The sequence below is a fragment of the Streptomyces sp. NPDC041108 genome (genome assembly GCF_055592645.1).
Window position 1 is genome coordinate 751,003 of record NZ_JBVIYK010000001.1, and the last position, 57,671, is coordinate 808,673.

The following is a 57,671-nucleotide window of genomic DNA, read 5'->3' on the forward strand; positions in this document are numbered from 1 at the left end:
CGGCAGAAGGGCTCGGGCGAACTCGTCGTCCAGCTGGTGATCTACAACCTGCCCGGCCGTGACTGCTCGGCCCTCGCCTCCAACGGCGAGCTGGGCCCGACGGAGATCGACAAGTACAAGACGCAGTACATCGACCCGATCAAGGCGATCCTCGCCGACTCCAAGTACGCCGGCCTGCGGATCGTCACCACGGTCGAGATCGACTCGCTGCCCAACCTCGTCACCAACGTCGGCAGCCGCCCGACGGCCGTGCCCCAGTGCGACGTGATGAAGGCCAACGGCAACTACGTCAAGGGTGTCGGCTACGCGCTCAACAAGCTGGGCGACGTCCCCAACGTCTACAACTACGTCGACGCCGGTCACCACGGCTGGCTCGGCTGGGACGACAACTTCGCCCCCTCCGCCGCCATCATGAAGGAGGCCGCGACCGCCGAGGGCGCCACGGTCAACGACGTCCACGGCTTCATCACCAACACGGCCAACTACAGCGCCCTGAAGGAGAACAACTTCACCATCAACGACACCGCGGGCGGCAAGTCGGTCCGTGAGTCGAAGTGGGTGGACTGGAACCGCTACGTCGACGAGCTGTCCTTCGCCCAGGCATTCCGGGCCCAGGCGGTCTCGGCGGGCTTCAACTCGAACGTCGGCATGCTGATCGACACCTCCCGCAACGGCTGGGGCGGCGCCGCCCGGCCCACCGGACCGGGGGCGACGACCACCGTCGACACCTACGTGGACGGCGGGCGCTACGACCGCCGCTTCAACACCGGCAACTGGTGCAACCAGGCCGGAGCCGGTCTCGGTGAACGTCCGAAGGCCGCCCCGGCGACCGGGATCGACGCCTACGTGTGGATGAAGCCGCCGGGTGAGTCCGACGGGGCCAGCTCCCTCATCCCGAACGACGAGGGCAAGGGCTTCGACCGCATGTGCGACCCGACGTACACGGGCAACCCGCGCAACAACAACAACATGTCCGGCGCCCTGGGGAACGCACCCATCTCCGGGAAATGGTTCTCCGCCCAGTTCCAGCAGCTGATGCAGAACGCGTACCCCGCGCTCTGAGTCCGCTCCGCTGAGCCGGTCCGCCAGGGGCAGTCGCACTTCCCCCACCCCCTGGCGGACCGGTGGCATGCCCGTGCGAGTCACGTCACGATGAGGGAGGAGGCGGGAGCGATGAGTTCCGGGCGGCGCGGCGGTCTCCATCGCCGTAAGCCCGTGACAGTGACGCGAAAAGAGAACCCCATGCGCATCGTGATCTGCGAGTTCATGAGCCTGGACGGTGTCGTGCAGGCGCCCGGCGGTCCCGAGGAGGACACCGAGGGCGGGTTCGCCCACGGTGGCTGGACGCACCCGTTCTTCGACCCGGAGGTCGTGGGCGGTGCCTGGGACGCCGCGCTGGGCCGGGCGGACGCGTTGCTCTACGGCCGCCGCACCTGGCAGGCGATGGCCGGGGCGTGGCCGGACCGGGCGGGCGACCCCTTCGCCGACCGGATGAACTCCCTGCGCAAGTACGTCGTGTCCACGACGCTCGCCGACTCCGAGCTGACCTGGGAGAACACCACGCGGATTCCGGGCGGGGAGGCCGTCGCGCACATCCGCAAACTCCGTGAGACCGACGGCGGCGACCTGCTCGTCATGGGCAGCCCGACCCTCGCCCGCACCCTCCTCGCGGAGGGTCTCGCCGACGAACTGGTCCTGATCGTCATGCCGGTCGTCCTCGGCGGCGGAAAGACGATCTTCCCCGGTGACGGAGCCATGCGCACCCTGGAACTCGTCTCCACGACCACCAGTGGCACGGGGGCGAACGTATGCGTCTACCGGGTGGCGGACCAGGACTGAGCCGTTGCCGCGTCGGCTCGATGCAGGCGCCGTATCGGCACGGCGGTTTTGCCGATACGGCAAGGAGAGTGGCCGTTCTCCGGTGCGTCGGAGCAAGCTGACGGCACCCGGAAGAGAGGCGCACCATCATGGGACAGCACCACCACGGCCGTCACGACCATGACCACGGCCCCGCCGACCACGACCACGGTGACGTCGACTGGGGCGAGCTGGCCGGGCATCTGGAGGAAGAGGCCGAACTGTTCGCTCCGCTGAACCGGCAGGCCGCCGCCTGGGTCGCCACGCGGCAGCCCGAACCGGGACTGATCGTCGACGTCGGCAGCGGACCGGGGGTCGTGAGCTGTCTGCTGGCCGATGTGTTCCCCGGCGCCCGGGTCGTCGCCCTGGACGGTTCCGGGGCACTGCTGAAGCTGGCCCAGGCCCGTGCCGAACGGCTGGGACTCGGCGACCGGTTCAGCACTCTGGAAACCGAACTCCCGGACGGTCTGGGTGAGTTGGAGTACCCCGCCGACCTGATGTGGGCCGGCCGCAGCCTGCACCACCTCGGTGACCAGCGCGCCGCCCTCGTCGCCTTCGCCGAACGGCTGGCCCCCGGCGGCACGTTGGCGCTCGTCGAGGGCGGGCTGCCCAGCCGCTTCCTGCCGCGTGACATCGGCATCGGCCGCCCCGGACTGCAGTCCCGGCTCGACGCGGCGCAGGACCGGTGGTTCGGCGAGATGCGGGCCGCGCTGCCCGGCGGTGTTCCGGAGACCGAGGACTGGCCGGGGCTGCTCACCGCCGCGGGCCTGCGTGACGCGACGTCCCGCACGTTCCTGCTGGATCTTCCGGCGCCCCTCCCGCAGGCCGCCCGCGCCCATGCCGTGGCCTCCTTCCAGCGCGGCCGGGGGATCCTCGCGGACTTCCTCGACGCCACCGACCTCGCGACCGTCGACCGGCTCCTCGATCCCGACGACAGGGCGAGCCTGCACCACCGCACGGACCTGTTCGTCCTCGCGGCCCGGACGGTGCACGTGGCCCGGCGCTGACGCCGTCCCCGGCGCGCGCCGGCAGCGGTCGTCCTTGACTTCGAGAGCGCTTCAAGTGGTGGACTCCGTCTGCCGGCCCCACTCCGGTCGGCCGGCACGACACCAAGGGGGAAGACCATGTCCGAAGCACCGGTCGCGCTCATCACCGGCGGCGGCAGCGGTATCGGCGCCGCGGTCGCCCGGCGGCTGCTCGACCTCGGCCACCGGGTGGCCGTCACCGGGCGCCGGGCCGAGCGGCTGCGGGCGTTCGCCGCCGAACTCGGCGATCCCGAAGGGCTGTTGACCATTCCGGGCAACGCGGCCGAGTACGCGGACGTCCAGGCCGCGGTGGACGCCACGCTGAAGGAGTTCGGGCGGATCGACACCGTCCTCGCCAACGCGGGCTTCGGCACCCACGACACCGTCGCCGAGGGGGACCCCGCGGGGTGGACGGAGATGGTGCTGACCAACGTGCTGGGTCCTGCCCTGCTCGTCCGGGCCTCCGTCGACGCCCTCAAGGAGACACGGGGGCGGATCATGCTGGTCGGCAGCGTCGCCGGGTTCATCCACGGCCCCGGCAACATCTACGGGGCGACCAAGTGGGCGGTGACCGGGCTCGCCGAGAACACCAGGCGGCAGGTCACCGAGTGGGGTGTGGGCGTGACCCTGATCGCGCCCGGCCGTGTGGAGACCCCGTTCTGGGACGCCTACGGCAGTCTCCCGCCGGGCCGTCTCCTCACCGCCGACCAGATCGCCGACTCCGTGGTCTGGGCGATCCGGCAGCCGGCCGGCGTCGACGTCAACACGGTGGTCGTACGCCCGATCGGCCAGCCGGTCTGAGGGCCGCGCCCGCACGCGGGACCGCCCGCCGGACGTCGTCCGACGGGCGGTCAGCCGTCTTTCGTGCTCCCGGTGGGTGGACGCCGGGAGCGGCCCGGTCTCAGGCCTGGTCGAACGTCGCCGGGTCCGGGCCGATGCGCCGGTCCTCGTTCAGCGCGCTGATCGCGGCGATGTCCTCCGTGTCCAGGGAGAAGTCGAAGACCTCGATGTTCTCCTTGATGCGGGACGGGGTCACCGACTTGGGGATGACCACGTTGCCCAGCTGGAGGTGCCAGCGCAGGACCACCTGGGCGGGGGTGCGGCCGTGCTTCTGCGCGATCGCGACGACCGCCGGGACCTCCAGGAGCCCCTTGCCCTGACCGAGCGGCGACCAGGCCTCGGTGGCGATTCCCTGCTCGGCGTGGTACTCGCGGGCCGCGCGCTGCTGGAGGTGCGGGTGCAGCTCGATCTGGTTGACCGCCGGAATGACGCTCGTGGCCTCGATCAGCGTCTCCAGGTGTTCCGGAAGGAAGTTGGAGACACCGATGGCCTTCGCGCGGCCGTCCGCGTAGAGCTTCTCGAACGCCTTGAAGGTGTCGACGAACGTGCCCCGGGCCGGCATCGGCCAGTGGATCAGATACAGATCCACGTACTCCAGGCCGAGCTTGGCCAGGGACGTGTCGAAGGCGCGGAGGGTGGAGTCGTAGCCCTGGTCGCTGTTCCAGAGCTTGGTGGTGACGAAGAGATCCTCGCGGGGCACGCCGGCCGTGGCGATGGCCTTGCCGGTGCCCTCTTCGTTGCCGTAGATGGCGGCGGTGTCGATGCTGCGGTAGCCGGCCTCCAGCGCGGTGGTGACCGCCTGCTCGGCCTCGTCGTCCGGCACCTGCCACACGCCGAAGCCCAGCTGGGGCATCTCGACGCCGTTGTTCAGGATGATCGGGGGGACCTTGCTGCTCACGAGCTCTCGATCCTTAAGTCGTCGGGTGGTGCTTCCCATCGTCAACGATCACGGAGCGCGATGCATTCCTGAGCGGACCGCTCGCGCTCCGAATCGCAGATTGGCCGGAAACGGATCCGGTGGTCCAAGCGTATCGGTCTGGACCATTGACCGAACACGGTCATGCGTGGACGCTGTCTCTGCCGCAACGCACGTCGCTGAATGATGGTCGCATACGTGAATGGATGGCTCATGACCCCCACGCGAAGGAACGTCCTCGGCGCCGCGCTCGGCGGTGCCGCCGCGGGCGCCGTCGGGCTGCCCGCCCCCGCCGCGCACGCCGCCTCCTGGCAGTTGAGGTGGTCCCCCTCGGCGAGCGGCGACGGGCTGCGCGCCTTCGAGACCCTGGAGGACGACCGCGCAGGCTCGCACCCCTCCGCCTCGCCGCACATCCGCGCCGTCGGCGACACCTGGCGCTTCGACATGCACACCGTCGACCGGGACTCCGCCACCGACCGTCAGCGTCACGAGGTCACCGGCCTGCGCACGGGCAGCGGCTTCCTGCGCTGGACCGAGGGCCAGACCTGGCGCGTCACCTACGGGATGTACATCCCGGCTTCGCTGCGGGCGACCACCAGCTTCACGCACATCATGCAGATGAAGCAGCCCGGCGCCGGCACCTCACCCCTGGTGGTGCAGTCCCTGCGCCGGGTCGACGGGGCGCAGACCATCGAGCTGAAGCTGCCGATCGGCGACATCCTCGTCGGCCGCACCGCCCTGACACCCCTGCACGACTCCTGGGTCGACGTCGACTTCCAGGTCAAGGTCGGCAACGGCACGGCCGGTTCGGTGCGCTGGATCCTCCGGAAGGGCCCGGCCACCCTGATCGACGTCTCCCGCTCGGGCGTCGACACCTTCCTCGGCGACCGCCTGCGCCCCAAGTGGGGCATCTACCGTTCCCTCGGCGACACCTCGGACTCCCTGCGCAACTGTCACCTGCTGCTGCGGAACATGAAGGGCTATCAACTGGTCTGACCGGCCCAGGAACGGACAGCGACGCGGGGCGCCGGAACGACGACGGGGCGGCCGGGGCGGTCTCAGGCCCGGTACAGCGCTTCCACCTCTTTCGCGTACGCCTTCTCGATGGCCCTGCGCTTCAGCTTCAGCGACGGCGTCAGCAGTCCGTGCTCCTCGGTGAACTGGTGCGCGAGGATGCGGAAGGTGCGGATCGACTCGGCCTGCGAGACCAGGGTGTTGGCGGCGACCACCGCCCGCCGCACCTCGGTCTCCAGCTCCGGGTCGCGCACCAGTTCGGCCGCCGCCGGCGTCGGCTTGCCGCGCATCTGCAGCCAGTGCGCGACCGCCTCCCCGTCCAGGGTGACCAGGGCCGCGATGTACGGACGGTCGTTGCCGACGACGATGCACTGCGCGACCAGCGGGTGGTCGCGCACCCGTTCCTCCAGGATCGCCGGCGAGACGCTCTTGCCGCCCGAGGTCACCAGGATCTCCTTCTTGCGCCCGGTGATGGTGAGATAGCCGTCCTCGTCGAGTGAGCCCAGGTCGCCGGTGGCGAGCCAGCCGTCGTGCAGGGTCTCGTCGGTGGCCTTCGGGTTGTTCAGGTAGCCCTGGAAGACGTTGGGGCCGCGCAGCCAGATCTCGTTGTCGTCCGCGATGTGCACGCTCATGCCCGGGATGGGCTGGCCGACCGTGCCGTACCGGGTGCGCTCCGGGGGGTTGGCGGTCGCGGCCGCCGTGCACTCCGTCAGGCCGTACCCCTCGAAGATGTGGACGCCGGCCCCCGCGAAGAACAGTCCGAGCCGTCGGTCCATCGCCGAGCCGCCGGACATCGCGTACTTGATCCGGCCGCCCATCGCCTCCCGGATCTTGGCGTAGACGACCTTGTCGAAGAACTGGTGCTGCATTCGCAGGCCCGCCGACGGACCAGGGCCGATCCCCCAGGCCCTCGCCTCCGTCGCGTCCGCGTACTTCACGGCGACCTCGACCGCCTTCTCGAACGGCCCGGCCTTCCCCTCGCGCTCGGCCTTGCGCCGGCTCGCGTTGAAGACCTTCTCGAAGATGTACGGCACCGCGAGGAAGAAGGTCGGCTGGAAGGCGGCGAGGTCGGGCAGCAGGACGGCGGCGTTGAGCTGCGGCTGATGGCCGAACTTGACCTTCCCGCGGATGCCCGCGACCTGCACCATCCGCCCGAAGACATGGGCGAGCGGCAGGAACAGCAGCGTCGCCGCCGCGTCGCCCCTGCGGGACTTGAACAGCGGTGCCCAGCGCTCGATGACCGTGTCCGCCTCCACCATGAAGTTGGCGTGCGAGATGACACAGCCCTTGGGGCGGCCCGTCGTGCCGGAGGTGTAGATGATCGTCGCGATCGACTCCGGGGTGACCGCGAGACGGTGCCGGTGCACCACCTCGTCGTCGAGGTGCGCGCCCGACTCGTACAGCTCCTGCACCGCGCCCTCGTCCAGCTGCCAGAGCCGGCGCAGCTGGGGCAGCCGGTCGATGACCGTGGCGATGGTCATCGCGTGGTCCTCGTGTTCGACCATGGCCGCCGTGCACTGGGAGTCGTACAGCATCCAGAAGACCTGCTCGGCGGAGGAGGTCGGGTAGACCGGGACGACCTGGGCGCCGACGGTCCACAGCGCGTAGTCGAACAGGGTCCACTCGTAGCGCGTGCGGCACATGATGGCGACCCGGTCGCCGAACCGGATGCCCTGCGCCAGCAGCCCCTTCGCCAGCGCGAGAACCTCGTCACGGAACTCGGCGGAGGTCATGTCGCGCCACTCGCCCTGCTCGTCCTTGCGGCCGAGCGCGATGTGGTCCGGGTCCTCCTGGGCGTGCTCGAAGACGACGTCGGCCAGGCCGCCCACCGGCGGCGCCGACGCCAACGGGGGGTTGGTGAACTCGCGCAAACCCGCTCCTCGTGGCGCTCCGAACAGCGCGTGAAAGCTACCTCACCGCGAGAGGAGGCGGGAGGGTTGTGGAGGGGGCGCATAGGGACGCAAGGCACGGGTCGTCGCTGGTAAACGACCGCAGAAGAGGATGACTCCGGCATATTGCCCGACCGTGCGGTGACTTCACCGAGGTCAATCTCCACCGAACCCGCACGCGCCGGTGGCGCTACGTGTCCTGTCGAACACGTTCCGGCCACGGCGAACACGAACACCACTCACCTCTACCGGCCGGTGTCACGCGGAGGCCCGCCGCGAGGACGGCTGCCCTCGGTGGGGTGCCGCCGACCCCGGGCCGGGGGCTTCCGTCACAGTGTTCGTGGCCCGCCGTGCAGGCGGTCTCCGCCCGTGAGGATCGCTGCTGCCAGGGCGTCCGCCGCGCTCGTCGCCGCGCCGGGGCGACGGCCGTGGACGAGGACGAAGTCGACCTCGCCGAGCTCCGGCAGCCCGGCCCGCTCGGGGACCCGGGCCAGGCCCGGAGGCACCAGGCGACGGGAGTGCGCCATCACGCCGAGGCCCGCGCGGGCGGCGGCGATGAGCCCGTTGAGGCTTCCGCTGGTGCAGGCGATGCGCCAGGAACGGCCCTCGCGCTCCAGCGCCTCCAGGGCCAGGGCGCGCGTGATGCCCGGCGGAGGGTAGACGATCAGCGGGACCGGGCGGTCGGGGTCCACGCGGAGCCGCTCCGCTCCGATCCAGACGAGCCGGTCCGTCCACACCGGTTCACCGCGCGGATCCTGCGGGCGCCGCTTCGCCAGCACCAGATCGAGCCGGCCGGCCGCGAGCCGCTCGTGCAGCGTGCCCGACAGTTCCACCGTCAGCTCCAGATCCACCTCGGGATGGTCGTGCCGGAACGCCTCAAGGATCTCCGGCAGTCGGGTGAGCACGAAGTCCTCGGACGCTCCGAACCGCAGCCGCCCGCGCAGCCGGGTCCCGGTGAAGAACGCCGTCGCCTGCTCGTGCACCTCCAGCAGCCGCCGGGCGAACCCGAGCATCGCCTCGCCGTCCTCCGTCAGCTCCACGGAGTGGGTGTCCCGCGAGAACAGCTGCCGCCCGGCCGCGTCCTCCAGACGGCGCACGTGCTGGCTGACCGTCGACTGGCGCAGCCCCAGCCGACGGGCGGCCTGCGTGAAGCTCAGCGTCTGCGCCACGGCGAGGAAGGTGCGCAGATGGGAGGGGTCGTACACGATCGCCAGCCTACCCGGTCATCGGCAAACGTGATGACAGTCAGAGCGGTATGACGGATTCCCGATCAAGGGGCCCGGGAGGACGATGGAGAGGGGCCTTCCGGTCCCGGACCCACCCTCGTCGAACGCACGTGGAGCACCGTGAACCGCCTGAAGTGGCCGAGCCGGCTGCCGATCGATCCCTATGTCCTGCTGTTGCTCACCACCGTGGGGCTCGCGGCGCTCCTCCCCGCGCGCGGGACGGCCGCCGAGGTGGCGTCGGGCGCGTCCACGGCCGCGATCGCCTTCCTGTTCTTCCTCTACGGCGCACGGCTCTCCACCCGCGAGGCACTCGACGGCCTCAAGCACTGGCGGCTGCACATCACCGTCCTGGCCTGCACGTTCGTCGTCTTCCCGCTGCTGGGCCTGGCGGCCCGCGGCCTGGAGCCGGTGTTCCTGGACCACTCCCTCTACACCGGGCTGCTCTTCCTCACCCTCGTCCCGTCGACCGTCCAGTCGTCGATCGCCTTCACCTCGATGGCCCGGGGCAACGTGCCCGCCGCGATCTGCGCGGGCTCCTTCTCCTCCCTCGCCGGCATCGTCCTCACCCCGCTGCTGGCGGCGGCCCTACTCGGCGGCAGCGCCGGCGGGTTCTCCGCCGACTCGGTGCTGAAGATCGTGCTCCAGCTGCTGGTGCCGTTCGTCGCCGGACAGCTCGCCCGCCGCTGGATCGGCGGCTTCGTCACCCGGCACAAGCGGATCCTCGGCCTCGTCGACCGCGGCTCGATCCTCCTCGTCGTCTACGTCGCCTTCAGCGAGGGCATGGTGCGCGGGATCTGGAGCCAGGTCAGCCCGCTGCGGCTGGCCGGACTCCTCGGCGTCGAGGCGGTCATGCTCGCGGTGATGCTGCTGCTCACCTGGTACGGCGGCAAGGCCCTGCGCTTCGACCGGGAGGACCGGATCGCCCTCCAGTTCGCCGGCTCCAAGAAGTCCCTGGCCTCCGGCCTGCCGATGGCGAGCGTCCTGTTCGGCCCCGAGGCGTCCCTCGCCGTGCTGCCCCTGATGCTGTTCCACCAGATGCAGCTGATGGTCTGCGCGGTCATCGCCAAACGCCGCGCCCAGGACCCGGTCGAGGAACCGGACGTCACGGAGCGGCGAGACGGAGCGATAGGAACCGCGGTCGGTACAGGGACACGTTCCGCGTGATGTTCAGCTGCGCCGCCGCCGCGTCGGCGTCCAGCCAGTTGACGTCGTAGCTGAGCACCAGCCGCCCGTCGTCGACCGCCCGGTGCGCCTGCGGGTTGTACGCCGCGACCCCGCCGCCCGGCAACGGCGCACGGAACCCCTCGGTGGGCCCGTGCCAGGGCCCGGTGGGGGAGCAGGCCCAGTAGGCGGTCACGGTCGTCAGCCCCTCGGTCCCGGCGGCCATGGTGAGCAGCACATAGGTACGCCCGTCCCGGACGACGGTGAAGGCGCTGCCCACCCCCTTGTCCGCCCCGTTCCCGAGCACGGCCGCCGGCCGCCCCCGCACCTGCCAGCGCGCGCCGCCCCAGTACTCCCACGCTCCCGGCTCCCCGAGCCGGCCGCGCGGCACCCGGGCGACGTACGCGTGCGAGGTCGGCCGGGAGGCGGCCTGCGCGTCGGTGCCGCCGAAGACGTACGTCCACTCACCCGCGTCGACGGCGGTCGTCCCGAACAGCACCCGCCGGGCCGGATCGGCGACCGACGCCTGGTCCAGCACCGTCGTGATCCCCTCCAGCCGCAGACCGGGCAGGGACAGCGTGGCGACCTCGGTGGAGGTGGGCACCCCGTAGATCCACGGCGATCTGCCTGTCGTACGCGTCCACAGCAGCACCCGGACGACCTTCTCGTCCGAGCCGGGGGAACGGGGCTCCACCCGGGCGGCCACCGGCCAGCGCCAGCGGCCCGGGGCGGGGTCCGGGAAGACGGGGGCCGGGAGAGTGGCTTCGAGACGGCCCGAGGGGGACATCAGCACGGCCGAGTTGCGCACCAGCGGCGTCGCCGTGTCCCGCCACGCCACGGACTCGCCCGCCGGGTTGGGCGGGGGGTGCACCTGGCCCAGATAGGTGTCCGAGAACAGCCACAGCAGCCGTCCGTCGGGGAGCCGCACCGAGTGGGTCCCGTCGCCGCCGGTCCAGTCGTCGGTACGGGTCGCGTCGTCGCCGTAGCGGGTGAACTCGCCGGTCAGGGCAGGGTCCGGGTCCCAGTCGCGGACCGTACGCGCCGTGCAGGTGCCGCCGCCCTCCCGGTCGTCGTCCGGGAGGGCGGTGAGCAGCACGGCCGCGAGGGCCAGGACCAGGGCCAGGATCAGGACCGGTCCGGCCCCCGTACGCCGTCGTGCTCCTGCGTCATCGGGCACGGGAGGGACGTTAGTTGCCCGCGTCCACCCGGTCCATGGGCAGTCGCGGGATCCGGCCGTGGCGTCCGGCGAGGTTCCCCGCGCCCCGGCCGGCGTGGGTCGCCCCCGGCGCCTTCTCCAGGGGCGCACACCCGGCGCGGCGAAAGGCGGGGCCCCGAGGGCGCAGGGGGCGCTCCCCGCCGCAAGGGGCCCCGCCGCCGTGCCGCGGGAGGCCGGTCAGCTCCGGTCGGCCGCGGCCCGCAGAGCGATCCGGTGCTCGCCCGCGTACACGTTCATGGAGGCCCCCCTCAGGAACCCCACCAGGGTCAGCCCGGTCTCCGCCGCCAGGTCGACCGCGAGGGACGACGGCGCCGACACGGCCGCCAGCACCGGGATCCCCGCCATCACCGCCTTCTGCGCCAGCTCGAACGAGGCCCGCCCCGACACCAGCAGCACCGCCCTCGACAGTGGCAGCGCACCGCTCTGCAGGGCTCGCCCCACCAGCTTGTCCACCGCGTTGTGCCGCCCCACGTCCTCCCGTACGTCGAGCAGTTCGCCGTCCTCGGAGAAGAGGGCCGCCGCGTGCAGACCCCCGGTCCGGTCGAAGACCCGCTGCGCCGCGCGGAGCCGGTCGGGGAGGCCCGCGAGGAGGCCGGGGTCGAGCCGGACCGGGGGAGCCTCACCCCCGCGGGTGTCGTCGACGGCCCAGCGGGCGGTCGTCCGGACGGCGTCCAGCGACGCCTTGCCGCACAGCCCGCAGGACGAGGTCGTGTAGACGTTGCGTTCGAGATTGATGTCGGGGACGACGACGCCGGGAGCGGTCCGCACGTCCACCACGTTGTACGTGTTGGCTCCGTCCTCCGTCGCCCCCGCGCAGTAGACGATGTTCTGCAGGTCCGACCGCTCGGCGAGCACGCCCTCGCTCACCAGGAACCCCGCCGCCAGCGCGAAGTCGTCCCCCGGGGTGCGCATGGTGATCGCGAGCGGCTTGCCGTTCAGCCGGATCTCCATCGGTTCCTCGGCGACGAGGGTGTCCGGGCGGGTGGAGACGGCACCGTCCCGGATGCGGATCACCTTGCGTCGTTCCGTGACTCGTCCCATGTCGTGTCTCAGTCCCGGTTCTGTACGTGCTGGTAGCCGAAACGGCCCTTGATGCAGAGGTTGCCGTGGGTCACCGGGTTGTCGTGCGGCGAGGTGACCTTCACGATCTCATTGTCCTGCACATGGAGGGTGAGGTTGCAGCCCACTCCGCAGTACGCGCAGACCGTGGTCGTCTCCGTCTGCGCCGACTCGTCCCAGGTGCCCGCCGCCCGCATGTCGAACTCCGACTTGAAGGACAGCGCGCCCGTCGGGCACACCTCCACGCAGTTCCCGCAGTACACACAGGCCGAATCGGTCAGGGGGCCGTCGTGCTCCACGGCGATCCGGGCGTCGAAACCGCGCCCGACGACGGAGATCGCGAACGAGTTCTGCCACTGGCTCCCACAGGCATCCACGCACTTGTAACACAGGATGCATTTGTCGTAGTCCCGCACGTACAGCTCGTTGTCGACCCTCGGTTCCTCGTTCAGCCGGGCCGCGTCCGGGCCGAAGCGGTCCGGCTTCGCCTCGTACTCCTTGAGCCACCCGGCGACCTCCGGGGTCGTCGAGAGGTCGACCGAGGAGGCCAGCAGTTCCAGGACGATCCTGCGGCTGTGCCGGGCGCGTTCGGTGTCCGTGCGCACCTCCATACCGGGCTCGGCCTTGCGGGAGCAGGCCGGGACGAGGGTCCTGGCCCCCTCGACCTCGACGACACAGAGCCGGCAGGCGTTCTTCGGGGCGAGCGTGTCGCCCTCGCAGAGGGTGGGTACGTCCTTGCCCGCGGCCCGGCAGGCATCCAGGATCGTCGAGCCCTCGGGCGCCCGCACCGGCTCACCGTCGAGGGTGAACTCCAGCAGACGACGCGGCACTCCCAGCGGGATCACGGTCATTCGTACGCCCCCAAACGGTCGATCGCGGATTCCACGGCGTTCCAGGCGGTCTGCCCCAGACCGCAGATCGAGGCGTCCCGCATCGCGCGGCCGACCTCCCTGAGCAGGGCGATGTCACCGGCCGCCGCCGCGCCGGTCCGCTCGGCGATCCGGTGCAGCGCCTCCTCCTGCCGTACGGTTCCGACCCGGCACGGCACGCACTGCCCGCAGGACTCGTCGCGGAAGAACTCCGCGATCCGCAGCAGCAGCCGGGGCAGTGGGACCGTGTCGTCGAAGGCCATCACGACCCCCGAGCCGAGCGTCGTGCCGGCCTCCCGCGTCCCCTCGAAGGTGAGCGGGATGTCCAGTTCGTCGGCCCGTACGAATCCACCGGCCGCGCCGCCGAGGAGGACGGCACGGAGCCGGTCCCGTACCCCGGCGAGCGTGAGCAGGTCGCCGAGGGTGGCGCCGAAGGGCAGTTCGTAGATGCCGGGCCGGTCGACGCTGCCCGAGACGCAGAACAGCTTCGGCCCGGTGGAGCGGTCGGTGCCGATCGCCGCGTACGCCGGGGCGCCCAGGGTGAGGATCGGCAGCACGTTGACGAGCGTCTCGACGTTGTTCTCCACGGTCGGCTTGCCGAACAGGCCCTTCTCCACCGGGAACGGCGGCTTGGAGCGGGGCTCGCCGCGATAGCCCTCGATGGAGTTGAACAGGGCCGTCTCCTCGCCGCAGATGTAGGCGCCGGCGCCCCGGCGGATCTCGATGTCGAAGGCGTAGCCCTGCCCGAGGACGTCGTCGCCGAGCAGTCCCCGGGCGCGGGCCTGCGCGATCGCGTTCTCCAGGCACCGCAGGGCCCGTGGGTACTCGCCCCGCAGATACAGGTACCCCCGGTGCGCTCCGGTCGCGTACCCGGCGATCGTCATCGCCTCGACCAGGGAGAACGGGTCACCCTCCATGAGCACGCGGTCCTTGAAGGTGCCCGGCTCTGACTCGTCCGCGTTGCAGACGAGGTAGTGCGGACGGTCGGGCTGCGACGCCGTGGCCTGCCATTTCCGGCCGGTGGGGAAGGCGGCGCCGCCCCGCCCGACCAGGCCCGAGTCGGTGACCTCGCGGATGACCCCGGCGGGCCCGAGCTCGAAGGCCCGGCGCAGGGCCGCGTAGCCGCCGTGGGCGCGGTAGTCGTCGAGGGAGGACGGATCGACGACGCCGACCCGGCTCAGCAGGGTCAGGGAGGGGTCCCCGGCCTGGGGCACCGCCATGACGGCCGGGGGTTCCTCGTCCGCCGAGTCGGGCGCGCTCGCCGCGAGCACGGCCGACTCGACGGTCGCGGGCGCCGCCACCGCCGTACTCACCGGATCCCCGGCCCTGATCGCGAGCGCGGCCGGTGCCCGCTCGCACAGCCCGAGGCACGGGCCGCGCTGCACGCCCACCCCGCTGCCGGGGCCGAGCCGGGCCTCGATCCCGGCGCACAGGCCGGCCGCCCCGGCCGCCGCGCACGCCAGGTCCGTGCAGACGTGCAGCACGGTCGCGGGGCGCGGCCGGACCGAGAACATGGCGTAGAAGGTGGCCACGCCGTACGCCTCCGCCGGCGGCACGGTCAGCCGCCTGCAGAGGTAGTCCAGCGCGCCCCCGCTGATCCAGCCGATCCGGTCGTTGAGGGCGTGCAGCCCCGGTAACAGCAGGTCACGGCGGTCCCGGGCCTCCCGGCCGCCGCGCCCCCACCGCAGATCGCCGGCCGTCATCTCGTCGCGGGCCGCGCCCTCCCAGGAGGACTCCGGCGGCCCGAGCAACGTGTCGACCGCCGCCCTCTCCTCGTCCGTGGGCTTGCTGTCACCGAAGTGCAGGTCCACTTGACATCACCTCACGATGGTCGCGACGGGCAGCTTCTCGATCCGGATCGCCGACGCCTTGAACTCCGCCGTCCCCGCGATCGGGCAGTTGGCCTCGATCGTCAGCTGGTTGGTGTCCACCTCGTCGGGAAAGTGCATGGTCATGAAGGCGAGGCCGGGCCGCAGGGCGAGGTCGATCCACACCGGTGCCACCACCGATCCCCGCCGCGAGGACACCTGGACCTCCTCGCCGACCGCGACCCCGTAGCGCTCGGCGTCCTCCGGGCACAGCTCGATGTACTCCCCGCGCCTCAGCGGCGAGGCGTAACCGCCGCTCTGCACACCGGTGTTGTAGGAGTCGAGCCGTCGCCCGGTGGTGAGCCGGATCGGGAACCGCTCGTCCGTCAGGTCCACCGGCGGATCGTGCCGCACGATCCCGAAGGGCGCGCGCCGGCCCCGGTTCGCGGGGTCGGGGTCCCACAACCGCCCGTGCAGATAGGGCGGTTCGAGTCCGTCGGTGTCCGGGCAGGGCCACTGGATGCCCTGGTGCTCCTCCAGCCGGTCGTACGTCATGCCGTGGTGGTCCGGCGACACCGACCGCAGCTCGTTCCAGACGGCCTCCGCGTCGGCGTACTTCCAGTCGTGCCCGAGCCGGGAGGCGAGGTCGCAGAGGATGTCGATGTCCTCGCGGGCCTCGCCCGGAGGGGTGACGGCACGGCGTACCCGCTGGACCCGCCGCTCGCTGTTGGTGGTGGTGCCGTCGGTCTCGGCCCACCCGGCGGTCGCCGGCAGCACGACGTCCGCCAGCTGGGCGGTCCTCGTCAGGAAGATGTCCTGGACGACGAGGAAGTCCAGCTGTCCCAGCCGCCGCACGGCCTGTTCGCTGTCGGCCTCGGACTGCGCCGGGTTCTCCCCGATGCAGTACACGGCCTTCAGCGAGCCCTCCTCCATGGCCTCGAACATCTCCGTCAGGTTCAGCCCGTAGTGCGGCTGGATGACGGTGTCCCACGCCGACTCGAACTTCAGCCGGGACGCCGGGTCGAGGATGTCCTGGAAGCCGGGCAGCCGGTTGGGGATGGCGCCCATGTCGCCGCCGCCCTGCACGTTGTTCTGGCCGCGCAGGGGCTGCAGGCCCGAGGCGTAGCGGCCCACGTGGCCGGTCAGCAGCGACAGGTTGATCAGCGCGCGGACGTTGTCCGTGCCGTTGTGGTGCTCGGTGATGCCGAGCGTCCAGCACAGCTGGGCCCGCTCGGCCCGGGCGTACGCGTGCGCCAACTCCCTTATGGCGGCGGCCGGTACGCCCGTCACCTTCTCGGCGAGCGACAGCGTCCACGGTTCGACGAGCGCCCTGTACTCCTCGAAGCCGCTGGTCGCCCGCTCGATGAACGCCTCGTTGGCGAGGCCCGCGTGGATGATCTCGCGGCCGATCGCGTGGGCCATCGGGATGTCGGTGCCGACGTTCAGCCCCATCCAGCTCTCCGCCCACTCGGCGGTGGAGGTCCGCCTCGGGTCGACGGCGTACATCCGGGCGCCGTTGTGAATGCCCTTCAGTACGTGCTGGAAGAAGATCGGGTGCGCGAAGCGGGCGTTGGAGCCCCACATCACGATGACGTCGGTGTGCTCGATCTCCTCGTACGAGGAGGTGCCGCCGCCCGAGCCGAAGGCGGCCGAGAGGCCGGCGACGCTCGGCGCGTGACAGGTGCGGTTGCAGGAGTCGACGTTGTTGGTGCCCATGACCACGCGGGCGAACTTCTGCGCCACGTAGTTCATCTCGTTCGTGGCGCGGGCGCAGGAGAACAGGCCGAACGCGTCGCGGTTGCGGGCGATGCCCCGTGCGGCGCGGTCCAGCGCCTCCTCCCAACTCGCCCGTCGGAAGGGCTCGTCGCGGGAGTCGCGGACGAGGGGGTGGGTGAGCCGGGTGTAGGTCTTCGGGGTCCGGTCGCGTTTCCTCATACGACGCTCCTCATGCCGCGCTCCTCAGCGCGAGCAGGTCCGAGATGGCGTGGACGGTGCGCAGGGTGGGCACCTCGACACCCGTGATGTCCGCCAGCTCGACGACGGCGGCCAGCAGGACGTCGAGTTCCAGCGGTTTGCCGCGCTCCAGGTCCTGGAGCGTGGAGGTGCGGTGGTCGCCGACGCGTTCGGCACCGGCCATCCGCCGTTCGATGGAGACACCGACCTCGCAGCCGAGGGCCCGGGCGACGGCCATGGTCTCGGCCATCATCGTCTCGATGACCTTGCGGGTGCCGCCGTGCAGACACATCTGCCGCATGGTCGCCCTGGCCAGCGCGCTGATCGGGTTGAACGAGATGTTGCCGAGCAGCTTGATCCAGATGTCGCCCCGGAGATCGGGTTCCACCGGACACTTCAGGCCACCGGCGACCATGGCCTCGCTGAGCGCCCGGCAGCGCGCCGAGACCGTGCGGTCCGGCTCGCCGATGGAGAACCGGGTGCCTTCCAGATGCCGTACGACCCCCGGTCCTTCGAGCTCGGTCGCCGCGTAGACGACACAGCCGACGGCCCGTTCGGGGGCGAGCACCGCGCTGACCGCGCCGCCCGGGTCGACGCTCTCGACACGCCGGCCGTCGTACGGGCCGCCGTGCCGGTGGAAGTACCACCAGGGGATGCCGTTCTGGGCGGCGATCACCGCCGTGGTGCCGTGCAGCAGGGGCTCGATCAGCGGCCCGCACGCCGCGTACGAGTTGGCCTTGAGGCCCAGGAGGACGAAGTCGACCGGGCCGATCTCGGCCGGGTCGTCGGTGGCGTGGGCGCGGGCGGTGAAGTCCCCGCGCGAGCTGAGCACGCGCACCCCGTCCCGCCTCATGGCCGCGAGATGCGGTCCACGGGCGACGAGATGCGTGTCCGCGCCGGCGCGGTGGAGCGCGGCGCCGACGTAGGCGCCGATCGCACCGGCGCCGAGAACTGCGACTTTCATGGTGAGGGAGCTCCGTTCGGTCGAGGGATACCGCGGAGATGGAGCACAGGGGGAACTCTGTCGACGAAATATTGTCTACAGTATGGGACTTGGGGCGACAAGGGTTCGTGCAGCGGCCGGGCAAGGCATTACCCGGACATGAAGGTGGCCGGTACTCGGACCCGCGGGACGGCCGGGGAACGACCGTTCGGCGCGCGGGGCGTACCGCTCACCGCATACGGTCGCCGCGCCGCCTGTTCAACCCCCCTTGCCACTCCCTACCGTCCGGGATCATGAGTCCCCCCGTCGCACCTCCGGGCTGGAGCCGCTGGCTCGTCCCCCCGGCCGCACTCTCCGTTCATCTCTCCATCGGGCAGGCCTACGCCTGGAGCGTCTTCAAGCCGCCGCTCGAATCCGCGCTCGGCCTCAGCGGCACCCAGAGCGCCCTGCCCTTCCAGCTCGGCATCGTCATGCTGGGCCTGTCCGCCGCGTTCGGCGGCACCCTCGTCGAGCGCAACGGGCCGCGCTGGGCGATGACGGTGGCGCTGATCTGTTTCTCCTCCGGCTTCCTGATCGCCTCGCTCGGCGCGGCCACCGAGCAGTACTGGCTGATCGTCTTCGGCTACGGCTTCGTCGGCGGCATAGGTCTCGGCATCGGCTACATCTCGCCCGTCTCCACCCTGATCAAGTGGTTCCCCGACCGGCCCGGCATGGCCACCGGCATCGCGATCATGGGCTTCGGCGGCGGCGCGCTCATCGCCTCGCCGTGGTCCGCCCAGATGCTGGAGTCCTTCGGCTCCGACTCCTCCGGCATCGCCATGGCCTTCCTGGTGCACGGCCTGTCGTACGCCGTGTTCATGCTGCTCGGTGTGCTGCTGGTACGGGTGCCGCGCACCGAGAAGCCGGTCGAGGCCGGACCGAGCGTGCTGGACGGCCCGCAGGTCTCGGCCCGCGACGCCATCCGCACCCCGCAGTTCTGGTGCCTGTGGGTCATCCTCTGCATGAACGTCTCCGCGGGCATCGGCATCCTGGAGAAGGCCGCCCCGATGATCACGGACTTCTTCGCCGACTCCTCCACCCCGGTCACCGTCACCGCGGCCGCCGGCTTCGTCGCGCTGCTCTCCGCGGCCAACATGACCGGCCGGATCGTCTGGTCGTCCACGTCCGACCTGATCGGACGCAAGAACATCTACCGCGTCTACCTGGGCGTCGGCGCGCTGATGTACCTGCTGATCGCCCAGTTCGGCGACTCCTCCAAGCCGCTGTTCATCGTCTGCGCCCTGGTCGTCCTGTCCTTCTACGGCGGCGGCTTCGCAACCGTCCCCGCCTATCTGAAGGATCTCTTCGGCACCTACCAGGTAGGCGCCATCCACGGCCGGCTGCTCACCGCCTGGTCCACGGCCGGTGTCCTCGGACCGCTGATCGTCAACTGGATCGCGGACCGGCAGGAGGAGGCGGGCAAGTCCGGCCCCGAGCTGTACGGAACGTCCTTCTTCATCATGATCGGACTGCTCGTGATCGGCTTCGTCGCCAACGAGCTGGTCCGGCCCGTCAACCCCCGCTTCCACGTCCCCGCCCCGAGGGAGGCCACCGATGGAGTCCAGCGACGCGAGTCCGAATCCGCCTGACCGGCGACCCCTGATCGTCTTCGCCTGGGTGTGGGTGGGCGTGCCGCTCGCCTACGGACTGTACGAACTCGTGCGGAAGGCCACGCAATTGTTCACCGGCTGAGTGTTCGACGCCCGAGGCCCGGCTTGGGGTCTGATGGAAGCCCACAACTTGGGCCACCCTTTACTGTCGCCTCGGCCGCCCTCATACCCGTGAGTCACTGATCAGACTGGTTGATCCCGCTGACCACAGGCTACGAGGGGAACACTCATGACTGGCTCGCGTATCGCCGCCGTCGGCCACTACCAGCCCGCCAAGGTGCTCACCAATGAGGACCTGGCGGGTCTGGTCGACACGAGTGACGAGTGGATCACGAGCCGCGTGGGCATTCGCACACGGCACATCGCCGGACCCGACGAACCCGTCGACGAACTGGCCGGCCACGCCGCCGCCAAGGCGCTGGCCTCGGCCGGCCTCGGCCCGGAGGCCATCGACCTGGTCGTGGTCGCCACCTCCACCGCCATCGACCGCTCCCCGAACATGGCGGCCCGGGTCGCGCACCGGCTCTCCATCCCGAACCCGGCCGCCATGGACGTCAACGTCGTCTGCGCCGGGTTCACCCACGCGCTGGCCACCGCCGACCACGCCGTGCGCGCGGGGGCCGCCACCCGGGCGCTCGTCATCGGTGCCGACAAGATGTCCGAGGTCACGGACTGGACCGACCGCACCACCTGCGTCCTCGTCGGGGACGGGGCGGGCGCGGCCGTCGTCGAGGCCTCGGAGGAGCCCGGCATCGGGCCGGTGCTGTGGGGATCGGTGCCCGAGATGGGCAACGCCGTACGCATCGAGGGCACCCCGCCGCGTTTCGCGCAGGAGGGCCAGAGCGTCTACCGCTGGGCCACCACCAAGCTGCCGCCCATCGCCCGCGCGGCCTGCGAGAAGGCCGGACTCACCCCCGCCGACCTCGCCGCGGTCGTCCTGCACCAGGCCAACCTGCGGATCATCGAGCCCCTCTCGACGAAGATCGGCGCGGTCAACGCCGTGGTCGCGAAGGACGTCGTCGACTCGGGGAACACCTCGGCCGCGAGCATCCCCCTCGCCTTCTCCAAGCTCGTCGAACGCGGTGAGATCTCCAGCGGCGACCCCGTGCTGCTGTTCGGATTCGGCGGCAACCTCTCGTACGCCGGCCAGGTCGTCCGCTGCCCGTGAGTCTCTGAGCAGGGCGTTCGTGGTGCCGCCCGGGGCGGTGTGACGAGGCATGCTCGTCGGCCCCCTGGCCATCATGGGTCGTAGACTGTAGACGAAAGACAATCCATACTGGCTGTCGACTCGGACTTTCCAGTTCTTTCCAGTACGGGCCGTCGACTTTCCGTGTGCAGTACACCCAGTGGTGCTCTGGAGGGGGACCCGATGTTGTCGACAGGACTTCCGCAAGGGGCGGTGCCCAAGCTCGAACGCCCCGGCCCGCTGCGCGACCGCGTCTACGAGGCCCTGCTCGAACTCATCACCACGCGCGCGCTGCGCCCCGGCCAGCACCTCGTCGAGAGCGAGCTCGCCGGGCACCTCGGGGTGTCCCGGCAGCCCGTCCGCGAGGCCCTCCAACGCCTGAACACCGAGGGCTGGGTCGACCTCCGGCCCGCCCAGGGGGCCTTCGTCCACGAGCCGACGGAGGCGGAGGCCGACCAGCTGCTGACGGTCCGCACCCTGCTCGAGGCCGAGGCCGCCCGCCTCGCCGCGGCGAACGCCGGCACGGCGGGCATCACGGCCCTGGAGGACCTCTGCACGCAGGGCGAGGGAGCGGTCGCCGCCGACGAGGTGGACGCGGCCGTCGCCCTGAACGCCCGCTTCCACGCCAAGGTCATGGAGCTGGCCGGCAACACGGTCCTCGCCGAACTCGCCGCCCAGGTCGACCGCCGGGTCCGCTGGTACTACACCCCCGTCGCCCGGCAGCGCGGCAGCCAGTCCTGGATCGAGCACCGCGAGCTGATCGCCGCCATCGCCGCCCGCGACGAGGCCCGCGCGACCCAGGTCATGCGCGCCCATACGGAGCACACGCGGAAGACGTATCACGAGCGGGAGAAGTAGCGGGGTCCGCTGTTGCCGGTTGCTGGTGGCCGGTGGTCTGTTCCGGTTACCGGGGGCCCGGGGCCCGGGGCCTGGGGCGGGGCGGTGGTGCCCGCGCCGCCGTGGCCGTGCGCCGCCGCCGCGCGTAGCGCCCGTGATCCCGGCCGGGTCGGCGCAGGGGTGGCCGCCGCGACGGTCCGGCCGCGTCTGCGAACGGCCGCGGGCGCTCGTTTCAGCAGGTCCTGCGGTTCCCGCTGCCCCGCGAGTCCGGCGCCGGGCGCTTCGCGTCCGCCTGCCCGTCGCTCTTTCTTTGTCCACTCAGTGGCGAAAGTCTGCGCCAATCGGTGCGCAACTTCTTCCCAGGCCCGGCAGCCGCTGCTACGTTCCCCTCGAAAGCCAAGCACAGCGGTGCCGATGAGGCGGGAGGGGCTTGTGAGACGAATGACGGCTCGACCCGCGAACGCGCACCAGGCCAGACTGCTGCGGCTGTTGCGGGACGGCGGACCCAACTCCCGGGCGCAGCTCGGGGACCGGGTCGACCTCTCGCGGTCGAAGCTGGCCGTGGAGGTGGACCGGCTCCTGGAGACGGGACTGGTCGTGGCCGACGGACTGGCCGCCTCACGCGGCGGCCGCCGGTCGCACAACATCCGGCTCGCCCCCCAACTCCGCTTCCTCGGCGTCGACATCGGCGCCACCTCGATCGACGTGGCCGTCACCAACGCCGAGTTGGAGATCCTGGGCCACATCAACCAGCCCATGGACGTACGGGACGGCCCGGTCGCCGTCTTCGAGCAGGTGCTGTCCATGGCGGCCAAGCTGCGGGCGTCCGGGCTCGCGGAGGGGTTCGACGGCGCCGGCATCGGTGTACCCGGACCGGTCCGCTTCCCCGAGGGCGTCCCCGTCGCCCCGCCGATCATGCCGGGCTGGGACGGCTTCCCGGTGCGCGAGGCGCTCAGCCAGGAACTCGGCTGCCCCGTCATGGTCGACAACGACGTGAACCTGATGGCGATGGGGGAGCAGCACGCGGGCGTCGCCCGTTCCGTGGGCGACTTCCTCTGCGTCAAGATCGGCACCGGCATAGGCTGCGGCATCGTCGCCGGTGGCGAGGTCCACCGCGGGACGACGGGCAGCGCCGGCGACATCGGGCACATCCTCGCCGTGCCGGACGGCCGCCCCTGCGCCTGCGGCAACCGGGGCTGTCTGGAGGCCCACTTCAGCGGCGCCGCCCTCGCCCGTGACGCCGAGGAAGCCGCCCGCCAGGGACTGTCGGTGGAACTCGCCTCCCGGCTGGAGATCAACGGCACCCTGACGGCCGTCGACGTGGCCGCCGCGGCCGCCGCCGGCGACGCAACCGCGCTCGACCTGATCCGCGAGGGCGGCAACCGCACCGGCCAGGTCATCGCCGGACTCGTCAGCTTCTTCAACCCCGGCCTGGTCGTGATCGGCGGCGGGGTGACCGGCCTCGGCCACACCCTGCTCGCCGCCATCCGCACCCAGGTCTACCGCCAGTCACTTCCCCTCGCCACCAACAACCTGCCCATCGTGCTGGGGGAGTTGGGGCCCACCGCCGGAGTCATCGGCGCGGCCCGCCTCATCAGCGACCACCTGTTCTCACCCGCGTAAGCCCCTCCCGGCAGCTGCCTAACACCGATCACCGGAACAGCGCTCCGCCCTGCCCTGCCCTGAACACGCCTGCCCGCGCACGCGCACCGCCCTGTAACCGGCCCGCACGCCCGCCAAGGGGAACTCATGGCACCAGAACCACCGCTGCTCACCATGTCCGGCATCACCAAGGCGTTCCCCGGAGTCCGGGCCCTCGACGGCGTCGACCTCGACGTCCAGGCCGGAGAGGTCCACTGCCTGCTCGGCCAGAACGGCGCCGGGAAGTCCACCCTGATCAAGGTCCTGGCCGGGGCCCACCAGCCCGACGACGGCACGATCACCTGGCGGGGCGAACCCGTCACCCTGAAGTCCCCGATCGCCGCCATGCGCCTCGGCATCGCCACCATCTACCAGGAACTCGACCTGGTCGAGGGCCTGTCGGTGGCCGAGAACGTCCACCTCGGACACGAGCCCACCGCCGCCGGCTTCGTCGTACGGGGGAAGGCGGCGCGTGCCTCGACTGCCGCCCTGCTCAAGCGACTTGGGCACCCCGAGGTCGACCCGGCGCGGCTCGTCGGCGACCTGTCCGCCGCCCAGCAGCAGATCGTGTCCATGGCGCGGGCGCTCTCCCACGACGTACGGCTGATCGTGATGGACGAACCGTCGGCCGCGCTCGACCCGGACGAGGTCGACAACCTGTTCAGGATCGTCGGCGCCCTGACCGCCGACGGGGTGGCCGTCGTCTACATCTCGCACCGCCTGGAGGAGATCCGCCGGATCGGTGACCGGGTGACCGTGCTGAAGGACGGGCGGGCCGTGGCGGGCGGGCTGCCCGCGAAGTCCACGCCGACGCGCGAGGTCGTGGCGCTGATGACCGGACGCAACGTCGAGTACGTCTTCCCCGACCGGCCGTCCGCGTCCCCGGCCGAGGTCGCGCCCGTCCTGGAGGTGCGGGGGCTGGCACGCGACAGGGAGTTCGAGCCCTTCGACCTTCAGGTGCGGCCCGGCGAGATCGTGGGGCTCGCCGGACTCGTCGGCTCGGGACGCTCGGAGATCCTGGAGACGATCTACGGCGCCCGTAAGCCCACAGCCGGTCAGGTCAGCGTGGACGGTAGGCCGTTGAGGCCCGGCAGTGTCCGGGCCGCCGTCCGGGCCGGGCTCGGGCTCGCCCCCGAGGAGCGCAAGGCGCAGGGGCTGCTGATGCTGGAGTCCGTCACAAGGAACGTCTCCGTGTCGTCGATGGGCCGCTTCGCGCGCGTCGGCTGGATCGACCGGGGCGCCGAACACCGTGCCGCGCGGGCCGCGACCCGCGAGCTGTCCCTGCGCCCCGACAACCCCGACGTACCGGTCCGCACGCTCTCCGGAGGCAACCAGCAGAAGGCGGTGCTCGCCCGCTGGCTGCTGCGCGGATGCCGGGTCCTGCTGCTCGACGAGCCGACCCGGGGCGTCGACGTCGGAGCCCGCGCCGAGTTGTACGCGGTGGTCCGCCGGCTCGCCGACGAGGGGCTTGCCGTGCTGCTGGTCTCCAGCGAGGTGCCCGAAGTCCTCGGCCTCGCCGACCGGGTGCTCGTCCTGCGCGAGGGCCGGGTCGTGCACACGGCGCCCGCCCGTGAGCTGGACGAACACCGCGTCCTCGACCTCGTGATGGAAGGAACTCCGGTGGCCAGTGTGGGAAGTCCGGCGGCCGGTGCGGTACGCCCCGTGACCGGTGAAGGGAGCCCGTCGTCATGACCCAGCCCATGTCCCCTCCCCGGGACGCCGACAGAGCGACACCCGTCGACGGGCCGCCCGCCTGGCGGGCCCGGGTGTTACGCGCCGACGTCCGCACCCTCTCGCTCCTCGGTGTCCTCGCCGCGCTGATCCTCATCGGCGGCCTCACCCGTCCCGACGAGTTCCTCGACACCCGCAACCTCCAACTCGTCCTCACCCAGGCCTCGGTGATCGGTGTCGTCACCGTCGGCATGACCTTCGTCATCACCTCCGGCGGCATCGACCTGTCCGTCGGCGCGATCGTCGCCCTGGCGTCCGTGTGGGCGACGACCGTGGCCACCCAGGAGTACGGGTTCGCCGGCATCCTCTTCACGGCGATGATCGTCGGCGTCGGCTGCGGACTGGTGAACGGACTGCTCGTCGCCTACGGCGGGGTGGTCCCCTTCATCGCCACCCTCGCCATGCTCGCCTCGGCCCGCGGACTCGCCCTGCAGATCACCGACGGCAGCACCCAGGTCGTCACCGTCGACTCCGTCCTGGACCTCGGCGAGCGCGACGCGTACGTCCTCGGGATCCCGCCGCTCGTCCTGGTCTTCGCGGTCGTGACGATCATCGGCTGGCTGGTGCTGAACCGCACCACCTTCGGCCGGCGCACGGTCGCAGTCGGCGGCAACGCGGAGGCTGCCCGGCTCGCGGGCATCGACGTCCGCCGCCAGCGGCTCTACCTGTACCTGCTCTCCGGACTGTGCTGCGGCATCGCCGCGTTCCTGCTGATCGTGCTGTCCGGCTCGGGCCAGAACACCAACGGCAACCTCTACGAACTCGACGCCATCGCCGCCGTGATCATCGGCGGGACCCTGCTCAGCGGTGGCCGGGGCACCATCACCGGCTCCGTCATCGGCGTCCTGATCTTCACCACGATCACCAACATCTTCGCGCTCAACAACCTGCAGAGCGACGTCCAGCAGATCGCCAAGGGCGCGATCATCGTCGCCGCGGTCCTGGTCCAGCGACGTACGGCAAGCACGACCTGAGACACCGAAGAGCCGACACGGGAAAGGTCCACCGCCATGCCTGACATCACCAGCCGCAGAAGACTGCTCTTCGGAACCGCCGCCGTCTCGGCCGGCGCCCTCCTCGCCGGTTGCACCAGCAACGAACCCAAGGACGACCGGGCCGCCGACGAACAACCGGCCGCCGACGACAAGCCCGGCAAGGCGGTCACCATCGGCTTCGCCGGACCCCAGGCCGACCACGGCTGGCTCAACGCGATCAACCAGAACGCCAAGAGCCGCGCCGAGCGGTACGAGGACGTCACCCTGGAGATCACCGAGGGCTCCAACGACACGGCCCAGCAGATCGGGCAGATCGAGACCCTCATCAACAAGAAGGTCGACGTCCTGGTGATCCTGCCCGCCGACGGCAAGGCGCTCACCCAGGTCGGCCTGAAGGCGATGCGGGCCGGCATCCCCGTCGTCAACCTCGACCGGATCTTCAACTCCCCCCAGGCGTACCGCTGCTGGATCGGCGGCGACAACTACGGCATGGGGCTCAACGCCGGGCACTACATCGGCGAGCAGCTCAAGGACAAGAGCGACGCCCGGGTCATCGAGCTGGCCGGGCTCGACAACCTGGAGCTGACCAAGCAGCGCACCAAGGGCTTCGACGACGCGCTGAAGAACTACCCGAACATCAAGAAGGTGGCCCGCCAGGCCGCCGAGTTCACGGTCGAGTCGGGCCAGGCCAAGATGGCCCAGCTCCTGCAGGCCCAGTCGGACTTCGACGCCCTGTGGAACCACGACGACGACCAGGGCGTGGGCGCCCTGCGCGCCATCGATCAGGCCGGGCGCGACGACTTCCTGATGGTCGGCGGCGCGGGCGCGCTCTCCGCGTTCCAGGCGATCAAGAAGGACGACGGGGTGCTGAAGGCCACCGTCCTCTACCCCCCGACCATGGCCGCCTCCGCGATCGACCTCGCCCGCGCCCTCGGCCAGGGCAAGGGCGTCGGGGGCCTCGCCGAGTTCGAGATCCCGTCCTCGCTGACCCTCTACTCGGCCGTCGTCGACAAGGCCAACGTCGACCAGTACATGTCCACCGGCTTCAAGTGACGGGACCTGCCGAAGGGGCCCGACCCGCGGTCGGGCCCCGCCCGCACCGCGCCGCCACGACGAGGAGGACACACGCATGGGACAGCCGCAGCAGCCCGACCAGGCCGAGGCGGAGGAGTCAGGAGCGCCGGCGCCCGGCGCGGACGCGGACGCGCCCGCCGGGGGGCGCGGCAGACCGGCGCTGCGCGTCGGCATGGTCGGCTACGCCTTCATGGGGGCCGCCCACTCCCAGGGCTGGCGCACGGCGGGACGGGTCTTCGACCTGCCGCTCAGCCCCGTGCTGGCCGCCGTGTGCGGGCGGGACGGCGACGCGGTACGGACCATGGCGGACCGGCACGGGTGGGCGACGACGGAGACCGACTGGCGGGAGCTGATCGCCCGGGACGACATCGACCTGGTCGACATCTGCACCCCTGGCGACAGCCATGCCGAGATCGCCCTCGCGGCCCTGGCCGCGGGCAAGCACGTGCTCTGCGAGAAACCCCTGGCCAACACCGTCGGGGAGGCCGAGGAGATGGCCGCGGCGGCCGAAGAGGCGTACGGACGCGGCCAGTTGGCCATGGTCGGCTTCAACTACCGCCGGGTGCCCGCGACCGCGCTCGCCCGCCGCATGGTCGCCGAGGGGCGGCTGGGAGTCCTGCGGCATGTACGGGTGACGTACCTTCAGGACTGGCTCGTGGACCCCGAGTTCCCCCTCACCTGGCGGCTGCGCAAGGAGTCGGCCGGTTCCGGGGCGCTCGGCGACCTGGGCGCCCACATCGTCGACCTCGCGCAGTACATGGCCGGCGAGCCCGTGGTCGGCGTGTCCGCCCTGATGGAGACCTTCGTCCGCGAACGGCCCCTGCCCGCCGGCGCGTCCGCCGGCCTCGCCTCCACCGGCGCCGCGGCGGGCCGGGGCGCGGTCACCGTCGACGACGCGGCCCTGTTCACCGGCCGCTTCGCCTCCGGCGCCGTCGCCTCCTTCGAGGCGACCCGCTTCGCCACCGGCCGCAAGAACGCCCTGCGCATCGAACTCAACGGCGAGCGCGGCTCGTTGGCCTTCGACCTGGAACGCCTCAACGAACTCGCCTACCACGACCACACCGAGCCGGCCGCCCACGCGGGCTTCCGCCGCATCCTCGTCACCGAGCCCGACCACCCCTACCTGGACGCCTGGTGGCCGCCGGGCCACGGCCTCGGCTACGAGCACACCTTCGTCCACCAGGTCCGAGACCTGGTCCACGCCGTCGCTGCGGGTCACCGGCCCGAGCCGTCCTTCGCCGACGGGCTCCAGGTGCAGCGCGTGCTCGCGGCGGTCGAGGAGAGCGCCGAGAAGAACTCCGTCTACATGCCGACCCACACCCCCACCTCGGTCTGAGGAGACCCGGACATGCCGCGCGACTTCACGCTCTTCACCGGCCAGTGGGCCGACCTGCCCCTCGAAGAGGTCTGCCGCCTCGCCCGCGACTTCGGCTACGACGGCCTCGAACTCGCCTGCTGGGGCGACCACTTCGAGGTCGACAAGGCACTCGCCGACCCGTCGTACCTGAACTCCCGGCACCAGATCCTGGAGAAGTACGGCCTGAAGTGCTGGGCCGTCTCCAACCATCTCGTGGGCCAGGCCGTGTGCGACGCCATCATCGACGAACGCCACCGCGCCATCCTGCCCGCCCGCATCTGGGGCGACGGCGAGCCCGAGGGCGTACGGCAGCGGGCCGCCGCCGAGATGGCCGACACCGCGCGGGCCGCCGCCGCCTTCGGCGTGGACACCGTCATCGGCTTCACCGGCTCGGCCATCTGGCATCTGGTCGCCATGTTCCCGCCCGCCCCCGAGTCGATGATCGAGCGCGGCTACGACGACTTCGCCATGCGCTGGAACCCGATCCTCGACGTCTTCGACGCCCAGGGCGTGCGGTTCGCGCACGAGGTCCACCCGAGCGAGATCGCCTATGACTACTGGACAACTCAGCGCGCCCTGGATGCGGTTGACCGCCGCCCGGCGTTCGGACTGAACTTCGACCCCTCGCACTTCGTGTGGCAGGACCTCGACCCGGTCGGGTTCCTGTGGGACTTCCGCGACCGGATCTACCACGTGGACTGCAAGGAGGCCCGCAAGCGGCTCGACGGACGCAACGGCCGCCTCGGTTCGCACCTGCCCTGGGGCGACCCGCGCCGGGGCTGGGACTTCGTCTCGGCCGGCCACGGCGACGTCCCCTGGGAGGACGTCTTCCGGATGCTCTGCTCGATCGACTACCGGGGCCCGATCTCCGTGGAGTGGGAGGACGCCGGCATGGACCGGCTCCAGGGCGCCCCCGAAGCCCTCACACGCCTCAAGGCGTTCGACTTCGAACCGCCGACAGCCTCGTTCGACGCGGCGTTCGGCGGCAACGAGTAACGCTCCCCTGTCTTCCGGGGTGACGGCGCACCCCGGCGTACCGCACACCCGCGCACCCCCGTACGACCAGCCCCTTACTGGAGGCATTTCGTGCACCCGTACGACGACAACAGACACCCCACCAGCGCCACCAGCACCTTCAGACGCCGCGGACTGCGCGGACCGATCGCCCTGCTGACCGGTCTGCTGCTCGCCGGCGCCTCGCTCTCCCTCACCGCGCCCCCGGCGGGCGCGGCCGACACCGAGCCGAAGGCGGCGGCCGCCGAGGACTTCCAGCAGGTCACCCTCGCCAAGGGCGAACCGGAGGTCGGCGAGCCCATGTCGCTGGCCGTCCTCCCCGACCGCTCGGTCCTGCACACCTCGCGCGACGGTGAACTGCGGCTGACCGACGCGGCGGGCAACACCAGGCTCGCCGGCAAGCTCGACGTGTACAGCCACGACGAGGAGGGCCTCCAGGGCATAGGCGTCGACCCGGGCTTCGCCGACAACCGTTTCATCTACCTCTACTACGCACCCCCGTTGAACACCCCGCCCGGTGACGCCCCCGAGACCGGCACCGCCGCCGACTTCGCGCCCTTCGACGGTGTCAACCGGCTCTCCCGCTTCGTCCTGAAGGCCGACGGCACGCTCGACAAGGCCAGCGAGAAGAAGGTCCTCGACGTCCCCGCCTCCCGGGGCATCTGCTGCCATGTCGGCGGTGACATCGACTTCGACGCGGCGGGCAACCTGTACCTGTCGACGGGCGACGACAGCAACCCCTTCCAGTCGGACGGCTTCACCCCCATCGACGAGCGCGCCAACCGCAACCCGGCCTTCGACGCCCAGCGCACGTCCGGCAACACCAACGACCTGCGCGGCAAGATCCTGCGCATCAAGGTCGGCGCCGACGGCTCCTACACCGTCCCCGACGGCAACCTCTTCGCGCCCGGCACGGACAAGACGCGCCCCGAGATCTACGCGATGGGCTTCCGCAACCCGTTCCGGTTCAGCGTCGACAAGAAGACCGGCATTCTCTACGTCGGCGAGTACGGTCCCGACGCCGGCGCCGCCAGCGCCTCGCGCGGTCCGGCCGGTCAGGTGGAGTTCGCCCGGGTGACCGAGCCGGGAAACTTCGGCTGGCCGTACTGCACCGGCAAGAACGACGCCTACGTCGACTACGACTTCGCCACCGGCACCTCGGGCGCGGCCTTCGACTGCGCGGCCCCGAAGAACACCTCGCCGAACAACACCGGCCTGACCGACCTGCCTCCCGCCGAACCCGCCTGGATCCCCTACAACGGTGCGAGCGTCCCGGAGTTCGGCGACGGCTCGGAGTCACCCATGGGCGGCCCGGTCTACCACTACGACGCCGCGCTCGACTCGCCGGTGAAGTTCCCCGAGGCCTACGACGGCGACTTCTTCGCCGGTGAGTTCGGCCGGCGCTGGATCAAGCGGATCAGCAGCGACGCCGACGGCACCGTCCAGTCGATCAACGACGTCCCGTGGACCGGCACCCAGATCATGGACATGGCCTTCGGCCCGGACGGCGCGCTGTACGTCCTCGACTACGGCATCTCCTGGTTCGGCGGCGACGAGCACTCCGCCCTCTACCGCATCGAGAACGCCACCGACGGTCACTCCCCGGTCGCCGCCGCGACGGCCGACCGCACCTCCGGCCAGGCGAAGCTGCGGGTCCGATTCTCCTCGGAGGGCACCAGCGACCAGGACGGCGACGCCCTCACCTACCACTGGGACTTCGGCGACGGCGGAACCTCCACGGCCGCGAACCCGAAGCACCGGTACACGACGAACGGCACCTACACCGCGACCGTGACGGCCAAGGACTCCACCGGCCGCACCGGCAGCGCGAGCGTGCGCATCGTGGTCGGCAACACCGCGCCCGAGGTCGAGCTGCGCCTGCCCGAGGACGGTCAGCTGTTCTCGTTCGGTGACGCCGTCCCGTTCAAGGTGCGGGTGCGCGACAAGGAGGACGGCACCTCCATCGACTGCGCCAAGGTCAAGGTCACCTTCGTCCTCGGTCACGACAGCCACGGCCACCCGGTGACCTCCGCCAACGGCTGCACCGGCACCATCAAGACCAGCGCCGACGGCGGCCACGACGAGAACGCCAACATCTTCGGGGTGTTCGACGCCGAGTACACCGACGGCGGAGGCGGCGGCCAGGACCCGCTCACCACCCACGACCGGCACGTCGTGCAGCCCACCCACCGTCAGGCCGAGCATTACGGCGACTCCTCCGGCATCGCGGTCCAGTCCAAGGACACGGCCCACGGCGGCAAGACCGTCGGGAACATCGACAGCGGCGACTGGATCTCCTTCGAGCCGTACGTCCTGTCCGACGCCACGAAGCTCACCGCGCGTGTCTCCTCCGGGGGCACCGGCGGGAAGCTGGAGGTACGCGCCGGATCACCGACCGGCCCTCTCCTCGGCACCGCCACCGTGCCGGTGACCGGCGGCTGGGACACCTTCCGGGACGTCACGGCCGACCTGTCGAAGGGCCCGCGCGGCAGCACCACGCTCTACCTGGTGTTCAAGGGCGGCGACACCGGCGGCCTGTTCGACGTGGACGACTTCACCTTCACGAAGCGGTGAGGGGGCGCCATGCCGAAGAACCGACGCCTGCCGACCGCGCTGGCCGGCGCCGCCCTGCTGATCGGAGGCGTGTCGGGACCGGCCGTGTCCGATGAGGCGGACCGCTCCCGGGGTCAGGAGGCCGAACGCCGCGTACTGGTCTTCTCCAAGACCGCCGGCTTCCGGCACGACTCGATCCCCGAGGGGGTGACGGCCCTTCGGGAACTGGGCGCGGCCCACGGCTTCGCGGTCGACGCCACGGAGGACGCCGGCGCCTTCACCAAGCGCAACCTGCGGCGTTACGACGCCGTGGTGTTCCTCTCGACCACGGGCGACGTCCTCGACCCGGCCCAGCAGAGCGCGTTCGAGCGGTACATCGAACGCGGCGGCGCCTATGTGGGCGTCCACGCGGCCGCCGACACCGAGTACGACTGGGCCTTCTACGGCGGACTCGCGGGCGCTTACTTCCAGTCGCACCCCGCGATCCAGCCCGCGACGGTCGACGTCGACGACCACGCCCACCCGGCCACCGCCGGGCTGGGCGCCACCTGGAACCGCACGGACGAGTGGTACAACTACCGCTCCAACCCCCGGGACCGGGCCCATGTCCTCGCCTCGCTCGACGAGTCCTCGTACAGCGGGGGCACCATGAACGGCGACCATCCCATCGCCTGGTGCCAGGAGTACGAGGGGGGCCGCGCCTTCTACACCGGCGGCGGCCACACCAAGGAGTCCTTCGCCGAACCCGCCTTCCGGCAGCATCTGCTCGGCGGCATCCGGTGGGCGATCGGCGAGGTACGGGCCGACTGCCGGCCGGAGAACGGCTACCGGCCGCTGTTCGACGGAACCTCCCTGGACGGCTGGCGCCAGGCGGGACCGGGCTCGTTCACCCTGGCCGGCGACGGCTCGATCACCTCGTCCGGCGGGATGGGGATGCTCTGGTACGCCGACCGCGGCTTTGGTTCGTACTCCCTGAAGCTCGACTGGAGGATGTCCGGCGCCTCGGGCGACGACAACTCCGGGGTGTTCGTAGGCTTCCCGCCCTCGGACGACCCCTGGTCCGCCGTGAACAACGGCTACGAGATCCAGATCGACGCCACCGACGTGCCCGAGAGGACCACCGGGTCCGTCTACGGGTTCCGCTCCGCCGACCTCAGGAAGCGCGACCGCGCCCTGAATCCGCCGGGGGAGTGGAACACGTACGAGATCCGCGTGGAGGGCGAGCGCCTGCGCGTCTGGCTCAACGGCGTGAGGATCAACGATTTCACCAACCGCGATCCGGTACGGAGCCTGCGCGACGGCCACCTCGGCATCCAGAACCACGGGGCCGGCGACCAGGTGTCCTTCCGTGACATCCGGATCAAGGAACTGCCCGCACGGGCCGCCGGCAGGGCGGGCTCGCCGCCGGGCGACTGAGCGACGGCGGGCGGGGGACGCCGGACCCCCGCCCGCCGTCTCGCCCCTTCTCCCCTCACCCCTTCCTTCCCGGAGGGTTCCCGGCCCTTCCCACCCCTGCCCCGACGAGGAGGCTGCCCATGTCCGCGTCCGTGTCCGTCACCCCACCGAGCGTCGGCGTCTGGCTGATCGGAGCACGGGGTTCCGTCGCCACCACCGTCGTCGCGGGCTGCGCGGCCGTCACGGCGGGCCTGCACGCCCCGACGGGCATGGTCACCGAGACCGCTCTCTTCGCCGACTCCGGTCTCCCCCCGCTCTCCGCCCTCGTCTTCGGCGGCCACGACACGGTCGACTGCCCGCTCCCCAAACGGGCCGAGGTCCTCGCGGCCGGGGGTGTGCTGCCGCACGGCCTGCCGGCGGCCGTCGGAACGGAACTGGCCGCCGCCGACGGGGAGATCCGGCCCGGCGGACCCCTCCCGGGCGACACCCGGACCCCCGACGAGCTGATCGCCTCCCACGCCGCCGACATCCAGGACTTCGTACGACGCCGGGGGCTGACCCGGGCCGTGGTGGTGAACGTCGCCTCCACGGAACCCGCGCCCACCGGCGCCGCACTGCCGCCCAGCTCCCTCTACGCGGCGGCCGCCCTCCGCGCGGGCTGCCCCTACGTCAACTTCACCCCCTCGACCGGCCTGCACCACCCGGAGCTGGCTCCCCTCGCCGTCTCCTCCGGCCTCCCGTACGCCGGCCGCGACGGCAAGACCGGTCAGACCCTGCTGCGGTCCGTCCTCGGCCCGATGCTCACCCAGCGGGCCCTGGCCGTCCGGGCCTGGTCCGGCACCAACCTCCTCGGCGGGGGCGACGGCGCCGCCCTCGCCGACCCGGCCGCCGCCGCCGCGAAGAACGCCGGCAAGGAACGCGTCCTGACCGACAGCCTGGGCGCCACCCCCGAGGGCCAGACCCACATCGACGACGTCCCCGCCCTCGGCGACTGGAAGACCGCCTGGGACCACATCGCCTTCGACGGCTTCCTCGGCACCCGCATGGTCCTCCAGACCACCTGGCAGGGCTGTGACTCCGCGCTCGCCGCCCCCCTGGTCCTGGACCTCGCCCGCCTCCTGGCAGGCGCGCACGAGGCGGGCCTCACCGGGCCCCTGGCCGAGCTGGGTTTCTACTTCAAGGACCCGATGGGGGAAGGCCCGACGGCACTGGGGGAGCAGTACACGGCACTGGCGGGGTTCGCGGAGCGCCTGCGGGCCGGGACGCGGCCAGGCCGTGCGCCCGGCGCCGGTCCGCAATCCGCGCCGACACCGCGCGGGGAGGCCCGATGAGCGGGCGGCACCGCCCCGGGTCTGCCGGACCTGCCCGACCTGCTGGACCCGTCGCACCTGTCGGGGCGGGGGACGAGGCGAGGAACGCGCAGCGGGGTGCGGGGGCCGGACCCGGAGCCGGGGTGAGCCGGTCACCGCGGCCCTCCCAGCCTTCCCGGCAGCCCGCGGCGCCCGACCTGCCCCAGCCGTCCGAACTGCCCCAGCCGTCCGATCCGCCTCGGCAGGCCCCCTCGCCGGCCGCCTCCCCGGCGGCTCCTCTCTCCTTCGGATACGGCACCAACGGCCTCGCCGACCTCCGGCTCGACGACGCCCTCGCCCTCCTCGCCGACCTGGGCTACGACGGCGTCGGTCTGACGCTCGACCACATGCACCTCGACCCGCTCGCCCCCGGCCTCGCCGCCCGCACCCGCCGTCTCGCCGGCAGGCTGGACGACCTCGGCCTGACCGTCACCGTGGAGACCGGCGCCCGCTATGTGCTCGACCCCCGCCGCAAACACGGCCCCAGCCTCCTGGACCCCGACCCGGACGACCGCGCCCGCCGCACCGACCTGCTGCTCCGCGCCGTACGGGTCGCCGCCGACCTCGGTGCCCACGCCGTGCACTGCTTCAGCGGAGTCGTCCCGCCCGGCACGCACGAGGACACCGCCTGGAAACGGCTGCCCGACACGCTCGCCCCCGTCCTGGACGCCGCCACCACCGCCGACGTCCCTCTCGCCGTCGAGCCCGAACCCGGCCATCTCCTCGCCACGCTCGCCGACTTCCACCGCCTGCGCGAGGCTCTCGACAGCCCCGCAGCCCTCGGCCTCACCCTCGACATCGGCCACTGCCAGTGCCTCGAACCCCTCCCGCCCGCCGACTGCGTCCGCGCGGCCGCGCCCTGGCTCCGCCACGTCCAGATCGAGGACATGCGCCGTGGCGTCCACGAACACCTGCCCCTCGGCGAGGGCGAGATCGACTTTCCGCCCGTCCTCGCGGCCCTGGCCGCCGCCGACTACCGAGCCCTGACCGTCGTCGAACTGCCCCGCCACTCCCACGCCGGCCCCCACTTCGCCGAACGCTCCCTCTCCTTCCTGCGACAGAGCCAAGCCCGGAGCCAGGACCGAAGCCAAGGCCGGGACCGGAGCCAAGCCAGAAGCCGAGCCCGGGACCGGAGCCAGGACCAGGACCGAAGCCCAGGCCGAAGCCAGGACCAGGACCGGAGCCGACCCCCGTCAAACGGCCGCACGGTCCCTCCCGGGAGCCCCTCGTGACCCACCACCAGACCCCGGCCGACCTGCACAGTCACCTGGACACCCACCTCACGCCCTCCGCGCGCGCCTGGCTGGGACGGGCGCTGGACGAGGCGGCCGAGCATCCGGGCACCCATGGCCCCCTCTCCGTGTGGGAGCTGCGGGTCGCCGAGGCGGGCCGGCGCTGCGGCACCGAACACGCCGACGCCGTCCGCGTCCTGATCCTGCACGCGGCCCGCGCCGACGCCGACGCGCTCACCCGGGTCTACCGTCAGGGCACCGCCGACGAACGCCGCGCGGTGCTCCACGCGCTGCCCCACCTCGTGCCCGGCCCCGAGGCGCTGCCTCTCGTCGAGGACGCCCTGCGCACCAACGACACCCGCCTCCTCGCCGCCGCCCTGGGCCCGTACGCCGCCCGTCATCTGGCCCCGCACCACTGGCGGCACGCCGTCCTCAAGTGCCTGTTCACCGGCGTGCGCGTCGACGAGGTCGCCGACCTGGCCGGCCGTGCCCGGGACGACACCGAACTCGCCCGTATGCTCCGCGCCTTCGCCGAGGAACGCACCGCCGCGGGCCGTCCCGTACCCGAGGACCTGCACCGCGTCCTGGCCCTGACCGCGCCCCCACCGGCCGCCGCGCACGACCGCGACGGCACCCACGGCCTTCACGGCAAGGAGTCCTGATGCGCATCTTCGACCCCCACATCCACATGACGTCACGCACCACCGACGACTACGAGGCGATGCACGAGTCGGGCGTCCGCGCGGTCGTGGAGCCGGCCTTCTGGCTGGGACAGCCCCGCACCTCGCCCGACTCCTTCGTGGACTACTTCGACTCCCTGCTGGGCTGGGAGCCCTTCCGCGCCGCCCAGTACGGCATCGCCCACCACTGCGCCCTCGCCCTCAACCCCAAGGAGGCGAACGACCCGCGGTGCGCTCCGGTGCTGGACCGGCTGCCCCGCTACCTGCTCAAGGACCGGGTCGTGGCCGTCGGCGAGATCGGCTACGACTCCATGACGCCCGCCGAGGACCACGCGCTCGAACACCAGCTGCAACTGGCCGCCGACCACGCTCTGCCCGCCCTCGTCCACACCCCGCACCGGGACAAGCTCGCCGGTCTGCGCCGCACCCTCGACGCCGTACGGGCCTCCGCCCTGCCCGTCGACCGGGTGCTGCTGGACCACCTCAACGAGACCACGGTCGCGGAGGCCAGGGACAGCGGTGCCTGGCTCGGCTTCTCCGTCTATCCCGACACCAAGATGGACGAGGAGCGGATGGTCGCCGTCCTCAAGGAGTTCGGCCCGGAGAAGGTGCTGGTCAACTCCGCCGCCGACTGGGGCAGAAGCGACCCCCTGAAGACGCGCCGGGTCGCCGACACCCTCCTCGCCGCCGGGTTCGACGAGGACGCCGTCGACCTCGTGCTGTGGCGCAACCCCGTCGCCTTCTACGGGCTCAGCGGGCGCCTCGCCCTCGACGTCACCGCCACGGACCCCACGCACGAGGGCAACAGCATCCTGCGCGGCGGTGAGTGACCCGTGCGCTTCCGCCACCCCGACGGCTCCACCGTCCACCTCGCCTACTGCACCAACGTGCACCCGGCCGAGACCCTCGACGGCGTCCTCGCCCAGCTGCGCGACCACTGCGAGCCCGTACGCCGCCGCCTCGGCCGTGACCGCCTCGGCATCGGCCTGTGGCTGGCCGCCAACGCCGCCGCGGCCCTGGTGACCGACCCGTCCGCCCTGCGCGGCCTGCGCGCCGAACTCGACCGGCGCGGCCTGGAGGTCGTCACCCTCAACGGCTTCCCCTACGAGGGCTTCGGCGCCGAAGAGGTCAAGTACCGCGTGTACCGGCCCGACTGGGCCGACCCCGCGCGCCTGGACCACACCACCTCCCTCGCCCGCGTCCTGGCCCGGCTGCTCCCCGACGACGTCACCGAGGGCACCATCTCCACCCTGCCCCTGGCCTGGCGCACCGCCTACGACGAGCAGCGCGCCGTCCGGTCCCGCGCGGCCCTGCGCACCCTGGCCGAACGCCTCGACGCCGTGGCCGAACTGACCGGCCGCTCCATCCGCGTCGGCCTGGAACCCGAACCCGGCTGCACCGTCGAGACGACCGCCGACGCCATCGGGCCGCTGACCGACCTCGGCCACGACCGCATCGGCGTCTGCGTCGACACCTGCCACCTCGCCACCTCCTTCGAAGATCCGCACACCGCCCTGGACGCACTCACCGGGGCCGGTGTCCCCATCGTCAAGTCCCAGCTCTCCGCGGCCCTGCACGCCGAACACCCGCACCTGCCCGAGGTCCGCGAAGCCCTCGCCGCCTTCGACGAGCCCCGCTTCCTGCACCAGACCCGCACCCCGACCGCCGCCGGACTGCGCGGGACCGACGATCTCGGCGAGGCCCTCCGGGGCGACACCCTGCCCGACGCCTCCCCCTGGCGCGCCCACTTCCACGTCCCGCTCCACGCGGCCCCCGCCGCGCCCCTCACCTCCACTCTTCCGGTCCTCGGGGCGGCCCTCGCCTATCTGGTCGGCGGCCCCCGTCCCCTCACCCGGCATCTGGAGGTCGAGACCTACACCTGGCAGGCCCTGCCGCCGGAGCTGCGCCCCGGCACCCGCGCCCAGCTCGCCGACGGCATCGCCGCCGAACTCGGCCTCGCGCGTGACCTGTTGACGGACCTCGGCCTCAAGGAGCTGCCATGAGCCGGGACGATGCCGGCGCGCACGCCGGTCCTGCACATGCCGGTCCCGCACACGCCGCACCCGCGTCCGGTCCCACGCCTCTGCTCGTCCTGGACGTCGTCGGCCTCACCCCCTCCCTCCTCGACCACATGCCCCACCTCAAGGCCCTCGGACAGTCCGGCTCCCGGGCCCCGCTCGGCACCGTGCTGCCCGCCGTCACCTGCGCCGCCCAGTCCACCTTCCTGACCGGCACGCTCCCCGCCGAGCACGGCATCGTCGGCAACGGCTGGTACTTCCGTGAACTCGGCGACGTCCTGCTGTGGCGCCAGCACAACGGCCTCGTCGCCGGGGACAAACTCTGGGACGCAGCCCGCCGCGTCCACCCCGGCTACACGGTCGCCAACATCTGCTGGTGGTACGCCATGGGTGCCGACACCGACATCACCGTCACCCCCCGTCCGATCTACTACTCCGACGGCCGCAAGGAACCCGACTGCTACACCCGGCCCCCGGCCCTGCACGACGAACTCACCGCGGAACTCGGCACGTTCCCCCTGTTCCACTTCTGGGGACCGGGTGCCGACCTCGTCTCCAGCCGATGGATCATCGACGCGACCCGTCACGTCCTCCGCACCCGCAGGCCCGATCTGGCCCTCTGCTACCTCCCCCACCTCGACTACGACCTGCAGCGGTACGGCCCCGACGACCCGCGCTCCCTGAAGGCGGCCGCCGACCTGGACCGGGCCGTGGCACCCCTGCTCGACGACGCCCGCGCGGAGGGCCGCAGCGTCGTCGCGCTCTCCGAGTACGGCATCACCCGCGCCGACCGCCCCGTCGACATCAACCGCGCCCTGCGCCGCGCCGGCCTCCTCGACGTGCACACCCAGGACGGCATGGAGTACCTCGACCCGATGGCCTCACGGGCCTTCGCGGTCGCCGACCACCAGATCGCCCATGTGTACGTACGCCGCGCCGAGGACCTGGACGCCACCCGGGAGGCCCTCGCGGACCTGCCCGGGATCGATCAACTCCTCGACGACGAGGGCAAGAAGGCGCACCATCTCGACCATCCACGCTCCGGCGAGCTGGTCGCCGTCGCGGAGCCGGACGCCTGGTTCACCTACTACTACTGGCTCGACGACGACCGCGCGCCCGACTTCGCACGCACCGTCGAGATCCATCGCAAACCCGGCTACGACCCGGCCGAGCTGTTCATGGACCCGCTCGACCCGTCGGTGAAGCTCAAGGCGGCCACGGCACTGGCGCGCAAGAAACTGGGCCTGCGCTACCGCATGGCGGTCGTGCCGCTGGATCCCTCGCCTGTTCGCGGCAGCCACGGCCGCCTGCCCACGAGCGACGACGACGGTCCGCTCATCATCTGCTCCACCCCCCGAGCCGTCGGCGACCGCGTGGCGGCCACCGATGTGAAAGCACTCCTGCTGCGTCTGGCCGGTCTCTCCGACCGGTGACGAGCCCCCTGTGTCCCGACCGGTCACAAGTGAAGCACTGACCACTGACAACGCCCGCCCACACGAAGGAGTTCCAGGCATGAGCCGCAACCGCACGACGGATCCCGAACTCACCCACCGCCTCAGCAGACGAGGCATGCTCGGCGTCGCGGCGGGCGCCACCGTCGCCGCCCTGCTGGGCACGGCCGCCCCCGCCCAGGCCGCAGGCGTGCCCGAGGCGGCCGCCTCGGGCACGGGCCGGAGCCGCCCCGTCCTCCCGTCCGGCCGCCTCGGCATCCAGCTCTACAGCCTCCGCGACAAGGTCTCCACCTTCGGCTTCGCCCCCGTCTTCGCCGAGCTGGAGAAGTACGGCTACGACGAGGTCGAGTTCGCCGGATACACCCAGGGCTCGGCGGGCCCCATCACCCTCACCCGGCTGAAGCGGCTGGCCCGCGACCACGGCCTGAACCCGATCGGCAGCCACGTCGGCTACTACGCGAGCGACCCGAACGCGTACACCTTCGCCCAGAACCTCACCAAGGTCCTCGACGACGCCCAGGCCCTCGGCCTGAAGCACATCGGCACCGCCGCCGGCCCCTTCCGCTACGGCACGACCGTCGACGCGATGAAGCGGGCCGCCCACGAGTTCAACACCTACGGCGCGGCCGCCAGGGCGCGGGGCATGAAGTTCTACCAGCACAACCACTCCGAGGAGTTCTCCTTCGCCACCGACAACCCCGAGGTCCGCCTCTACGACGTCCTGCTCCGCGAGACCGACCCCGACCTCGTCTTCCTGGAGATGGACATCTTCTGGGCGTACGTGGCCCAGTTCCGTTTCTCCAAGCGGCCCGACGGCACCGCCGCTCCCTTCGAGCCGCTCGACTACGTCCAGCGCCGCCCGGACCGATACCCGCTGTTCCACGTCAAGGACGGCGAGAGCGACCCGTCGAACCCGTACGGCTACCGCATGACGGACGTCGGCGACGGCGACATCGACTACCAGAAGTTCATCTCGGCCGTCAACGGTCTGAAGGGGTCCCGCCGCGCCCACCACTGGCAGGCCGAACACGACAACCCCACCGAGTCCTTCACCTTCGCCCGCCGCTCCAGCGAGCACCTGCACGCGCTGCGGGAGGAGTACTGACCGAGGCCGGGGAATCAACGGCAGCAGGCGGCCGCCCCGTGGTGCGGGCCCACGGGGCGGCCGCCTGCTGCCGTACGCGAGGGCGTCAGGCCGCTTCGTCACCGAGGGGACGGGGGTTGGGAGCGATGTGCCGGTTGCGCGGCCGCCCCGGCGGGTGCAGGAAGATCGCCACGAAGCCGGCGAACAGCGAGATGGAGCCGGCGAGCACGAAGGCGCCCGCGTAGTCCCAGGCGCCCACGACCACGGCGCCCATACCGGAGCCGAGCAGACCCGACACCAGCTTGGAGCTGTAGACGAGACCGTAGTTGGAGGCGTTGTTGTTCTCGCCGAAGTAGTCCGCGGTCATCGCCGCGAACATCGGGAAGATGGCCCCGCCGCCGAACCCGGAGATGCTGGAGAACACCAGGAAGAGCGGCAGGTTGCCGATGTTGCCGGACCAGAGGATGCCGTACTGGGACAGGCCCAGCACGATGCAGACGAAGATCAGACACTGCTTGCGGCCGTAGCGGTCGGAGAGCCAGCCGATGACACCGCGGCCGGTACCGTTGACGATCGCCTTCAGCGACATGGCGGTGGCCACGATCCCGCCCGCGAAACCGGCCTCGTTGCCGAAGGGCACCTGGAAGGCGATGCCGAAGATGTTCACGCCCGAGGTGCACAGCAGGCAGAACCACATCAGCGCGACGCGGCCCGTCCGCCATGCCTCGCTCGGCGTGTACTGCTTCACGGCCGGCGGGTTCTTCTCCAGCGCGCGCCGCGCGCGCGGGTCGTCCGGCTTGCGCAGCGGGTCGACCTCGGCGGGCCACCAGTTCTTCGGCGGGTCCTGGAAGAAGTGACCCGCCACGGCGACGACCGCCGCGAGGAACAGACCGACGCCGACGAGCACCCACCGGAAGTTCGTCAGGTCCATGAACCCGGTGAAGATGAACACGAACGGCACCGAACCGTAGGCGAACCCGCCGTTCACGAAGCCGGTCTTGCCTCCCTTGCGCTCCGGGTACCACTTGCCGACCATGTTCACGCAGGTCGCGTAGACCATGCCGGCGCCCATACCGCTGAACATGCCGAAGCCGATGTACGCGACGACGACGTGCGGGGCGAACGCCAGGGACAGATAGCCGAGCAGGGTGCCGACGGCGCCCAGCATCATCGCCCAGCGGGCCGGCAGTCTGCCGCTCTCCCGGAGCTTGCCCGCCGGGAAGGCCACCGCGGCCTGGAAGAACACCCACACGCCCAGCATCCAGAAGATGTGCTGGTTGCTCCAGCTGTGCGCGGTGTGCAGGGTCTCCTCGGCGGACGCGAACGCGTACTCCGCCGAGCTGATGCCCATCATGCCCACCCACGGCAGGATGACCATCCACTTGCGTTTGCGCCCCATGATGTCCAGGTCGGACTCGCCGACCCGGTACATCCTGCCGCCTGCGTCCGTCACCTCCCGGTAGGGGACGGGTGTGGAGATGTCAGTTGTTGCCATGTCGTTCGAACCCTCCGCGTGGAAGAAGTCTGGCCAGCGCCCCCTGTCCGTGCTTCTCTGCGCCGGGGCCCGCGGTGAGCGGTCGCCGCGGGCCCCGTGGTTCGGGCCGTCGCTCAGCTCATCGCCACCGCCCCCCGGCGACCGAGCCACCCGGGCCGGTCACAGCAGCCCCGCAGCCCGCGCCCACCGGGCTGTGTCATGCCCGGGGGCCAACCCCCGGACCCCCGGCCGGACCACAGCGAGCGCGCCCATCACAGCAACCCCGCAGCCCGCGCCCACCGGGACTTCGCACCGAGGACGGCCACCGGCTTCTCGGTCGTGTACGGGTACGCCACGACCCCGCGCTCGAAGAGGTACTGGCACGCCTCCTCCACCTCGACGTCGCCCGCGAGCGACGCGACGACCGGCTTCTCGATGCCCCGCTCGCGGAACTCGGCCACCACGCGCGCGGTGAGTTCGGCGAACACCATGGGCGGGGTGACGATGGTGTGCCAGTAGCCGAGGACGAGCGCGTGGATGCGGGGGTCCTCCAGGCCCAGCCTGATCGTCGCCTCGTACGTCGACGGGGGTTCGCCGCCGGTGATGTCGACCGGGTTGCCCGCGGCCCCGAACGGCGGGATGAACTCACGGAAGGACGCGTCCAGGTCCGGCGGGATCTCCATCAGGGTCAGCCCGTTGTCGGTGACCGCGTCCGACAGCAGTACGCCGCTGCCGCCGGCCCCCGTGATGATGACGACGTTGTCGCCCCGCGGAGCGGGCAGCACCGGCAACGCGCGCGCGTACTCCAGCATGTCGTTCAGCCCCGGTGCCCGGATGACCCCGGCCTGCTTCAGGATGTCCTCGTACACGGCGTCGTCGCCCGCCAGCGCGCCCGTGTGCGAGCCCGCCGCCTTCGCCCCGGCCGCCGTACGGCCCGCCTTGAGGACCACGACGGGCTTCTTCGGGACGGTCGCCCGCGCGGCCTCCACGAAGGCCCGGCCGTCCTTCAGGTCCTCCAGGTGCATCGCGATGCACTCGGTGCGGGGGTCCTCGCCGAACCAGGTCAGCAGGTCGTCCTCGTCCAGGTCCGACTTGTTGCCGAGCCCGACGATCGCCGACACACCCGTCCTCGTGGTCCGCGCGAAGCCCAGGATGGCCATCCCGATGCCGCCGGACTGCGAGGTCAGCGCCACGCCGCCCTTGACGTCGTACGGCGTGCAGAACGTGGCGCACAGGTCGTGCCACGTCGAGTAGTAGCCGTAGATGTTCGGCCCGAGCAGCCGGATGCCGTGCCGTTCGGCGATCGCCACGATCTCGTTCTGGAGTTCGTGCTCGCCGGTCTCCGCGAAGCCCGACGGGATCAGTACGGCGTTGGGGATGCCCTTGCGGCCCACCTCCTCCAGCGCCGAGGCCACGAACCTGGCGGGGATCGCGAAGACCGCCACATCCACCTCGCCGGGAACGTCCGTGACACTCTTGTACGCCTTGCGGCCCAGAATGTCGTCGGCCTTGGGATTCACCGGGTGGATCTCCCCGGCGAAACCGCCGTCGACGAGGTTGCGCATCACCGAATTGCCGATCTTGCCCTGCTCGTTGGAGGCCCCGATCACGGCCACCGCCGAGGGCTGCATCAGCCGGCGCATCGACGTGAGGATCTCCTCGCGCGTGTACCGGCGCCGCGGCTTCGGCACCGACTCCGCGAGGATCACCCGGATGTCCGCCGCGACCGCGCCCTCCGGGGTCGCGATCACCGGGTTGAGGTCCACCTCGGCGATCTCCGGGAAGTCCGCGACGAGTTCGGAGACCCGGCGGATCTGCTCCGCGATCGCCCACCGGTCCACGGCAGGCGCCCCGCGCACCCCGCGCAGGATCTCCGCCGCGCGGATCGAGTCCAGCATGGAGAGGGCCTCGTCCGCGTCGACCGGCGCGAGCCGGAACGTCACGTCCTTGAGGACCTCCACCAGCACCCCGCCGAGCCCGAACGCGACGACCTTCCCGAACGTCGGGTCCGTCACCGCGCCGACGATGACCTCCTGCCCCTTCGGCAGCAACTCCTGGACCTGGACACCCTCGATGCGTGCGTCGGCCGCGTACGCGCGGGCGTTGTCGACGATCCGGTGGAACGCCGCCCGTACATCGGCCGCGCCCTCCACTCCGACGATCACACCGCCCGCGTCGGTCTTGTGGAGGATGTCCGGCGAGACGATCTTCATCACCACCGGTCCGCCGAAGCGCGCCGCGTACGACACCGCCTCGTCGACGTCCCGCGCCAACTCCTCGCCGGGTACGGCGATCCCGTACGCGTCGGCGATCACCTTGCCCTCGGGGGCGGTCAGCGCGCTGCGGCCCTCGGCCCGTACGGCGTCGAGGAGGCCACGCACCCTCAGCACCCGGTCTTCGGCCATCAATCAGATCACTCCGTTCGACTTGAGCAGGCGCAGCTCCTCGTCGCCGAGCCCCAGCTCGCCGACGTAGACCTCTTCGTTGTGCTCGCCGAGCAGGGGTGAACTGGTCACTGCCACCGGGGAGTCGGACAGCTTCAGCGGACTGCCCACGGTCACGAAGTCGCCGCGCTCGGGGTGCGGCACGGTGACCACCATCTCGTTGGCGACCAGGGACTCGTCCTCGATGATCTCCTTGGTGGACAGGATCGGCCCGCACGGGATGTTGTGGGCGTTGAGCCGCTCCAGCACTTCCCACTTGGGGAGCGTGGACGACCACTCCTCGATGAGCTGGAACATCTTGCTGAGCTTGGGCAGCCGGGCCTCCGGCGTCGCCCATTCGGGGTCGTCCGCCAGCTCGGGCCGGCCGATCAGCTCGCTCATCGGCTGCCAGCCCACGGGCTGCACGATGACGTACACGTAGTCGTTCGGGCCGCCCGGCGCGCATTTGACCGCCCAGCCGGGCTGGCCGCCGCCGGAGGCGTTCCCGGACCGGGGAACCTCGTCGCCGAAGTCCTCGTTGGGGTATTCACGGAGCGGGCCATGGGCCAGCCGCTGCTGGTCCCTCAGCTTCACCCGGCACAGGTTGAGGACGGCGTGCTGCATGGCCACGTTGACCCGCTGGCCGCGCCCGGTGCTCTCGCGCTGGTACAGCGCGGCGAGAATCCCCGCCACGGCGTGGATGCCCGTGCCCGAGTCCCCGATCTGGGCCCCCGTCGCCAGCGGCGGTCCGTCCTCGAAGCCCGTGGTGGCCATGGACCCGCCCATGGCCTGCGCGACGACCTCGTACGCCTTGAAGCCGGTGTACGGACCGTCCCCGAACCCCTTGATGGAGGCGTAGACGATTCGCGGATTGATCTCCTGGATACGGTCCCAGGTGAAGCCCATCCGGTCGACCGCGCCCGGTCCGAAGTTCTCGACCATGACGTCGGAGCGCCGGATCAGCTCGGTGAGGATCTCCTTGCCGCGCTCTGTCTTGGTGTTGAGGGTGATGCTCCGCTTGTTGCAGTTGAGCATCGTGAAGTAGAGGGAGTCGACGTCCGGGAGGTCGCGCAGCTGCTTGCGCGTGATGTCACCGGTCGGCGCCTCCAGCTTCACCACGTCCGCGCCCAGCCAGGCGAGCAGTTGGGTGGCTGAAGGCCCGGACTGGACGTGGGTCATGTCCAGGACGCGGATGCCTTCGAGGGCCTTGGTCGGTGCTGCTGCCGTCGCGGTCAACGGTTCCACCTCACTTGTACATCGTCTGGTTCATCGTTCCGGGGGCGTACGCGTCCGGGTCGACCCAGACGTTGATCAGCGACGGCTTGCCCGACTCCCTGGCCCGCCGGAGCGCGGGGCCGATGTCGGCGGGGTCGCGGACCTCCTCGCCGTAACCGCCCAGCATCCGGGCGAACTTGTCGTAGTGGACGTCGCCGAGGGTGTTGCCGATCCGCTCGCGCTCCTCGCCGTACTTGGCCTTCTGGCCGTAACGGATCTGGTTCATGGAGGAGTTGTTGCCGATGATCCCGACGAAGGGGAGGTCGTAGCGGACGAGGGTCTCGAAGTCCCAGCCGGTGAGGGAGAAGGCGCCGTCGCCGAAGAGGGCCACCACCTCCTTGTCGGGCCGTGCCTTCTTGGCGGCGAGCACGAAGGGGACGCCGACGCCGAGGGTGCCGAGGGGACCCGGGTCCATCCAGTGCCCGGGTGACTTGGGCTGGACGACCTGGCCGGAGAAGGTGACGATGTCGCCTCCGTCGCCGATGTAGATCGAGTCCTCGGTCAGGAAGTCGTTGATCTCGCTGACCAGCCGGTAGGGGTGGATCGGCGAGGCGTCGGACCTCAGGCTGGGCAGCCGCTTCTCGATGGCGGTCTGTTCGGCGGCACGCAGCTCGTCGAGCCACTCCTTGCGCTTCGACGCGCCCCCGTTGATCCGCCCGGACGCCGCCTCGGTCACCGACCTGAGCACGAGGCCCGCGTCACCGACGATCCCGAGGTCGATGTCGCGGTTCTTGCCGACGGTCCGGTAGTCGAGGTCGACCTGTACGACGGTCGCGTCCGGCGACAGCCGTTTGCCGTAGCCCATGCGGAAGTCGAAGGGCGTGCCGACGATGACGATCACGTCGGCGTTCGAGAACGCGTACCGGCGGGAGAGCTGGAAGTGGTGCGGGTCGCCCGGCGGGAGCGTGCCGCGGCCGGCGCCGTTCATGTACGCCGGGATGTTCAGCGTGCGCACCAGCTCGATGGCGGACCCGGTGCCGCGGGTCGTCCACACCTGGCTGCCCAGCAGGATCGCCGGCTTCTCCGCGTGCACGAGCAGGTCGGCGAGCTTCTCGATCGCCTCGGGGTCCCCGGCCGAGCGGGTCGAGGCCCGGTAGGCGCCGGCCTTCGGTACGCGCGCCTTCTCCACGGGCACCTTGGCGTCCAGCACATCGCGCGGGATCTCCAGGAAGGAGGGCCCGGGCGCGCCGTGGTAGCACTCGCGGAACGCCATCGACACCATGTCGGCGGCGCGGGCCGTGTCGGGCACGGTCGCCGCGAACTTGGTGATCGGCGTCATCATGTCGACGTGCGGGAGGTCCTGCAGGGACCCCATCTTGTGCTGGGTGTGCGCGCCCTGGCCGCCGATCAGCAGCATCGGGGACTCCGCGCGGAAGGCGTTGGCGACACCGGTCACGGCGTCGGTCGTACCCGGGCCGGCGGTGACGACCGCGCAGCCGGGCCTGCCGGTGATGCGCGCGTAGCCGTCGGCGGCGTGGGCGGCGACCTGTTCGTGGCGGACGTCGACGACCTCGATGCCCTCGTCGACGCAGCCGTCGTAGATGTCGATGATGTGGCCGCCGCACAGGGTGTAGATGACCTCCACACCTTCCGCTTTGAGTGCCTTGGCGACGAGGTGACCACCGGAGATGAGGTCCTGGCTGTTGCCGTCGGGCATGGCGAAGTCCTGTCCCTTCGTAGGGGTTGGAGCGCTCTCGCGGTTGATTGCATACAGTCGACGAATACTGTATGAACCTTGTTATCCCGCATCCCATGGGTGGTGTCCAGGGGGCGTGCGGCACTTTTGAGTCAGGAGCCGGAATGGACCTTTTCGAGCACCAGGCAAGAGAACTCTTCGAGGAACACGGCATCGAGGTCCCGAGGGCCGAGGTCACCGGCTCGCCCAAGGAGGCCCGGGAGATCGCCCGCAGGCTGGGGGGACGCGTCGTCGTCAAGGCACAGGTGAAGACCGGCGGACGCGGCAAGGCGGGCGGAGTGAAGCCCGCCGCCGACCCCGCCGCCGCCGAACTGACGGCACGCCAGATCCTCGGCATGGACATCAAGGGCCACACCGTCCGCACGGTGATGATCGCCGAACCCGTAGCGATCGAGAGCGAGTTCTACGTCTCCTACGTCCTCGACCGCGCGGCCGGCGGCTTCCTCGCCATCGCCTCGGCCGAGGGCGGCATGGACATCGAGGAGGTGGCGGCCACCAGGCCCGAGGCGGTGGCCCGGATCCCGGTCGACCCCGCCGAGGGCGTCACCTCCGCCAAGGCGTCCGAGATCGCCGAGGCGGCCGGTCTGCCCCCGCAGACCGTCGACGTCCTCATGCGGCTCTGGCAGGTGCTGACCCGCGAGGACGCGCTCCTCGTCGAGGTCAACCCCCTCGTGCGCACCGAACAGGGCCGGATCCTCGCCCTCGACGGCAAGGTCACCCTCGACGGCAACGCCGGCTTCCGGCAGGCCCGTCGGGGCGACGAGGACCTCGCGCACGACGACCCGCTGGAGGCCGTCGCGGCCGCCAAGGGCCTCAACTACGTGAAACTGGACGGCGAGGTCGGGATCATCGGCAACGGCGCCGGACTCGTCATGTCGACCCTCGACGTCGTCGCGGGCTGCGGCGCGCGCCCCGCCGACTTCCTCGACATCGGCGGCGGCGCCTCCGCCCAGATCATGGCCGACGGCCTCTCCGTCATCCTCTCCGACCCCGACGTGAAGTCCGTCCTCGTCAACGTCTTCGGCGGGATCACCGCCTGCGACGCGGTCGCGGAGGGCATCGTGCGGGCCCTGGACAGCGTCCGGCTGACCAAGCCGCTCGTCGTCCGCCTCGACGGCAACAACGCCGCACGCGGCCGGGCGATCCTCGACGCCCGCGCCCACCCCCTGGTCCACCAGGCCACCACCATGGACGGTGCCGCGCGCCGCGCCGCCGACCTCGCCCACGCGAACTGAGGAGCCCGGACATGGCCATCTACCTCACCCAGGAGAGCAGGGTCCTCGTCCAGGGCATGACCGGCGGCGAGGGCATGAAGCACACCCGCCGCATGCTCGCGGCCGGCACGAACGTCGTCGGCGGCGTCAACCCCCGCAAGGCCGGCCGCACCGTCGACTTCGACGACCGGGCCGTCCCCGTCTTCGGCTCGGTCGCCGAGGGCATCGAGGCCACCGGCGCCGACGTCACCGTCGTCTTCGTCCCGCCGGCCTTCGCCAGGGCGGCCGTCGTCGAGGCCGCCGACGCCGGCATCGGCCTCGCCGTCGTCATCACCGAGGGCATTCCCGTCCACGACTCCGTCGCCTTCACGGCGTACGCGCGGTCCAGGGGCACCCGGATCGTCGGCCCCAACTGCCCCGGCCTGATCACCCCCGGCCAGTCCAACGCCGGCATCGTCCCCGCCGACATCACCAAGCCGGGGCGCGTCGGCCTGGTCTCCAAGTCCGGCACCCTCACCTACCAGCTCATGCACGAACTCCGCGACATCGGCTTCTCCACCTGCGTCGGCATCGGCGGCGACCCCGTCGTCGGCACCACCCACATCGACTGCCTGGCCGCCTTCCAGGACGACCCCGACACCGACCTGATCGTCCTCATCGGCGAGATCGGCGGCGACGCCGAGGAACGGGCCGCCGCGTACATCCGCGACCACGTCACCAAGCCGGTCATCGGCTACATCGCCGGCTTCACCGCCCCCGAGGGCAGGACGATGGGCCACGCCGGCGCGATCGTCTCCGGCTCCTCCGGCACCGCGCAGGCCAAGAAGGAGGCACTGGAAGCGGCCGGGGTGCGGGTCGGCGGCACCCCGACCGAGACGGCCCGGCTCGTGCTCGCCGCCCTGGAGTCCGAGGACTGACCCCGCCGGCGGCGGCCCCACCGGCCGACGCGCACCCCGCCCCCGACCGTGCACCGAGAGCGGAGAACCCCATGGCGCCACCCACAGCCACACCCACCCTCACCCTGAAGTCCGGCACGGCCTGGACCGACGCCTGGCGGCGCTGTCTGGCCGTCGCCCCCGAAGCCTTCCGGGACGACCGTGTCCTCAACCGCTGGGGCGCCGCCTGGCGGGCCGACGGCCGCGCCCTGGCCGCCACCAGCCCCGTCGACGGCAGCCCCGTCGCGGGCCCGCCCCGCCTGGACGGCACCACCGCCCACCACGCGGTCCGGGCCTGCCTCGATCAGCACCGGGCCTGGCGCCACGTCCCCCTCGGTGAACGCCGCGCCCGGGTCGCCGCCACCCTCGACGCCCTCACCCAGCACCGGGAACTGCTCGCCCTGCTCCTCGTCTGGGAGATCGGCAAGCCCTGGCGGCTCGCGCAGGCCGACGTGGACCGGGCCGTCGACGGCGTCCGCTGGTACGTCGACGGCATCGAGCCCATGGTCGAAAACCGTGTCCCCCTCGACGGCCCGGTCTCCAACATCGCCAGCTGGAACTACCCGATGAGCGTCCTCGTCCACGCGATGCTGGTCCAGGCGCTGGCGGGCAACGCGGTCATCGCCAAGACCCCCACCGACGGCGGCGTCGCCTGCCTCACCCTGGCCATCGCCCTCGCCGCCCGGGAGGGCATCCCCGTCACCCTCGTCAGCGGCAGCGGACGTGAGCTGTCGGAGGCGCTCGTCCGGGCCCCCGAGATCGGCTGCGTCTCCTTCGTCGGCGGCCGCGACACCGGCGCCGCCGTGGCCACCGCCGTCGCCGACCTGGGCAAACGGCACGTCCTGGAGCAGGAGGGACTGAACACCTGGGGCATCTGGAACCACACCGACTGGGACACCCTCGGCGCCGTCGTCCCCAGGCTCTTCGACTACGGCAAGCAGCGCTGCACCGCATACCCGCGCTTCGTCGTCCAGCGGGAACTGTTCGACGAGTTCCTCGCGGCCTACCTCCCGGCGGTCCGCACCCTCAGGGTCGGCCACCCGCTGGCCGTGGAGCACCCCGACGACCCGTACCCGGCGCTGGATCTCGGACCCGTCATCAACGCGGCCAAGGCCAAGGAACTGGCCGACCAGGTCGCCGAGGCCGTCGACCGGGGCGCCGTCCCGCTGCACCGGGGCAGGCTCTCGGACGCGCGCTTCCTGCCCGGCCAGGACACAGGCGCGTACGTCCAGCCCGTCACCCTCCTCGACCCGCCCGCGTCCTCCCCGCTCCACCACGCGGAACCCTTCGGCCCGGTCGACACGATCGTCCTGGTCGACACCGAGGCCGAGCTGCTCGCCGCCATGAACGCCTCCAACGGCGCGCTCGTCGCCACCCTCTCCACCGACGACCGGGCGACGTACGAGCGGCTGGCACCCCAGATCCGGGCGTTCAAGGTCGGCCACGGCACACCCCGCTCGCGCGGCGACCGCGACGAGCTGTTCGGCGGCTTCGGAGCGTCCTGGCGGGGCGCCTTCGTCGGCGGCGACCTGCTGGTCAAGGCCGTCACACGCGGTCCGGCGGGGGAGCGGCTGCCGGGGAACTTCCCCGAGTACCACCTCATGCCGTCCGCGGCCTGACGTGGCCGGTTCGTGACCGTCCGCACACCTCCGGTGAGGCCGTGCGGGTCTGCTCGCCGAGACCCGCACGGCCCCGCCCGGGGCCCGGACCCGCGGGCGGATATGCAGGTGAAGGGCGCCCCGAAACCTTGGTATTGTTGTCCCTGTCGCCGCCGGGAAAACCCCTGGCCAGGCGGCAGACACCTGGTCCGGGTGGCGGAATGGCAGACGCGCTAGCTTGAGGTGCTAGTGCCCTTTATCGGGCGTGGGGGTTCAAGTCCCCCCTCGGACACTCGCTAGGGACGTTCACGAGATCGTCCCGAAGCGTTCACGAATTACCGGTCGAGTCATGTGACTCACCGGTAATTCGTCGTTTCTGGGGCCTCAAGCCTCGTGATCGGCTCGATGAGGAGGTGAGGCGGTGGCGGTCCAGGCACTGCGCCTCTCACCTGCGGAAACAGGACATGCCTGCGCGACGGCTGGTAGCCGTGGCGCAGGCATGTGGGGTTTTCAGGGGGTGGAGCGCGGCGGGGGTGTGTCACTCGCGTGGCGGCGGCTCGACCTGCTCGGTCGGAAGGGGTCGCGCCAGGGGCGGGTCGGAGGGCTCGCCGGGTTGGGTTGCGGCGCTCTGCGGGCTGGCTTTGCGGGGCTGGATGCCCTGATCGCGGAGGAACCGTCGGATGGCTCTGAGGTTCGCCACGAAGATGATGACCGCATTGAGCAGGGTCTGTGCGACGCGTCCGTGCGGCAGGCGGAGCTGGGGATTGTCGATGCTGTCGAGGGCGGACTTCTTCAGGTTGCCGTTGCCGCCCTCGTTCTGACTGCGCAGTCCGGACCAGGCTTCCTGCCACAGAGGGGTGAACAGGGGGTATTTTTGCCGCCACTTGGCCAACACGGTGCCCGGGACGGTGATGCTCTTCCCCCTGCAGATGTCGGGGTAGACGGGGGTGTCCCGCTTGGACCTAGGGATGGTGGGCAGGGCTGCCGGGGTACGGACAGTGGGGGCGTCGAGGTCGACGACGGTGGACGGGCGTGGCTGGGGCCGGCGGTAGCAGGTGACTGTGGCGTGGGACCCGAGGGCGGGGCACTGTCGACGCTGGTCCCCTGCGGGCCCGTAGTCCTTGATCTTGGCCTGGTAGTCCTTCCGGGACTGGATCAGGTTGAGTGCGTGGGCGCGGTCCTCGTCCGTGCGGCTGTCGATGTATGTGGCGCCCGCAGTGACGAGCGGGGTGGGCATCAGCGGGCAGTAGAACTCGCCGCCGACCAGCTGCATGCCGCGGAACTCTCCCTGCCGGTCGACCTTGTCGTCGTTGTAGTGCTTCACCGCGTTGAGACCGAGTTTCAGCAGCTGCAGATGCAGGTTGTGAGGCTTGGCCTGGGTGATGCCCCGGTCGGCGCAGAACAGGTCTTTGACCAGGCCTCGTTCGAAGGCCGGCTGGATGGCGCGCAGGGCGGCCGGGCCGGGTTCGGTGCCCGGGGTGTGGAGGATCATGCCGAGGCAGACCGCGGGGTAGGCGCCGGCGAGGTCTCCATGGCCATGGCCTGGGAACGCGGCCATCATGGCGTAGCGGAACTCTCTCCTCTCCGGTGCCTTGGTCTTCTTCTCCCGTGCCGACTTGGTCTTGCGAGGCACTGGCTTGTTTGCCGTGCCGCGCCGGGTGCCGGTGTTCGTGGAGGCCGCAGCTTTGCCGCTGCGCCCCGACTTCTTCTGCGTTCCTCCCTTCACGTACATCCCGGCGGTGATCTCAAGCGAGGCCCGGTCCTGGTGGTAGTCCGGCTCTTTGCCCCAGACTGGAACCGGAGTGTCGTCGACCGCAATGTGGCCGGGCCACCGAGCGAAGTCGCCGCGCCGGTAGGAAGCCATCACCGGAGCGAGAATCAGATCCTGGGCGATGGCCTCCAGGTCGCGCACGGTGTCCTGGTTGCCGCGGGCATTCCACTTCCGTCGGATCTTCTTGGCCTCACTGAGCGACAGCCGCTTGCGGCGGTCGTGCGGTGCAGGGTCGAGGCGCCGGGTCATGGAGGACCAGGACCGGTAGACGCGCTTCGACGTCGCGTACTGGTGGTGTGCGACGCGGTCGATTTCTTCTCGGGTTGCGCCCTCGCGGATGTGCAGGTCGACGTTGGGGACGTCAAGGAGGGCTTTGGAGCCTGGAGACAAGGCGAAGAAGAGCGTCTCCCATGCGTCGTTGATGTTCGCGCTCTTGCCCATGTACTGCGACAAGATCAGGCCGATCAGCACTGTGCGGAACGGGAAGCCCTTCGGGCCTGGCCGGTGCTCGTTGGAGGGAAGGCGTTCCAGTACTCCGCTGTGGCGCACGAGGTCGAAGACCTGCCTCACAACGCGGTCGCTGAGGGTACGACCGGGGGCCTGCGGTGCAGGGCGTAAAGCGAGGCCGGTACGCCGGCAGGGTTTGCCCTCTGGGTTCTTCCTGCTCATGCCGCCCCCCGCAACAGATCGGATGCCTCCGCTTCGGGCACGTCGTGGAGGAAGACGAGGTAGCGCGAGAGGCTGTGCAGGGTCCCGAGTCCGGACGCTTTGAGGATCACCTTCAGCGGAATGCCTGCATTGAGCAGATCGACGAGCCAGGTCGTACGCAGCCGCTGGGTCTGCAGCACTGCACCGTCACAACGGCCGATGATCCGCGGGTACTTGGCCAGCCAGTCCGATGCGATGTGCTTGCTGGTGCGGTCCTGCCAGTCCGGCCGGAAGGCGTACGCGTCTGCCGGGATGTGGGCGGCTTCCGCCAGCAGCAGTTCCTCGTAGGCGTACCGGCATACGACAGTGCGCGGACGGCGCCCGTGCACCTTGACCAGTGCCCGGCCGGTGGGGCCCTCGAGGATAGCCCGCCCCTGAACGTACACAAGATCCTCAACGGCGAGCCCGCAGCCGACGCCAAGACAGAACAGAAGACAGGCGTTGCGCCGCTGGGCGGGGGTGGGCAGGCTCTGCGCCCAGATCAGCCAGTAGGCGATTTCCGCCGGCGGGTAGGGGGCCACTGGGGCGGCGGTGGCCTTCAGCCGGATCGGCGGATGCTGTCCGAGCTGGTCCAGCAGGAGTGCTTCGGAGGCCCGGCGCAACTGGCTGCTGCAGGTTCGGCGGCTGTTGGCGGCCATGTCGCGGCAGCCGACGAGGATGAACCGTTCGACGGTGCTCTGGTCAAGGATCACCGAGGGGTCGAGCGGGAGGCCCTGGGACTCGACCCAGGCGACCAGCCGTGCGAGCGGAGTCATGACCACGTCTGGGCCGTAGGGTCCCGCTGCGACGGCCATGAATCCCAGCGAGCGGACGACCGGAGCGATGCGGCGCCACTGGGCGGGCGGCACCGTCTCCGCCTTCGGTGCGTAGGCCAGCAGGCGATTCGACACAGCGACCTCCAGGCGCAAGGCCCATGACAGGTGGCCGGTTAACCGGCCACTGGTGTCAGTGTCGATCACGATCTGAAGGAACGCATCTTTATGACCGGAGGCCGAGCGCGCACGGCGCCGCCATGGAGCTACGCCGTCGATCCGGAGGAGTGGCCGGATGCCCGGATCGCCGGGGAGCCCGCCGCGGCGGCGGTCCAGACGATTGCCCGCCGCCTCGCCGCCGCCCTGCGTGAGAGGCCGGAGCTCTCGCTGCGCGCCCTGGCCGCCCAGAGCAACGTCGGCAGACAGACCATCGGCGATCTGCTGGCGGGCGCCACCTGGCCGGATGTGCTGACGGTCTGCCGACTGGAGCGCGCCCTGGGCCTGGCGCTCTGGCCTGGATCGAATGCGACCCAATGTGCTCATGACTGATCCCCAATTGCCTCTTTGAGGTCAGTCGTGCACGCTCAAGTGCGGAATGGGGCAGACGCCCTATAGCGCCACCCGTGGGGGCGCTAGAGTGAACGTGCGCGATGGACCGGAACCCTGCTAGGAGAAGCGTCCGTTCGCGTGTTTGGCGGCCTCCCTCGACCGCTAATCGAGGGAGGCCTGCTTGTTGGGTTAGGGTCGTTCTCGGGTGGATCAAGCAGCCCGGGATGACAGCACGGCCCGGAACATTCCCGGTGCTACGTTTTCCACCTCGCCAAGTTGCTTCATACGGTTGAGGGTTTTTCCTACGGATGAGCGGACCGTCGCGTCCGCTCCCGGGCGCACCGCCGCCGCGATATCGGTGATGGACATTGCCTCTTGAGCGGCGCACAGGAGTGTGAGGATCGCATCGCGCATGCTTCCGTTACGCGGTGGCCCCAGGGTTCGAGGGCCCATGCCCGGGCGCGCATCTTCGGACGAAGGATCCTCGTCGGCGACAGAAACTTCAGGCGGACCCTCCCGGGAGGGTTGGGCGGTTCCCGCGTCCTCGCCAGTGTCCGGCGGCTCTTCGCGGACATCGGTGGATTCGACGCCCTGGCACATCATCGCGTACACAGCTTCCAATGTCGCCAACTCGCCGCGCAGTGAAGTGATCAGCTCCTTCACGGCATGCCGGGCCTGGCTGATGTAGACACCCTTGTCTGACGCAGGTGCGCTGGTCCGGTATCCCGCCATAGCGAACTCCTAAGGAAGGCCGCTGCCAGTGTAGGGACGGCACACTGTGGCACGCACGCCATTCCTGTGAGGCGCTATCAAACGGTCAGCAGTGCGCTCAAGCACGGCAAGTCCGGTCGGGGTTATCGCAGGAATCGACCTGTCTTGACGCAGAGTTGGCTCGCCGGGTTCGAGCGATGCCGCACCGGAACTGTGAGACGTGCCATCGCAGAATTCTGACGTGTGGATTCTGTCGAAGCTCCCGGTCTCCGGGAACGTTTGAGCGTTACGGTTCCTTCATGGTGGATGGCAAGCATCTGTCGGCGACAGAGGCCTTGGCGTCGGTGACGAAGGCCCTGGATGTTCTCGTCCTGGCGTATGACCGGGGGGAAATCGGTGTTACAGAAACCGCCCGGGAGCTCGGTATCTCACGTTCCACTGCACACCGCATCCTGGTCACCCTGCAGCGCACGGGTTTCCTGCGTCACGATCCTGGCCAGCACGGATACTCGGCGGGTCCGCAGCTCGTACGCATGGGACTGGCCGCGATCGCCCAGCTGGACGTCCGACGACAGGCGCGCAGACCCCTGGAGGAGCTCTCCGAGAAGCTGCAGGAGACGGTGTGCCTGTACTCCCTGGATGCGGCCGTCGTCCGACTACTCGACGGAGTCGAGTGCCGGCATGTCCTGCGCGTCAGCGTTCCGCTCGGACAGGAACTCCCCGCCCACGTCACAGCGGCGGGCAAGGCCCTGCTCGCACTGCGCGACCCGGCAGATGTACGCGCGACACTCCCGGCCGCGCTCCCTGCTACGGCGGCAGGAAGCATCACTGAGTGGTCGCTGCTTGAGGTGGAGTTGGAGGAAGTCAGAGTCCGGGGATGGGCGGCAGACCTTGAGGAAAGTGCACACGACCTGCACGGCGTAGGCGTGGCCATCCGCAACCGCATCGGGGAACCGCTCGCCGCGATCTCCGTGTAGGCACCCGCCGTACGTCTGCGTGAACAGGACATGCCAGCAGTCGCCACGGCCCTGCAGGAGACCGCCACCACGATCGCCAGGGCAGAGTGACAGCGGGTGCCGAGGTGCCGGGACTCAAGGCCCCAACGTGATCCGCCCGTCCGGGATCCACCCCTCCAGGTATCCCGTCAACAGCACATCTACATCTGGCAGATCGCACCGTGTGCACAACTCCTGCCACTGCTCAGGCCCCGCCCAGCGCGTCGCTCCCCTCCAGGGCAGATGCTCCGGCGGAGCACCAGCCGCAGCGAGACGAAAGATGAACAGGTGTGCCTCTCGACGGCTCCGACCTATGGGCACAGGCACCTGAGCCCAGCGGCATCCTTCAACAGTGCCCCCGCGCACCGGCATCGCGCCGACCGCATCGAGGAGTACGCGCACTGCCGCCTCACGGTAGGTTTCTGTGGCTCGGACGGATCCTGAAGGGAGTACCCATCGGGGAAGAACTCCAGACAGGTCGTCTGCCACCAGCGCAAGCCGCCCGTCCGAGCTCAGCACCGCGACGAACACCACCCGCCGCATCCTGG

Annotated in this window: 47 protein-coding genes and 1 tRNA gene (1 of these 48 running past the window's edge); 31 read left to right on the plus strand and 17 right to left on the minus strand. The window is 71.0% G+C overall.

Annotation, left to right across the window (positions count from 1 at the left end; all coding sequences use genetic code 11):
• The 4 genes from ACZ6BB_RS03180 to ACZ6BB_RS03195 form a co-directional block, all read left to right on the plus strand.
• Positions 1–1,062: the 3' portion of a glycoside hydrolase family 6 protein gene (locus tag ACZ6BB_RS03180; RefSeq protein WP_471613591.1), read on the plus strand. Its footprint begins 654 nt before the window's first position; 1,062 of the gene's 1,716 nt are visible here — the last part of the coding sequence; the start codon falls outside the window, past its left edge; the stop codon is at positions 1,060–1,062.
• A gap of 180 nt (positions 1,063–1,242) precedes the next feature.
• The gene (locus ACZ6BB_RS03185; protein WP_471613592.1) at positions 1,243–1,839 is read left to right on the plus strand and encodes a dihydrofolate reductase family protein; all 597 of its coding nucleotides are present in this window, start codon (positions 1,243–1,245) and stop codon (positions 1,837–1,839) included.
• A 128-nt stretch (positions 1,840–1,967) separates the two neighbouring features.
• The gene (locus ACZ6BB_RS03190) at positions 1,968–2,864 is read left to right on the plus strand and encodes a class I SAM-dependent methyltransferase (protein WP_471613593.1); all 897 of its coding nucleotides are present in this window, start codon (positions 1,968–1,970) and stop codon (positions 2,862–2,864) included.
• Positions 2,865–2,981: 117 nt separating this feature from the next.
• Positions 2,982–3,683, plus strand: a complete 702-nt coding sequence (locus ACZ6BB_RS03195) for an SDR family oxidoreductase (protein WP_471613594.1) — start codon at positions 2,982–2,984, stop codon at positions 3,681–3,683.
• Positions 3,684–3,783: 100 nt separating this feature from the next.
• Here ACZ6BB_RS03195 and ACZ6BB_RS03200 read toward each other — a convergent pair whose 3' ends face one another.
• The gene (locus ACZ6BB_RS03200; RefSeq protein WP_471613595.1) at positions 3,784–4,620 is read right to left on the minus strand and encodes an aldo/keto reductase; all 837 of its coding nucleotides are present in this window, start codon (positions 4,618–4,620) and stop codon (positions 3,784–3,786) included.
• Between the two features lie 231 nt (positions 4,621–4,851).
• On the opposite strand from ACZ6BB_RS03200, the gene ACZ6BB_RS03205 reads away from it, so the two are divergent.
• A complete protein-coding gene (locus ACZ6BB_RS03205; protein ID WP_471613596.1) occupies positions 4,852–5,634 on the plus strand; it encodes a Tat pathway signal sequence domain protein in 783 nt (260 codons plus the stop codon).
• A gap of 62 nt (positions 5,635–5,696) precedes the next feature.
• Here ACZ6BB_RS03205 and ACZ6BB_RS03210 read toward each other — a convergent pair whose 3' ends face one another.
• The gene (locus ACZ6BB_RS03210) at positions 5,697–7,523 is read right to left on the minus strand and encodes an AMP-dependent synthetase/ligase (protein ID WP_471613597.1); all 1,827 of its coding nucleotides are present in this window, start codon (positions 7,521–7,523) and stop codon (positions 5,697–5,699) included.
• 347 nt (positions 7,524–7,870) lie between these two features.
• Complete coding sequence (locus ACZ6BB_RS03215) at positions 7,871–8,746, minus strand: LysR substrate-binding domain-containing protein (protein WP_471613598.1); 876 nt, start codon at positions 8,744–8,746, stop codon at positions 7,871–7,873.
• A 141-nt stretch (positions 8,747–8,887) separates the two neighbouring features.
• Between ACZ6BB_RS03215 and ACZ6BB_RS03220 the strand changes: the two genes are divergently transcribed.
• The gene (locus ACZ6BB_RS03220) at positions 8,888–9,931 is read left to right on the plus strand and encodes a bile acid:sodium symporter family protein (RefSeq protein WP_471613599.1); all 1,044 of its coding nucleotides are present in this window, start codon (positions 8,888–8,890) and stop codon (positions 9,929–9,931) included.
• On the opposite strand, the gene ACZ6BB_RS03225 is transcribed toward ACZ6BB_RS03220, so the two are convergent.
• From ACZ6BB_RS03225 to ACZ6BB_RS03250, 6 genes are all read right to left on the minus strand, one after another.
• Positions 9,870–11,105: a hypothetical protein gene (locus tag ACZ6BB_RS03225; RefSeq protein ID WP_471613600.1), complete on the minus strand. Its 1,236-nt coding sequence runs from the start codon at positions 11,103–11,105 to the stop codon at positions 9,870–9,872. The two genes, ACZ6BB_RS03220 and ACZ6BB_RS03225, sit on opposite strands and share 62 nt — an antisense overlap.
• A 216-nt stretch (positions 11,106–11,321) precedes the next feature.
• Positions 11,322–12,185: a formate dehydrogenase accessory sulfurtransferase FdhD gene (fdhD, locus tag ACZ6BB_RS03230; protein WP_471613601.1), complete on the minus strand. Its 864-nt coding sequence runs from the start codon at positions 12,183–12,185 to the stop codon at positions 11,322–11,324.
• Between the two features lie 8 nt (positions 12,186–12,193).
• Positions 12,194–13,054, minus strand: a complete 861-nt coding sequence (locus ACZ6BB_RS03235; protein WP_471613602.1) for a 2Fe-2S iron-sulfur cluster-binding protein — start codon at positions 13,052–13,054, stop codon at positions 12,194–12,196.
• The gene (locus ACZ6BB_RS03240; protein ID WP_471613603.1) at positions 13,051–14,883 is read right to left on the minus strand and encodes an NADH-ubiquinone oxidoreductase-F iron-sulfur binding region domain-containing protein; all 1,833 of its coding nucleotides are present in this window, start codon (positions 14,881–14,883) and stop codon (positions 13,051–13,053) included. Before ACZ6BB_RS03240 ends, ACZ6BB_RS03235 begins: the two co-directional genes overlap by 4 nt.
• Positions 14,884–14,889: 6 nt before the next feature.
• Complete coding sequence (locus ACZ6BB_RS03245; RefSeq protein WP_471613604.1) at positions 14,890–16,815, minus strand: molybdopterin oxidoreductase family protein; 1,926 nt, start codon at positions 16,813–16,815, stop codon at positions 14,890–14,892.
• 10 nt (positions 16,816–16,825) lie between these two features.
• Positions 16,826–17,797: a 2-dehydropantoate 2-reductase gene (locus ACZ6BB_RS03250; RefSeq protein ID WP_471613605.1), complete on the minus strand. Its 972-nt coding sequence runs from the start codon at positions 17,795–17,797 to the stop codon at positions 16,826–16,828.
• A 272-nt stretch (positions 17,798–18,069) separates the two neighbouring features.
• Between ACZ6BB_RS03250 and ACZ6BB_RS03255 the strand changes: the two genes are divergently transcribed.
• The 19 genes from ACZ6BB_RS03255 (at position 18,070) to ACZ6BB_RS03345 (ending at position 41,043) form a co-directional block, all read left to right on the plus strand.
• On the plus strand, positions 18,070–19,404 hold the full coding sequence (locus ACZ6BB_RS03255) for an OFA family MFS transporter (RefSeq protein WP_471613606.1): 1,335 nt from the start codon (positions 18,070–18,072) through the stop codon (positions 19,402–19,404).
• On the plus strand, positions 19,370–19,507 hold the full coding sequence (locus ACZ6BB_RS03260) for an MFS transporter small subunit (RefSeq protein ID WP_318810201.1): 138 nt from the start codon (positions 19,370–19,372) through the stop codon (positions 19,505–19,507). The genes ACZ6BB_RS03255 and ACZ6BB_RS03260 overlap by 35 nt, the downstream gene beginning before the upstream one ends.
• Before the next feature lie 147 nt (positions 19,508–19,654).
• Positions 19,655–20,593: a beta-ketoacyl-ACP synthase III gene (locus tag ACZ6BB_RS03265; RefSeq protein ID WP_471613607.1), complete on the plus strand. Its 939-nt coding sequence runs from the start codon at positions 19,655–19,657 to the stop codon at positions 20,591–20,593.
• Positions 20,594–20,794: 201 nt separating this feature from the next.
• The gene (locus ACZ6BB_RS03270; RefSeq protein WP_471613608.1) at positions 20,795–21,469 is read left to right on the plus strand and encodes a GntR family transcriptional regulator; all 675 of its coding nucleotides are present in this window, start codon (positions 20,795–20,797) and stop codon (positions 21,467–21,469) included.
• A 420-nt stretch (positions 21,470–21,889) separates the two neighbouring features.
• The gene (locus tag ACZ6BB_RS03275; protein WP_471613609.1) at positions 21,890–23,071 is read left to right on the plus strand and encodes an ROK family transcriptional regulator; all 1,182 of its coding nucleotides are present in this window, start codon (positions 21,890–21,892) and stop codon (positions 23,069–23,071) included.
• A gap of 126 nt (positions 23,072–23,197) precedes the next feature.
• Positions 23,198–24,781 carry a sugar ABC transporter ATP-binding protein gene (locus tag ACZ6BB_RS03280; RefSeq protein ID WP_471613610.1) on the plus strand — a complete coding sequence of 528 codons (1,584 nt, stop codon included), beginning with the start codon at positions 23,198–23,200 and terminating at the stop codon, positions 24,779–24,781.
• Positions 24,778–25,794 carry an ABC transporter permease gene (locus ACZ6BB_RS03285; RefSeq protein WP_471613611.1) on the plus strand — a complete coding sequence of 339 codons (1,017 nt, stop codon included), beginning with the start codon at positions 24,778–24,780 and terminating at the stop codon, positions 25,792–25,794. The genes ACZ6BB_RS03280 and ACZ6BB_RS03285 overlap by 4 nt, the downstream gene beginning before the upstream one ends.
• Before the next feature lie 36 nt (positions 25,795–25,830).
• Positions 25,831–26,868, plus strand: a complete 1,038-nt coding sequence (locus ACZ6BB_RS03290) for a substrate-binding domain-containing protein (RefSeq protein WP_471613612.1) — start codon at positions 25,831–25,833, stop codon at positions 26,866–26,868.
• 76 nt (positions 26,869–26,944) lie between these two features.
• Complete coding sequence (locus tag ACZ6BB_RS03295) at positions 26,945–28,225, plus strand: Gfo/Idh/MocA family protein (RefSeq protein ID WP_471613613.1); 1,281 nt, start codon at positions 26,945–26,947, stop codon at positions 28,223–28,225.
• Positions 28,226–28,237: 12 nt separating this feature from the next.
• Complete coding sequence (locus ACZ6BB_RS03300; RefSeq protein WP_471613614.1) at positions 28,238–29,242, plus strand: sugar phosphate isomerase/epimerase family protein; 1,005 nt, start codon at positions 28,238–28,240, stop codon at positions 29,240–29,242.
• A gap of 90 nt (positions 29,243–29,332) precedes the next feature.
• Complete coding sequence (locus ACZ6BB_RS03305) at positions 29,333–31,834, plus strand: PQQ-dependent sugar dehydrogenase (RefSeq protein ID WP_471613615.1); 2,502 nt, start codon at positions 29,333–29,335, stop codon at positions 31,832–31,834.
• Between the two features lie 9 nt (positions 31,835–31,843).
• Positions 31,844–33,229: a ThuA domain-containing protein gene (locus tag ACZ6BB_RS03310; protein WP_471613616.1), complete on the plus strand. Its 1,386-nt coding sequence runs from the start codon at positions 31,844–31,846 to the stop codon at positions 33,227–33,229.
• 119 nt (positions 33,230–33,348) lie between these two features.
• A complete protein-coding gene (locus ACZ6BB_RS03315; RefSeq protein WP_471613617.1) occupies positions 33,349–34,539 on the plus strand; it encodes an inositol-3-phosphate synthase in 1,191 nt (396 codons plus the stop codon).
• A gap of 194 nt (positions 34,540–34,733) precedes the next feature.
• Positions 34,734–35,789, plus strand: coding sequence for a sugar phosphate isomerase/epimerase family protein (locus ACZ6BB_RS03320; RefSeq protein ID WP_471614110.1), 1,056 nt, complete (start codon positions 34,734–34,736; stop codon positions 35,787–35,789).
• A complete protein-coding gene (locus ACZ6BB_RS03325; protein ID WP_471613618.1) occupies positions 35,786–36,451 on the plus strand; it encodes an EboA domain-containing protein in 666 nt (221 codons plus the stop codon). Before ACZ6BB_RS03320 ends, ACZ6BB_RS03325 begins: the two co-directional genes overlap by 4 nt.
• Entirely contained in the window at positions 36,451–37,299 is an 849-nt protein-coding gene (locus tag ACZ6BB_RS03330) for a TatD family hydrolase (protein WP_471613619.1), read from the plus strand. Before ACZ6BB_RS03325 ends, ACZ6BB_RS03330 begins: the two co-directional genes overlap by 1 nt.
• A gap of 3 nt (positions 37,300–37,302) precedes the next feature.
• Positions 37,303–38,472, plus strand: a complete 1,170-nt coding sequence (eboE, locus tag ACZ6BB_RS03335; RefSeq protein ID WP_471613620.1) for a metabolite traffic protein EboE — start codon at positions 37,303–37,305, stop codon at positions 38,470–38,472.
• Positions 38,469–39,920, plus strand: a complete 1,452-nt coding sequence (locus ACZ6BB_RS03340) for a nucleotide pyrophosphatase/phosphodiesterase family protein (RefSeq protein ID WP_471613621.1) — start codon at positions 38,469–38,471, stop codon at positions 39,918–39,920. The genes eboE and ACZ6BB_RS03340 overlap by 4 nt, the downstream gene beginning before the upstream one ends.
• A 79-nt stretch (positions 39,921–39,999) precedes the next feature.
• Positions 40,000–41,043: a sugar phosphate isomerase/epimerase family protein gene (locus ACZ6BB_RS03345; RefSeq protein ID WP_471613622.1), complete on the plus strand. Its 1,044-nt coding sequence runs from the start codon at positions 40,000–40,002 to the stop codon at positions 41,041–41,043.
• Between the two features lie 85 nt (positions 41,044–41,128).
• Here the strand turns inward: ACZ6BB_RS03345 and ACZ6BB_RS03350 are convergent, their stop codons facing one another.
• From ACZ6BB_RS03350 to ACZ6BB_RS03365, 4 genes are all read right to left on the minus strand, one after another.
• A complete protein-coding gene (locus ACZ6BB_RS03350; protein ID WP_471613623.1) occupies positions 41,129–42,517 on the minus strand; it encodes an OFA family MFS transporter in 1,389 nt (462 codons plus the stop codon).
• A 251-nt stretch (positions 42,518–42,768) separates the two neighbouring features.
• Positions 42,769–44,901 carry an acetate--CoA ligase family protein gene (locus ACZ6BB_RS03355; protein WP_471613624.1) on the minus strand — a complete coding sequence of 711 codons (2,133 nt, stop codon included), beginning with the start codon at positions 44,899–44,901 and terminating at the stop codon, positions 42,769–42,771.
• A 3-nt stretch (positions 44,902–44,904) separates the two neighbouring features.
• Positions 44,905–46,155 carry a formyl-CoA transferase gene (gene frc, locus ACZ6BB_RS03360; RefSeq protein ID WP_471613625.1) on the minus strand — a complete coding sequence of 417 codons (1,251 nt, stop codon included), beginning with the start codon at positions 46,153–46,155 and terminating at the stop codon, positions 44,905–44,907.
• Positions 46,156–46,165: 10 nt separating this feature from the next.
• Complete coding sequence (locus ACZ6BB_RS03365) at positions 46,166–47,851, minus strand: thiamine pyrophosphate-binding protein (protein ID WP_471613626.1); 1,686 nt, start codon at positions 47,849–47,851, stop codon at positions 46,166–46,168.
• Between the two features lie 143 nt (positions 47,852–47,994).
• Here ACZ6BB_RS03365 and sucC point away from each other — a divergent pair, with 143 nt between their 5' ends.
• The 4 genes from sucC to ACZ6BB_RS03385 all read left to right on the plus strand — a co-directional run bounded on the left by sucC (position 47,995) and on the right by ACZ6BB_RS03385 (position 51,929).
• Entirely contained in the window at positions 47,995–49,125 is a 1,131-nt protein-coding gene (gene sucC / locus ACZ6BB_RS03370; RefSeq protein WP_471613627.1) for an ADP-forming succinate--CoA ligase subunit beta, read from the plus strand.
• A gap of 11 nt (positions 49,126–49,136) precedes the next feature.
• On the plus strand, positions 49,137–50,021 hold the full coding sequence (sucD, locus tag ACZ6BB_RS03375) for a succinate--CoA ligase subunit alpha (RefSeq protein WP_471613628.1): 885 nt from the start codon (positions 49,137–49,139) through the stop codon (positions 50,019–50,021).
• Positions 50,022–50,092: 71 nt separating this feature from the next.
• A complete protein-coding gene (locus ACZ6BB_RS03380) occupies positions 50,093–51,658 on the plus strand; it encodes an aldehyde dehydrogenase family protein (RefSeq protein ID WP_471613629.1) in 1,566 nt (521 codons plus the stop codon).
• 186 nt (positions 51,659–51,844) lie between these two features.
• A tRNA-Leu gene (locus ACZ6BB_RS03385) sits at positions 51,845–51,929 on the plus strand.
• 246 nt (positions 51,930–52,175) lie between these two features.
• On the opposite strand, the gene ACZ6BB_RS03390 is transcribed toward ACZ6BB_RS03385, so the two are convergent.
• Positions 52,176–54,077 carry a hypothetical protein gene (locus ACZ6BB_RS03390; protein WP_471613630.1) on the minus strand — a complete coding sequence of 634 codons (1,902 nt, stop codon included), beginning with the start codon at positions 54,075–54,077 and terminating at the stop codon, positions 52,176–52,178.
• Positions 54,074–55,075: a hypothetical protein gene (locus ACZ6BB_RS03395; RefSeq protein WP_471613631.1), complete on the minus strand. Its 1,002-nt coding sequence runs from the start codon at positions 55,073–55,075 to the stop codon at positions 54,074–54,076. The genes ACZ6BB_RS03390 and ACZ6BB_RS03395 overlap by 4 nt, the downstream gene beginning before the upstream one ends.
• A gap of 21 nt (positions 55,076–55,096) precedes the next feature.
• Here ACZ6BB_RS03395 and ACZ6BB_RS03400 point away from each other — a divergent pair, with 21 nt between their 5' ends.
• Positions 55,097–55,417: a helix-turn-helix domain-containing protein gene (locus tag ACZ6BB_RS03400; protein WP_471613632.1), complete on the plus strand. Its 321-nt coding sequence runs from the start codon at positions 55,097–55,099 to the stop codon at positions 55,415–55,417.
• Positions 55,418–55,627: 210 nt separating this feature from the next.
• Here the strand turns inward: ACZ6BB_RS03400 and ACZ6BB_RS03405 are convergent, their stop codons facing one another.
• Entirely contained in the window at positions 55,628–56,149 is a 522-nt protein-coding gene (locus tag ACZ6BB_RS03405) for a hypothetical protein (protein ID WP_471613633.1), read from the minus strand.
• A 278-nt stretch (positions 56,150–56,427) separates the two neighbouring features.
• Between ACZ6BB_RS03405 and ACZ6BB_RS03410 the strand changes: the two genes are divergently transcribed.
• Positions 56,428–57,105 (plus strand): IclR family transcriptional regulator, encoded by a 678-nt coding sequence (locus ACZ6BB_RS03410; RefSeq protein WP_471613634.1) that lies wholly within the window; start codon positions 56,428–56,430, stop codon positions 57,103–57,105.
• A gap of 114 nt (positions 57,106–57,219) precedes the next feature.
• Here ACZ6BB_RS03410 and ACZ6BB_RS03415 read toward each other — a convergent pair whose 3' ends face one another.
• A complete protein-coding gene (locus tag ACZ6BB_RS03415; RefSeq protein WP_471614111.1) occupies positions 57,220–57,666 on the minus strand; it encodes an NUDIX hydrolase in 447 nt (148 codons plus the stop codon).
• Positions 57,667–57,671 lie beyond the last annotated feature (5 nt).

Bases quoted from the DNA above. Each gene is read 5' to 3' on its own strand.
- fdhD (WP_471613601.1), bottom strand. From the start codon at position 12,185: ATGGGACGAGTCACGGAACGACGCAAGGTGATCCGCATCCGGGACGGT.
- ACZ6BB_RS03315 (WP_471613617.1), top strand. From the start codon at position 33,349: ATGTCCGCGTCCGTGTCCGTCACCCCACCGAGCGTCGGCGTCTGGCTG.
- ACZ6BB_RS03205 (WP_471613596.1), top strand. From the start codon at position 4,852: ATGACCCCCACGCGAAGGAACGTCCTCGGCGCCGCGCTCGGCGGTGCC.
- ACZ6BB_RS03355 (WP_471613624.1), bottom strand. From the start codon at position 44,901: ATGGCCGAAGACCGGGTGCTGAGGGTGCGTGGCCTCCTCGACGCCGTA.
- ACZ6BB_RS03415 (WP_471614111.1), bottom strand. From the start codon at position 57,666: ATGCGGCGGGTGGTGTTCGTCGCGGTGCTGAGCTCGGACGGGCGGCTT.
- ACZ6BB_RS03350 (WP_471613623.1), bottom strand. From the start codon at position 42,517: ATGGCAACAACTGACATCTCCACACCCGTCCCCTACCGGGAGGTGACG.
- ACZ6BB_RS03390 (WP_471613630.1), bottom strand. From the start codon at position 54,077: ATGAGCAGGAAGAACCCAGAGGGCAAACCCTGCCGGCGTACCGGCCTC.
- ACZ6BB_RS03410 (WP_471613634.1), top strand. From the start codon at position 56,428: ATGGTGGATGGCAAGCATCTGTCGGCGACAGAGGCCTTGGCGTCGGTG.
- ACZ6BB_RS03235 (WP_471613602.1), bottom strand. From the start codon at position 13,054: ATGACCGTGATCCCGCTGGGAGTGCCGCGTCGTCTGCTGGAGTTCACC.
- ACZ6BB_RS03285 (WP_471613611.1), top strand. From the start codon at position 24,778: ATGACCCAGCCCATGTCCCCTCCCCGGGACGCCGACAGAGCGACACCC.
- ACZ6BB_RS03380 (WP_471613629.1), top strand. From the start codon at position 50,093: ATGGCGCCACCCACAGCCACACCCACCCTCACCCTGAAGTCCGGCACG.
- ACZ6BB_RS03195 (WP_471613594.1), top strand. From the start codon at position 2,982: ATGTCCGAAGCACCGGTCGCGCTCATCACCGGCGGCGGCAGCGGTATC.
- ACZ6BB_RS03275 (WP_471613609.1), top strand. From the start codon at position 21,890: ATGACGGCTCGACCCGCGAACGCGCACCAGGCCAGACTGCTGCGGCTG.
- ACZ6BB_RS03290 (WP_471613612.1), top strand. From the start codon at position 25,831: ATGCCTGACATCACCAGCCGCAGAAGACTGCTCTTCGGAACCGCCGCC.
- ACZ6BB_RS03260 (WP_318810201.1), top strand. From the start codon at position 19,370: ATGGAGTCCAGCGACGCGAGTCCGAATCCGCCTGACCGGCGACCCCTG.
- ACZ6BB_RS03185 (WP_471613592.1), top strand. From the start codon at position 1,243: ATGCGCATCGTGATCTGCGAGTTCATGAGCCTGGACGGTGTCGTGCAG.
- ACZ6BB_RS03295 (WP_471613613.1), top strand. From the start codon at position 26,945: ATGGGACAGCCGCAGCAGCCCGACCAGGCCGAGGCGGAGGAGTCAGGA.
- ACZ6BB_RS03310 (WP_471613616.1), top strand. From the start codon at position 31,844: ATGCCGAAGAACCGACGCCTGCCGACCGCGCTGGCCGGCGCCGCCCTG.
- ACZ6BB_RS03265 (WP_471613607.1), top strand. From the start codon at position 19,655: ATGACTGGCTCGCGTATCGCCGCCGTCGGCCACTACCAGCCCGCCAAG.
- ACZ6BB_RS03345 (WP_471613622.1), top strand. From the start codon at position 40,000: ATGAGCCGCAACCGCACGACGGATCCCGAACTCACCCACCGCCTCAGC.
- ACZ6BB_RS03250 (WP_471613605.1), bottom strand. From the start codon at position 17,797: ATGAAAGTCGCAGTTCTCGGCGCCGGTGCGATCGGCGCCTACGTCGGC.
- ACZ6BB_RS03400 (WP_471613632.1), top strand. From the start codon at position 55,097: ATGACCGGAGGCCGAGCGCGCACGGCGCCGCCATGGAGCTACGCCGTC.
- ACZ6BB_RS03300 (WP_471613614.1), top strand. From the start codon at position 28,238: ATGCCGCGCGACTTCACGCTCTTCACCGGCCAGTGGGCCGACCTGCCC.
- ACZ6BB_RS03190 (WP_471613593.1), top strand. From the start codon at position 1,968: ATGGGACAGCACCACCACGGCCGTCACGACCATGACCACGGCCCCGCC.
- ACZ6BB_RS03405 (WP_471613633.1), bottom strand. From the start codon at position 56,149: ATGGCGGGATACCGGACCAGCGCACCTGCGTCAGACAAGGGTGTCTAC.
- ACZ6BB_RS03365 (WP_471613626.1), bottom strand. From the start codon at position 47,851: ATGCCCGACGGCAACAGCCAGGACCTCATCTCCGGTGGTCACCTCGTC.
- ACZ6BB_RS03255 (WP_471613606.1), top strand. From the start codon at position 18,070: ATGAGTCCCCCCGTCGCACCTCCGGGCTGGAGCCGCTGGCTCGTCCCC.
- sucC (WP_471613627.1), top strand. From the start codon at position 47,995: ATGGACCTTTTCGAGCACCAGGCAAGAGAACTCTTCGAGGAACACGGC.
- ACZ6BB_RS03340 (WP_471613621.1), top strand. From the start codon at position 38,469: ATGAGCCGGGACGATGCCGGCGCGCACGCCGGTCCTGCACATGCCGGT.
- sucD (WP_471613628.1), top strand. From the start codon at position 49,137: ATGGCCATCTACCTCACCCAGGAGAGCAGGGTCCTCGTCCAGGGCATG.
- ACZ6BB_RS03330 (WP_471613619.1), top strand. From the start codon at position 36,451: ATGCGCATCTTCGACCCCCACATCCACATGACGTCACGCACCACCGAC.
- ACZ6BB_RS03280 (WP_471613610.1), top strand. From the start codon at position 23,198: ATGGCACCAGAACCACCGCTGCTCACCATGTCCGGCATCACCAAGGCG.
- ACZ6BB_RS03245 (WP_471613604.1), bottom strand. From the start codon at position 16,815: ATGAGGAAACGCGACCGGACCCCGAAGACCTACACCCGGCTCACCCAC.
- ACZ6BB_RS03270 (WP_471613608.1), top strand. From the start codon at position 20,795: ATGTTGTCGACAGGACTTCCGCAAGGGGCGGTGCCCAAGCTCGAACGC.